46 protein-coding genes, 1 tRNA gene and 1 pseudogene are annotated in these 57,671 nt (G+C 33.1%); 23 read left to right on the top strand and 25 right to left on the bottom strand.

Annotated features, from left to right (window positions below; all coding sequences use genetic code 11):
* Nucleotides 1-12: 12 nt before the first annotated feature.
* Nucleotides 13-2,859, bottom strand: a complete 2,847-nt coding sequence (gene polA, locus OF897_RS19985) for a DNA polymerase I (protein WP_267267430.1) — start codon at nucleotides 2,857-2,859, stop codon at nucleotides 13-15.
* A 388-nt stretch (nucleotides 2,860-3,247) separates the two neighbouring features.
* Between polA and OF897_RS19980 the strand changes: the two genes are divergently transcribed.
* From OF897_RS19980 to OF897_RS19965, 4 genes are all read left to right on the top strand, one after another.
* Nucleotides 3,248-4,093, top strand: coding sequence for a prephenate dehydrogenase (locus OF897_RS19980; protein ID WP_267267429.1), 846 nt, complete (start codon nucleotides 3,248-3,250; stop codon nucleotides 4,091-4,093).
* Between the two features lie 141 nt (nucleotides 4,094-4,234).
* Nucleotides 4,235-4,501 carry a DUF2089 family protein gene (locus OF897_RS19975; RefSeq protein WP_267267428.1) on the top strand — a complete coding sequence of 89 codons (267 nt, stop codon included), beginning with the start codon at nucleotides 4,235-4,237 and terminating at the stop codon, nucleotides 4,499-4,501.
* A gap of 5 nt (nucleotides 4,502-4,506) precedes the next feature.
* Nucleotides 4,507-5,076, top strand: coding sequence for a YIP1 family protein (locus OF897_RS19970; protein ID WP_267267427.1), 570 nt, complete (start codon nucleotides 4,507-4,509; stop codon nucleotides 5,074-5,076).
* Between the two features lie 9 nt (nucleotides 5,077-5,085).
* A complete protein-coding gene (locus tag OF897_RS19965; RefSeq protein ID WP_267267426.1) occupies nucleotides 5,086-6,474 on the top strand; it encodes a serine hydrolase domain-containing protein in 1,389 nt (462 codons plus the stop codon).
* A gap of 131 nt (nucleotides 6,475-6,605) precedes the next feature.
* Here OF897_RS19965 and OF897_RS19960 read toward each other — a convergent pair whose 3' ends face one another.
* From OF897_RS19960 to OF897_RS19930, 7 genes are all read right to left on the bottom strand, one after another.
* Nucleotides 6,606-8,024 carry an L-serine ammonia-lyase gene (locus tag OF897_RS19960; protein ID WP_267267425.1) on the bottom strand — a complete coding sequence of 473 codons (1,419 nt, stop codon included), beginning with the start codon at nucleotides 8,022-8,024 and terminating at the stop codon, nucleotides 6,606-6,608.
* Nucleotides 8,025-8,274: 250 nt separating this feature from the next.
* Nucleotides 8,275-9,621, bottom strand: a complete 1,347-nt coding sequence (locus OF897_RS19955; protein ID WP_267267424.1) for an ammonium transporter — start codon at nucleotides 9,619-9,621, stop codon at nucleotides 8,275-8,277.
* 140 nt (nucleotides 9,622-9,761) lie between these two features.
* Nucleotides 9,762-10,403 (bottom strand): alpha/beta hydrolase family protein, encoded by a 642-nt coding sequence (locus OF897_RS19950; RefSeq protein WP_267267423.1) that lies wholly within the window; start codon nucleotides 10,401-10,403, stop codon nucleotides 9,762-9,764.
* A gap of 108 nt (nucleotides 10,404-10,511) precedes the next feature.
* Nucleotides 10,512-11,123, bottom strand: coding sequence for a YceI family protein (locus OF897_RS19945; RefSeq protein ID WP_267267422.1), 612 nt, complete (start codon nucleotides 11,121-11,123; stop codon nucleotides 10,512-10,514).
* Between the two features lie 78 nt (nucleotides 11,124-11,201).
* Entirely contained in the window at nucleotides 11,202-11,768 is a 567-nt protein-coding gene (locus tag OF897_RS19940) for a YceI family protein (RefSeq protein WP_267267421.1), read from the bottom strand.
* 141 nt (nucleotides 11,769-11,909) lie between these two features.
* Nucleotides 11,910-12,959 carry a glucokinase gene (locus OF897_RS19935; RefSeq protein WP_267267420.1) on the bottom strand — a complete coding sequence of 350 codons (1,050 nt, stop codon included), beginning with the start codon at nucleotides 12,957-12,959 and terminating at the stop codon, nucleotides 11,910-11,912.
* Nucleotides 12,960-13,072: 113 nt separating this feature from the next.
* Nucleotides 13,073-13,645 carry a hypothetical protein gene (locus OF897_RS19930; RefSeq protein WP_267267419.1) on the bottom strand — a complete coding sequence of 191 codons (573 nt, stop codon included), beginning with the start codon at nucleotides 13,643-13,645 and terminating at the stop codon, nucleotides 13,073-13,075.
* A 237-nt stretch (nucleotides 13,646-13,882) separates the two neighbouring features.
* Here OF897_RS19930 and OF897_RS19925 point away from each other — a divergent pair, with 237 nt between their 5' ends.
* From OF897_RS19925 to OF897_RS19905, 5 genes are all read left to right on the top strand, one after another.
* Nucleotides 13,883-15,259 carry a DUF1800 domain-containing protein gene (locus OF897_RS19925; RefSeq protein WP_267267418.1) on the top strand — a complete coding sequence of 459 codons (1,377 nt, stop codon included), beginning with the start codon at nucleotides 13,883-13,885 and terminating at the stop codon, nucleotides 15,257-15,259.
* An 85-nt stretch (nucleotides 15,260-15,344) separates the two neighbouring features.
* A complete protein-coding gene (locus tag OF897_RS19920) occupies nucleotides 15,345-16,535 on the top strand; it encodes a DUF1501 domain-containing protein (protein ID WP_267267417.1) in 1,191 nt (396 codons plus the stop codon).
* Nucleotides 16,536-16,658: 123 nt separating this feature from the next.
* A complete protein-coding gene (locus OF897_RS19915) occupies nucleotides 16,659-17,339 on the top strand; it encodes a hypothetical protein (protein WP_267267416.1) in 681 nt (226 codons plus the stop codon).
* A gap of 78 nt (nucleotides 17,340-17,417) precedes the next feature.
* Nucleotides 17,418-18,443, top strand: coding sequence for a sensor histidine kinase (locus tag OF897_RS19910; protein WP_267267415.1), 1,026 nt, complete (start codon nucleotides 17,418-17,420; stop codon nucleotides 18,441-18,443).
* Nucleotides 18,440-19,204 carry a LytR/AlgR family response regulator transcription factor gene (locus OF897_RS19905; RefSeq protein WP_267267414.1) on the top strand — a complete coding sequence of 255 codons (765 nt, stop codon included), beginning with the start codon at nucleotides 18,440-18,442 and terminating at the stop codon, nucleotides 19,202-19,204. The genes OF897_RS19910 and OF897_RS19905 overlap by 4 nt, the downstream gene beginning before the upstream one ends.
* Nucleotides 19,205-19,234: 30 nt before the next feature.
* On the opposite strand, the gene OF897_RS19900 is transcribed toward OF897_RS19905, so the two are convergent.
* The 3 genes from OF897_RS19900 to OF897_RS19890 form a co-directional block, all read right to left on the bottom strand.
* Nucleotides 19,235-19,363 carry a hypothetical protein gene (locus OF897_RS19900; RefSeq protein ID WP_267267413.1) on the bottom strand — a complete coding sequence of 43 codons (129 nt, stop codon included), beginning with the start codon at nucleotides 19,361-19,363 and terminating at the stop codon, nucleotides 19,235-19,237.
* Between the two features lie 60 nt (nucleotides 19,364-19,423).
* Nucleotides 19,424-20,446 carry a helix-turn-helix transcriptional regulator gene (locus OF897_RS19895; protein ID WP_267267412.1) on the bottom strand — a complete coding sequence of 341 codons (1,023 nt, stop codon included), beginning with the start codon at nucleotides 20,444-20,446 and terminating at the stop codon, nucleotides 19,424-19,426.
* 243 nt (nucleotides 20,447-20,689) lie between these two features.
* Entirely contained in the window at nucleotides 20,690-21,022 is a 333-nt protein-coding gene (locus OF897_RS19890) for a HopJ type III effector protein (protein WP_267267411.1), read from the bottom strand.
* A gap of 98 nt (nucleotides 21,023-21,120) precedes the next feature.
* On the opposite strand from OF897_RS19890, the gene OF897_RS19885 reads away from it, so the two are divergent.
* Nucleotides 21,121-22,503, top strand: a complete 1,383-nt coding sequence (locus tag OF897_RS19885; protein ID WP_267267410.1) for an RtcB family protein — start codon at nucleotides 21,121-21,123, stop codon at nucleotides 22,501-22,503.
* 155 nt (nucleotides 22,504-22,658) lie between these two features.
* Here OF897_RS19885 and OF897_RS19880 read toward each other — a convergent pair whose 3' ends face one another.
* Nucleotides 22,659-24,275 (bottom strand): reverse transcriptase/maturase family protein, encoded by a 1,617-nt coding sequence (locus OF897_RS19880; protein ID WP_267267409.1) that lies wholly within the window; start codon nucleotides 24,273-24,275, stop codon nucleotides 22,659-22,661.
* 349 nt (nucleotides 24,276-24,624) lie between these two features.
* Here OF897_RS19880 and OF897_RS19875 point away from each other — a divergent pair, with 349 nt between their 5' ends.
* Together OF897_RS19875 and OF897_RS19870 are read left to right on the top strand one after the other, a co-directional pair.
* Complete coding sequence (locus OF897_RS19875; protein ID WP_267267408.1) at nucleotides 24,625-25,812, top strand: hypothetical protein; 1,188 nt, start codon at nucleotides 24,625-24,627, stop codon at nucleotides 25,810-25,812.
* Nucleotides 25,813-26,002: 190 nt separating this feature from the next.
* Nucleotides 26,003-26,725: a hypothetical protein gene (locus OF897_RS19870; protein ID WP_267267407.1), complete on the top strand. Its 723-nt coding sequence runs from the start codon at nucleotides 26,003-26,005 to the stop codon at nucleotides 26,723-26,725.
* A 404-nt stretch (nucleotides 26,726-27,129) separates the two neighbouring features.
* On the opposite strand, the gene OF897_RS19865 is transcribed toward OF897_RS19870, so the two are convergent.
* Nucleotides 27,130-27,564, bottom strand: coding sequence for a cold-shock protein (locus OF897_RS19865; protein ID WP_267267406.1), 435 nt, complete (start codon nucleotides 27,562-27,564; stop codon nucleotides 27,130-27,132).
* A gap of 447 nt (nucleotides 27,565-28,011) precedes the next feature.
* Here OF897_RS19865 and OF897_RS19860 point away from each other — a divergent pair, with 447 nt between their 5' ends.
* From OF897_RS19860 to OF897_RS19835, 6 genes are all read left to right on the top strand, one after another.
* Nucleotides 28,012-28,452 (top strand): MarR family winged helix-turn-helix transcriptional regulator, encoded by a 441-nt coding sequence (locus OF897_RS19860; RefSeq protein ID WP_267267405.1) that lies wholly within the window; start codon nucleotides 28,012-28,014, stop codon nucleotides 28,450-28,452.
* Nucleotides 28,453-28,458: 6 nt separating this feature from the next.
* Nucleotides 28,459-30,882, top strand: coding sequence for a TonB-dependent receptor domain-containing protein (locus tag OF897_RS19855; RefSeq protein ID WP_267267404.1), 2,424 nt, complete (start codon nucleotides 28,459-28,461; stop codon nucleotides 30,880-30,882).
* A gap of 313 nt (nucleotides 30,883-31,195) precedes the next feature.
* A complete protein-coding gene (locus OF897_RS19850) occupies nucleotides 31,196-32,233 on the top strand; it encodes an RNA ligase family protein (RefSeq protein WP_267267403.1) in 1,038 nt (345 codons plus the stop codon).
* 41 nt (nucleotides 32,234-32,274) lie between these two features.
* Nucleotides 32,275-32,772, top strand: a complete 498-nt coding sequence (locus OF897_RS19845; RefSeq protein ID WP_267267402.1) for a hypothetical protein — start codon at nucleotides 32,275-32,277, stop codon at nucleotides 32,770-32,772.
* 66 nt (nucleotides 32,773-32,838) lie between these two features.
* The gene (locus tag OF897_RS19840; RefSeq protein WP_267267401.1) at nucleotides 32,839-33,288 is read left to right on the top strand and encodes a hypothetical protein; all 450 of its coding nucleotides are present in this window, start codon (nucleotides 32,839-32,841) and stop codon (nucleotides 33,286-33,288) included.
* A gap of 189 nt (nucleotides 33,289-33,477) precedes the next feature.
* Nucleotides 33,478-34,209: a hypothetical protein gene (locus OF897_RS19835; RefSeq protein WP_267267400.1), complete on the top strand. Its 732-nt coding sequence runs from the start codon at nucleotides 33,478-33,480 to the stop codon at nucleotides 34,207-34,209.
* A 630-nt stretch (nucleotides 34,210-34,839) separates the two neighbouring features.
* On the opposite strand, the gene OF897_RS19830 is transcribed toward OF897_RS19835, so the two are convergent.
* The 3 genes from OF897_RS19830 to rpsO form a co-directional block, all read right to left on the bottom strand.
* Nucleotides 34,840-37,137 (bottom strand): polyribonucleotide nucleotidyltransferase, encoded by a 2,298-nt coding sequence (locus OF897_RS19830; RefSeq protein WP_267267399.1) that lies wholly within the window; start codon nucleotides 37,135-37,137, stop codon nucleotides 34,840-34,842.
* A 142-nt stretch (nucleotides 37,138-37,279) separates the two neighbouring features.
* A complete protein-coding gene (locus OF897_RS19825) occupies nucleotides 37,280-38,470 on the bottom strand; it encodes an acyloxyacyl hydrolase (RefSeq protein ID WP_267267398.1) in 1,191 nt (396 codons plus the stop codon).
* A 150-nt stretch (nucleotides 38,471-38,620) separates the two neighbouring features.
* The gene (gene rpsO, locus OF897_RS19820) at nucleotides 38,621-38,890 is read right to left on the bottom strand and encodes a 30S ribosomal protein S15 (RefSeq protein ID WP_027386233.1); all 270 of its coding nucleotides are present in this window, start codon (nucleotides 38,888-38,890) and stop codon (nucleotides 38,621-38,623) included.
* Nucleotides 38,891-39,166: 276 nt separating this feature from the next.
* Between rpsO and OF897_RS19815 the strand changes: the two genes are divergently transcribed.
* The 3 genes from OF897_RS19815 to OF897_RS19805 all read left to right on the top strand — a co-directional run bounded on the left by OF897_RS19815 (nucleotide 39,167) and on the right by OF897_RS19805 (nucleotide 41,883).
* A complete protein-coding gene (locus OF897_RS19815) occupies nucleotides 39,167-39,724 on the top strand; it encodes a pyruvate decarboxylase (protein ID WP_267267397.1) in 558 nt (185 codons plus the stop codon).
* A gap of 84 nt (nucleotides 39,725-39,808) precedes the next feature.
* Nucleotides 39,809-41,131: a magnesium transporter gene (gene mgtE / locus OF897_RS19810; protein WP_267267396.1), complete on the top strand. Its 1,323-nt coding sequence runs from the start codon at nucleotides 39,809-39,811 to the stop codon at nucleotides 41,129-41,131.
* A 23-nt stretch (nucleotides 41,132-41,154) separates the two neighbouring features.
* The gene (locus tag OF897_RS19805; RefSeq protein ID WP_267267395.1) at nucleotides 41,155-41,883 is read left to right on the top strand and encodes an ABC transporter substrate-binding protein; all 729 of its coding nucleotides are present in this window, start codon (nucleotides 41,155-41,157) and stop codon (nucleotides 41,881-41,883) included.
* A gap of 165 nt (nucleotides 41,884-42,048) precedes the next feature.
* Here OF897_RS19805 and OF897_RS19800 read toward each other — a convergent pair whose 3' ends face one another.
* A complete protein-coding gene (locus tag OF897_RS19800) occupies nucleotides 42,049-42,498 on the bottom strand; it encodes a GAF domain-containing protein (protein WP_267267394.1) in 450 nt (149 codons plus the stop codon).
* Nucleotides 42,499-42,510: 12 nt separating this feature from the next.
* Nucleotides 42,511-43,938 carry a TonB-dependent receptor gene (locus tag OF897_RS19795; RefSeq protein ID WP_267267393.1) on the bottom strand — a complete coding sequence of 476 codons (1,428 nt, stop codon included), beginning with the start codon at nucleotides 43,936-43,938 and terminating at the stop codon, nucleotides 42,511-42,513.
* Between the two features lie 53 nt (nucleotides 43,939-43,991).
* Here OF897_RS19795 and OF897_RS19790 point away from each other — a divergent pair, with 53 nt between their 5' ends.
* Both OF897_RS19790 and OF897_RS19785 read left to right on the top strand, forming a co-directional pair.
* Nucleotides 43,992-44,759 carry an MBL fold metallo-hydrolase gene (locus OF897_RS19790; RefSeq protein ID WP_267267392.1) on the top strand — a complete coding sequence of 256 codons (768 nt, stop codon included), beginning with the start codon at nucleotides 43,992-43,994 and terminating at the stop codon, nucleotides 44,757-44,759.
* Between the two features lie 78 nt (nucleotides 44,760-44,837).
* A tRNA-Leu gene (locus OF897_RS19785) sits at nucleotides 44,838-44,917 on the top strand.
* Nucleotides 44,918-45,240: 323 nt separating this feature from the next.
* Here the strand turns inward: OF897_RS19785 and OF897_RS19780 are convergent.
* The 7 genes and pseudogenes from OF897_RS19780 to OF897_RS19750 form a co-directional block, all read right to left on the bottom strand.
* Nucleotides 45,241-50,883, bottom strand: a complete 5,643-nt coding sequence (locus OF897_RS19780; protein ID WP_267267391.1) for a pyocin knob domain-containing protein — start codon at nucleotides 50,881-50,883, stop codon at nucleotides 45,241-45,243.
* A 53-nt stretch (nucleotides 50,884-50,936) separates the two neighbouring features.
* The gene (locus tag OF897_RS19775) at nucleotides 50,937-51,959 is read right to left on the bottom strand and encodes a hypothetical protein (protein WP_267267390.1); all 1,023 of its coding nucleotides are present in this window, start codon (nucleotides 51,957-51,959) and stop codon (nucleotides 50,937-50,939) included.
* Between the two features lie 14 nt (nucleotides 51,960-51,973).
* Nucleotides 51,974-52,801, bottom strand: coding sequence for a hypothetical protein (locus OF897_RS19770; protein ID WP_267267389.1), 828 nt, complete (start codon nucleotides 52,799-52,801; stop codon nucleotides 51,974-51,976).
* A gap of 597 nt (nucleotides 52,802-53,398) precedes the next feature.
* Entirely contained in the window at nucleotides 53,399-53,839 is a 441-nt protein-coding gene (locus tag OF897_RS19765) for a lysozyme (protein ID WP_267267388.1), read from the bottom strand.
* The gene (locus OF897_RS19760; protein WP_267267387.1) at nucleotides 53,836-54,399 is read right to left on the bottom strand and encodes a hypothetical protein; all 564 of its coding nucleotides are present in this window, start codon (nucleotides 54,397-54,399) and stop codon (nucleotides 53,836-53,838) included. Before OF897_RS19760 ends, OF897_RS19765 begins: the two co-directional genes overlap by 4 nt.
* A 91-nt stretch (nucleotides 54,400-54,490) precedes the next feature.
* Nucleotides 54,491-55,804 (bottom strand): ATP-binding protein, encoded by a 1,314-nt coding sequence (locus OF897_RS19755; RefSeq protein ID WP_267267386.1) that lies wholly within the window; start codon nucleotides 55,802-55,804, stop codon nucleotides 54,491-54,493.
* A 273-nt stretch (nucleotides 55,805-56,077) separates the two neighbouring features.
* Nucleotides 56,078-57,671 (bottom strand): annotated as a pseudogene (locus OF897_RS19750) (hypothetical protein); the annotation flags it as partial.

Raw genomic sequence — 57,671 nt, 5'->3', positions numbered from 1 at the left:
CAACTATTAAAATTAATGCGCTTCCAGCCAGTTCTTCCCTACACCAACCTCAACCAATAATGGAACCTGAGTTTCTATCGCATTTTCCATTTCTGTTTTAATGATATGTGTAGCCACGTCTACCTCATCAATAGGAGATTCGAAAATCAATTCGTCATGTACCTGAAGAAGCATTTTGGTCTGCAATTTTTCTTTTTCTAATTCTTTCTGAATTTTAATCATCGCCATTTTCACGACATCAGCTGCACTTCCCTGAATAGGAGCATTTACAGCATTTCTTTCGGCATGTGCTCTCACCACAAAATTTCCGGAATTAATGTCTTTTAAGTGACGTTTTCTCCCTAAAATAGTTTCTACATAACCGATATCACGAGCTCTTTTTACTTGCTCCGCCATGTATTCTTTTAGTTTAGGGTAGGTTTCGTAGTACGCTTCTATCATTTGCTTGGCTTCTGATCTCGACAAACCAGTTTGTTCTGCCAAAGCAAAAGCTCCCTGACCGTATAAAATTCCAAAATTAACGGTTTTCGCCTGTCCACGCTGCGTTTTTGAAACTTCTTCCAAAGGAATACTAAATAATTTCGCCGCCGTAGAAGCGTGAATATCTTCACCGTCCTGAAACGCTTTAATCATATTGTCTTCACCAGAAATTTCAGCAATCAATCGCAATTCGATCTGAGAATAATCGGCAGAAATAATTTTTTTACCTTCCGCAGAAACAAACGCTCCACGAATTTGCTGACCTCTCAGTGTTCGGATCGGAATATTTTGTAAATTAGGATTTACACTCGCCAAACGACCTGTTGCAGCCGTCGTTTGCGAGAAATTGGTATGTACACGATTATCATCTTTATCAATCTGTGAAGGCAAAGCATCAACATAAGTCGATTTCAGTTTCTGATACGTTCTGTATTCTAAAATATGCTGAATAATTTCGTGTTTCGAAGCTAATTTCTGAAGGACATCTTCGGAAGTTGCGTACTGTCCGGTTTTTGTTTTTTTGGCTTTCGGGTCAAGCTGCATTTTTTCAAACAAAACATCACCCAACTGTCTCGGCGAATTCATATTAAATTCTTCACCGGAAATTTCAAATATTTTAGATTCTAATTGTCTTAAATCATTCTCAAGATCAATACTTTCCTGAGCCAACCATTTTTCGTCTAAAGAAATCCCTTCGAGTTCCATTTTAGCTAAAACTTCCATCAATGGCATTTCGATGTTGAAGAATAAATCTTCAAGATTTTCTTTTTTTAACTGCGGTGCAAACAATTCGTATAGCTGAAAAGTTACATCAGCATCTTCTGCAGCATAATCTGTCTGCGTTCTTAAATCTGCATCTCTGAAATTGCCCTGATTTTTTCCTTTTTTACCGATAATAGTTTCGATGGAAACAGGTTTATAATTTAAATAAACCTCTGAAAGATAGTCCATCCCGTGTCTTCCGTCCGGATTTAAAAGATAATGGGCAATCATCGTGTCAAACATGGCACCTTTTACTGTCATATCGTACTGCTTCAGAACTTTATAGTCGTATTTTAAGTTGTGAGCGATTTTCAGTAAATCTTCTTTCTCAAAAAATGGTCTGAAAATTTCAAGTGTCTGCAAAACTTCACCTTGATCTGCAGAAAGAGGAATGTAATACGCCAAACCTTTTTTGTAAGAAAAACTCATTCCTACTAATTCAGCTTCCAGTTCATTAAGAGAGGTTGTTTCTGTATCAAAACAAACGGCTTTCTGTTTTAAAAGATTCTGAACTAGAATTTTCTGTGCTTTAGGATTATCTACAAATTGATACAAATGATCATTCTGTTCGATAGTTTCTTTGGTAGAAGTTGCCTGATCGAGTTCTTCAAAATTGGCAAAAAGATCAAGCTGACCTACGTTTTTCGCAACTTTTTGTTGTGGGGTTTCTTTTTGGGTTTCTTCACTTTCTTTCTGAACATCATTAGTTACCAAACCCGTTTGAGCAGGAGCAAAAGCACGGTAAAGATTTTCATATAATCTTCTGAATTCTATTTCGTCAAAAATTTCTTTTACCTTTTCAAAATCTGGAGTTTCAAGATCGTATTGCTCCTGATGAAATTCAACAGGTGCATCACAGATAATGGTTGCTAATTTTTTAGACAAAATTCCACGCTCGGCTGATGCTTCTATTTTTTCTTTAATCTTGCCTTTTAATTTATCGGTATTGGCTAAAAGGTTTTCGATGCTGCCAAATTCCTGTAAGAATTTCATGGCTGTTTTTTCACCTACTCCATCTAATCCTGGGATATTATCAACCGCATCACCCATCATTGCAAGGAAATCAATTACCTGCTTTGGATCTTCGATTCCGTATTTTGCTTTTACTTCTTCAACGCCGAGAATTTCTATTTCGCCACCTTTTAAGCCTGGCTTATACATTTTGATTTTATCAGTCACTAACTGTGCAAAATCTTTATCGGGAGTCACCATAAATGTGGTGTATCCTTCTTTTTCAGCTTTGCATGCAAGCGTTCCAATTAAATCATCCGCTTCATAACCTTCAACACCCATGTGAGGAATATGCATAGCATCTAAAATCCTGTGAAGATATGGGATTGCAACTCTAATGGCTTCCGGAGTTTCACTACGATTGGCTTTGTATTCTGCAAAATCATTAGTTCTGATACTTGCCTGACCGACATCAAAGACAACAGCTAAATGAGTTGGTCTTTCTCTTCTGATTAATTCGATCAAAGAATTGGTAAAACCAAAAATAGCGGATGTGTCAATTCCTGTACTGGTAATTCTCGGACTTCTGATCAATGCGTAATATCCTCTGAAAATCATCGCATAAGCATCGATGAGAAAAAGCCTTTTATCTTGTGTTGCCTCCATATTTTGAATAATGAACAAATATATGAAATCGGGATGAGCGGTCAAACTGAGAAATCATATTGATTATTTTTAGAATCGTCAGTTCAAGTGAAATTCTGAAAGAATTTTGTATCGAGAACTTTTTAGTAAATCAGTTCTCGATACATTTTTTCTGCGTTTCACTGCGAAAAAACACTCGAACTGACGAATTAAAAACAATTTCTTAGTCATAAGAAATGCATTCAAAAGCAACGATATTTTCAAAAAAATTCTTACATTCGCTCTGTGATTACAAACAAGATATATTATTACGGAATTTTTAACTCAGATCTGGGATAAGGATTTCTTGTATATATAAATCAAACCTCGTCCTTTGGCGGGGTTTTTTATTTTTTTAAATTTAAATGAAATGAAAATAAGTATTATTGGTATAGGATTAATCGGCGGATCGATTGCATTAAAATTAAAACAGAAAAACGTAACAGATTTCGTTTACGGAATCGACAACAATATTGAAAATCTCAACGAAGCTATATTATTAAATATCATCAACGAAAAAGCAGATTTAGAAACCGGAATTAAAAATTCAGATTTAATTATTATTGCGATTCCTGTAGATTCTGCGAGAAAAATTTTGCCTAAAGTTTTAGATTTAATTTCAGACAAGCAAACCGTAATGGATGTTGGTTCGACCAAATACGGAATTGTTAATTCGGTAAAAGATCATCCAAAAAGAGATAGATTCGTGGCTTTTCACCCAATGTGGGGAACTGAAAATCACGGTCCGAAATCTGCCATTGCCGAAAGTTTTTCAGGAAAAGCAGGAGTAATCTGCAACCGTGAAGAATCTGCTGAAGATGCTTTACAAATTGTAGAAAATATCGTCAAAAACCTTGAAATGCATCCGATTTACATGAATGCAGAAGATCACGATGTTCACACTGCTTATATTTCGCATATTTCACACATCACTTCTTACGCTTTAGCAAACACAGTTTTAGAGAAAGAAAAAGAAGAAGACACAATTTTTCAATTGGCGAGTTCGGGGTTTTCGAGTACGGTTCGTTTAGCAAAATCTCATCCTGAAATGTGGGTTCCGATTTTTAAACAAAATAAAGAAAATGTACTTGATGTTTTGAATGAGCATATTACTCAGTTAAGAAAATTCAAGTCGGCTTTAGAAAAAGATAATTTTGAATACATTGAGGAATTAATACATAACGCCAACAAAATCAGAGGAATACTGGATAAATAATTCTTTTAAATCGATTAAAAATTAATAAGACTTCCCTATTTGGAAGTCTTTCTTTTATACTTAAATCAAAACAATTTTTAACTTTATTAAAAAATACTTTAACTTTATTAAAATAATATTACATTTGTAAAAACAAAATCAATGAAACTGCCGATAATTTGCCCAAGTTGTGATCATACACTCAATGTAAGCCAGATGAAATGTCCCGATTGCGGAACCAATGTAAACGGAGATTATGAACTTCCCATTTTCTTAAAACTTAACAGAGAAGAACAAGATTTTTTGATGAATTTCTTTCTTTCCAGCGGAAGCATCAAAGAAATGGCGAAACAGGCCGAACTTTCTTATCCTACCATGAGAAATAAAATGGATGATCTTATCTCAAAAATTACTCAACTGACAAAATAAAACACATGAACTGGAAAACTATTTTTAATCCCTTTTTAAAGTTTGATGAGAAAACTTTGCTTATTGCAGGGTTTGTATCAATTACGTCAGTATTTCTCTTCGGTTATTATTTTGGTCTTCAAACAGACAGTTTGTTTCATTTCAGACTTATAAATTCCGAAGATTCATTATCAAAAATTATTTTGTCAACATTAATTGTTTATGCGATAAGTATTCTTATTTTCTTTGTTTTTGGAAAAATTATTAATAAAAAAACACGCTTTATTGATGTGGTAAATCCTATTTTGATTTCCCAATTCATCGTAATTTTATTATTACTCATATCAGAAATACCTTTGGTTAAAAATGCACAGAAACAAATTATAGCTTCTGTTGAAAATCAATCTTTCGAACTTGATATGATTTCCCTTTTAATTACAACCATTAATTCTTTCGTATCGCTTGCAATCACAGCTTATGGAATGGCAATTCTTTTCAATGGTTTTAGAACTGCTACCAATATGAAAGACTGGCGTCACATCGTAATTTTTGTACTATTACTATTAACAATTATGCTTACCATGCAACTTTTATAAATTTAAAATATGAAAAATAAATTTTTACTTCTCTTCGGGTTCCTGATTTTTAATTCAATTTTTGCTCAGCAGATTGTAGGTTCCTGGATGGGCGAACTGGAAATTCAAGGCAACAAACTTCCGTTAATTATCAATATCCAAAAAGAAAAAGATGGATATAAATCTACTCTCGACAGTCCGTTACAAGGTGCTGAAGGAATTCCGATTGATAAAACTTCTTTTATAAACAATGAACTGAGTTTTGAAAATGCAGCGATGAATGCTTCTTTTAAAGGAACACTAAAAAATTCCGAAATCACCGGAACTTTTACTCAAAGCGGAATGGCTTTACCATTAATTTTAAAACCATTTGACAAGAGTAAAAACAATGATAAAAATCTTACATTCTTAAAAATATCAGACCTCAAAGAAAGCCTAAGAAAGGTTGATGATTTTATTTCTTCTTTAGAAAAAAACAATGCTTTGGCAGGAGAAGTTTCTATTTTCAAAGAAGGTAAAGAAATTTACAAGAAGAATTTTGGAGAGAAAAATCTTCCTGACTTTAAAAGTAGTAATCAGGTTTTCCAAATTGGTTCAATAACAAAAACCATGACTGCTATTCTGATCTATAAAATGATTGAGCAGAAAAAACTGAATCTGACAGACAAACTTGCTCAATATTACCCTGAAATTCCAAATGCTAAAACCATTGAAATTTCTCAACTTCTAAATCACACTTCAGGACTTAGTGATTATGTTATGGGAAAAGATAACCCAAGATGGCTTACAGAAAAAACTTCAGAGAAGCAGATTATCAATAGAATTATCGAACAGGGCTCTTTATTCGAACCCGGTTCAAAGCAACAGTATTCTAATTCAGGATATTTTCTTTTAACTAAAATTTTAGAAAAAGTTTCGAAAAAGAATTATGCAGAAAATTTAAATGAATTTATTATTAAACCTTTACAGCTAAAGAATTTCTACACAGCATCTCAAAAACCGGGCAATGTTTATCTACCTTTTGCATTCAAAAACAAATGGGAACCTGTAAAAGATTTCGATTTTAACAATATTGCTGGGGTAGGCGACATTGCAACAACTCCATATAATTTAAATCTAATCATTAACTCTATTTTCGACCGTAAATTAGTTTCAGAAGAATCATTAAAATCGATGATTCCTGACGAAAACAGATTTGGAAAAGGATTGGCAATTGTCCCCTTTCACAGTAAAATTTTTGTAGGTCACAGCGGCGGAACTTACGGAACCAATTCACTAATGATCTACAATGGTGAAGATGATGTTTCTATTTCATATTCCTTAAACGCTGACAGAATAGGAATTGCCGGAAATGAATTTGTGGTGGCCATTTTGAGTATGCTTTACGGAGTAAATTACGAACTTCCAAAAAGCCAGTAAATAAAGAATTTATTCTATTAAAAAAAGATACAGACGTTTCATTGAAAAGGTACGTATCTTTTACTGAAAACGTGCGCACCTTTTAATCAAAAGATGCGCACGTTTTTATAATAAGCTGCTTATGTTTTATTTTAACACTCCGGAACGTTCACTGCAATTGCCAATCCGCCTTCAGAAGTTTCCTTAAAACGGTCATTCATCGATAACGCAGTTTCCCACATGGTTTGAATCACCTGATCTAAACTTACTTTCGCTTTGGTAGGATCACTTTCTAATGCAATATTTGCAGCCGTAATCGCTTTAATAGCACCCATCGTATTTCTTTCAATACAAGGAATTTGCACTAAACCTTTGATCGGATCACACGTTAAACCTAAATGATGTTCCATCGCAATCTCCGCCGCCATCAAAACCTGACCGACGCTTCCACCAAGAATTTCCGTTAGACCTGCGGCTGCCATCGCTGAAGAAACGCCTACTTCCGCCTGACAACCACCCATTGCTGCAGAAATCGTTGCATTTTTTTTAAATAAAGTTCCAATTTCTCCAGCTACCAAAATAAATCTTGCAATATCATCTTCAGATGTTGCCTCTGTGAAAGCCTGAGAATACATTAAAACTGCAGGAATTACTCCACTCGCTCCATTGGTAGGCGCCGTAATAATTCTTCCGAAACTTGCGTTTTCTTCATTTACAGCCAATGCAAAGCATGAAATCCATTTATTAATATTTGTAAAGTTTTCTTCTGCATCAACAACCTGCTGAAACCATTCGTCTTTATTTCTATAAATTTTTTCGCCTAAAAGTTTTCTGTTCATTCCGGCTGCACGACGTGTAACATTCAGTCCGCCCGGTAAAATCCCTTCTTTGTTTACGCCTTTATAAATACATTCTTTAATCTGTTCCCAAATGTAAAGTGCTTCTTTTCTTGTTTCATCCTGCGTTCTCCAGCTTTCTTCATTGATTAAAATTAAATCTGACATTTTATCGAAACCTAATTTCTCGCAATATTTAACGATATCAGAACCGTGATGACAAGGATATATGGTACGAACACACTGTTTCTCAATCGAATTTTTCTCCTGACTCATGATAAAACCACCGCCGACAGAATAAAAATCCTGCACAAGCTCGGTTCCATCTTCAAAAATTGCTTTGAAAATCATCCCGTTCGGATGATAATCGAGAGTTTGAGACATATTCAAAACCAAATGATGTCCGTAAACAAAAGGAATTTCTTTTTCTCCGCCTAGATTAATGATCTGAGATTCTTTTATTCTATCAACAATTTCATCAATTTTTGTAGTATCGATGGTTTTAAAATCTTCGCCATTTAAGCCCAACATTCCTGCAATGTCGGTTCCGTGACCGATTCCTGTTTTTGCCAGTGAACCGAAGAATTCAAGGAAAACTTCTTTTACCTCAGCAATTGATTTTTCTCTTTTTATAATTCTGATAAATGCAGATGCTGCATTCCATGGTCCCATTGTGTGGGAACTTGAAGGACCTATTCCTACTTTAATTATCTCAAATACAGATATTGACTCCATATATATTTTCCATTTTCATGAAAAGCAAATATACACGGAAAATTATAAAGAAATGAAATGTCAGAAATGGTTTATCACTAAATCTAAAACCAACAAATTCCCCATTTTATAAACGTCTCTTTAACTCTGCACAAACTACGCAGCCCGACTTGAACGGAGCTCTTTTTGCCGGAGCGAAGCGGAGGCAAAAAAGCGGGAGTGGAAGGCGGATAAAGCTGCCCAAATAAAAATAGTTATGCTTAGGACTAAATTACCATTTCAAACTCTCATGATGCTGAGACATATCTAAACCTTCATTTTCTGATTCTTCCGAAACTCTTAACGTGATAATACTGTCAGTAATTTTATACAAAAGCATTGAACCAAAAAATGCAAAAAGAGAAACTAAAATTAACGCAGTCATGTGATGCGCAAAAACCCCAAAACCACCATGAAGAAGACTTGCATTTTCACCATGTGCAAAAATTGCGGTGAGAATCATTCCCATAATTCCTCCTACTCCATGACAGGCAAAAACATCCAGCGTATCATCAATCTTTTTTAAAGCATTCCAATTCACCATTAAGTTTGAAACAATCGCCGAAATAAACCCGATAAAAATACTTTCCTGAATCGACACAAAACCACAACCCGGAGTAATCGCAACCAAACCGACAACCGCACCAATACAAGCTCCCAATGCAGAAACCTTTCGTCCGTTTATTCTATCAAAGAAAATCCATGTCATCATTGCGGAAGCCGAGGCGATTGTCGTCGTTCCAAAGGCAATTGCTGCCGTTGCATTTGCACTTAAAGCCGAACCTGCATTAAAACCAAACCATCCAAACCAAAGCATTCCTGTTCCGAGGATTACATAAGGGATATTTGATGGTTCATGATGCGGATTTTTTCTTCTTCCTAAAACAATCGCTCCCGCCAAAGCTGCAAAACCAGCGCTCATGTGAACCACCGTTCCACCTGCGAAATCTTTAACTCCGAAAAATTTATTTAAAAGTCCTTCCGGATGCCAAACCATATGACAAAGCGGTGTATAAATGAACAAACTGAAAAGAACCATGAACACCAAATAGGAAATAAAACGAACTCTCTCAGCGAACGAACCCGTAATTAAAGCCGGAGTAATGACTGCAAATTTCATCTGAAACAATGCAAACAAAACAAAAGGAATGGTTGATGCCATTGCTTTATGCGGATAAACACTTACATGATTGAAAAACGGATAGGTAAAAGGATTACCGATAACTCCGTAATGAACTCCATCGATTTCAAAGCCAATTGATTCACCGAAAGAAAGGGAAAAACCAACAACAATCCATAAAATAGAAATCACACCCAAAGCGATAAAACTTTGAAGCATCGTGGAAATTACATTTTTCTTTCCGACCATTCCGCCATAAAAGAATGATAAACCAGGCGTCATCAACAGAACCAAGCCTGCTGCAGCTAAAATCCAGGCTACATCTGAACCTACGATTTCTTTTTCACTGAGAAAATTTCCTGTATTAGGAATATCGACATCCGGACTGAAGAATAAACTGCCAATTGCAACGATGCAAATGATAACAAATGAAACTTTCCATTTTAAACCAACTTTCATAAGAGTTTTTTATTTTAATGCTAAATGAAATTCACACAAATTTCAATAATTTTATTTTCAACCCCTCAAAATTAAAAATAAATTTTATAAAAACATTAAATAAAATAAATAACCCCTATAAATTTAATAGTATTTTAAAATTAAATAAAAATTTTATTTAAAAGTAATGAAACTTCTTTATGTTTAGTTGCCGGAAAAAGATGAGTTCCGCCTTTTATAATATAATCCGGTTTTGAATTTTTAAGCGGAAAAACAATATCACGGTCACCCATAATCTGAATAATGTTATTTTTCTGTTCAAATTTCCATTCCGAAATACGTTGAACAGACCATTTTAAATAATACGGATCGGTTACTCGGAAGTATTGATTGACTTTAGGGTTTTTAGGATCAAAAAAGTTCCTGAAAACAGAATACTTTTCGAAATTTTTAAGATTAAAAAAATTAACAGGAATATATTTAGGAATTTTAGTCATCTCTCCCATCTTGATTAATCTTGATTTCTCTTTATCAGATTTAATACTTCCCAGAATCACTACTTTTTCCGCAGCTTTAATTAGATTGATTTCCTGAACCATAATTCCTCCAAAAGAATATCCTAACAAATAAAAAGGCTCCGAAGTATCAATTTTCTCAGCCATTCTTTCAACATAAGAATTGAAAGATTCTTCATTTTCGGGAATCAGCCAATCAATAAAAACCACTTCATGCTCTTTTGGAAATTGTAAACGTTCCAAAACTTTAAAATCTGCACCAAGACCACTTATTACATATATTTTCACCGAATTGTATTTAAATTTAAAAATTATTCAACAGGATTTGATTTAGCTAAAATAAAAAAAGGACCGCTTATTTAAAGCAGTCCTTCCTATTTTATAAAAATTTTAACCTTACAAAGGTCTTTCGTTATCAACTTTTTGAGTAGAAATCTTAAATTGAATATCCATTTCGTCTTTGATGAAGTAATCTTTCAAAGAATTCTGATAGAAAATTCTGAAATCTTTTCTGTTTAAAGAAAATTTAGAAGATTCGATTTCTACTGTAAACTGAGTAACATGCGCATTTGCAGGGAAAGAAATCGTCTTTCTGATATTTTTAATTGTGATATCGCCTACAATTGTTGAGTTGTACTCACTGTTTGCAAGAGGAATAATTTTCTTTAAGTGAAATTTAGCAGTCGGGAATTTTTTTACTTCGAAAAAGTTTGTTCCCTTCAACTCGTTGGTTAGTTTTATTTGGTCGTCTCCCGAAAGATCAGCCACAACAAGGCTTCTCATATCGATTACAAACTCACCGTCTACCAAAACAGTTTTATCAAAATTAAATTTACCGCTTTTCAGTTTTAAACTTCCGTAATGAGAAGTAGGCTTTGTTTTTACCACCTTATGTCCCCACCATTTTATCTCGGATGTTATCACTTTTGAAATTTTATCTCCCTTCTTCTGAGCAAAAACAAATGATATGCTTGCACACATCATAACAAACAATAGTAATCTTTTCATTATTTTTTATTTACAATTCAACAAAAATAAAAAAAAGTGTAGAACTTCTACACTTTTAATAATATTTTTTTGAATAAATTATTTTGCGCTCACCTTTACAGTCATATCTATCTCATCTTTCACAAAAACATCTTTCATAGAAGATTTGTAAGCAACGTCAAATTTTTGTCTGTCCCAAGAGAATTTATTAGACTCTAAACTTACTACTCCGTTTGCATAATTTACTTTTGCAGGGAAAGAAACTTGGTTTGTTTTACCTTTTACCGTAAGATTTCCAGTTACAAGTTTATTGTAAACTTTGTCACTGTTTTTCTTTACCGATGTGATTTTAAAACTTGCAGATGGAAATTTTTCAACTTCGAAGAAATCTCCGTTTTTCAAGTGACCATTCAATTTTCCTTGATATTCACCAGAAAGATCTGTTGCATTGATTGAAGTCATATCTAAAACGAAATCTCCTCCTACAAGCTCATTACCTTTCATAATCATGTTACCCGACTTTACTTTCACAGTTCCGTCATGAGAACTAGATTCAGTTTTAGCAACTTTATAACCCCACCAGTGTACATCTGAGCTTACTACTTTTTTTGACTGTCCGAATGCTAAACCACTAGCTAAAACTGCTAATAAGAATATTTTTTTCATTGTAAATTTTTAAATTGTTTATTAAGCTGCAAATGTAATTATCTTATTCAATAATTCGTCTTGATGTACATCAAGAAATCCAATAATTTTTATGACTAAAATCAGGCATAAAAAAACTCCGAATTTCTTCGGAGTTTTATTTTATTCTGTATAATAAGCGGTATAAAGTGCCGCACCATTTATACTCGTACTATCTGTATTAATCAAATGGATTGGAATGTTTTTCAACATATCTTCCATCTTATCACTTATTTTAAATTTCTCATAGAATTTATCTTTATCAATATATTCTCTAATGATTTGTGGAATATCTCCTGCAATCAGCAAACCTCCCGTAGCTTTAAGCTTCAAAGTAAGGTTATTTGCTTCTCTTGCTAAAAACTCTAAAAATGTATCTAAAGCAATTTTACAGATCATCGCATCTTCGTGCATTGCTGCTTTAAAAATTTCTTCAGTAAAGTTTCCGTTTGCTAAACGCTCTGAAAGCCATTCCGGTTCAGGATGTCTTTTTACGTCTCTTAAGAATCTGTAAATATTAAACAAACCTGTTTTAGAAAGCACATTTTCCCAGCTTACAATTCCGTAAATATTGTTTAAAAACTGATAAAATTCTACCTCAACATTGGTTCTTGGTGAAAATTCAGAATGACCGCCTTCTGTAGCGAAAGGTCTCAAATATTTTCCGTCAAAGAAATACCCTGCTTCTCCCAAACCATTTCCTGGAGCAAGAATAGCAACATTTCCTTTTTCACGGTGATCTCCGATGTAAATTGCATCCAGTTCAGAATCATCCAAAAGACCGATTCCGTAAGCAGAAGCTTCCTGATCATTCAGCATATAAACCTTTTCGAAACCAAATTTACTTTGATATTCTTCTACATCTAAATGCCAATTTAATCTTGCAGGGTGACTTTTCCCATCAAGCACAGGTCCCGGAACCGAAATTCCCAATCGCTGAACATTCTCAAGATTTGATTCCTGAATAAATGCTGAAAGTACATCTGCAAAAGAAGAATATTCTTTGGTAGAATAATTATTTTTAAATTTAAGTTCTATCCCGGAATTTCCTGAAGTGTAATATGCAATCGTTGTCACATCTTCTCTCAAATTAGCTCCTATAATAGAAACATTATCATTATTGGTGTTTTTTACTCCCGGTAAATAGAGAGGAAATTTTGGATTTAAGTTCATAATCACAAATTTTATCAAATATAATAATTGTTTTGGTATTTCGTGTATGGTAACAGAAAACCTTTTCAAAAACTCGAAAAGGTTTGGTTAATAACTGATTATATTTTATATAATTATTTCCCTAAAGGAATATTGTACGAAAATCCAGCTCCGATGCTTCCCACATTATAGTCTTGAGAAGCCGGTGCAGCAATATCTCCATTGCTTCCTGCGAAAACTTTTTGATATTGAAGGAAGAAATTCCAGTCTCTGTTGTGGTAACCAATTTCTGGTTTTAGGTAGAAACCTCCATCTGGTCTGTTAACCGTAGAATTGGTTGCTACTTTTTCATCACCTACTAAAAATCCGTAACCTAAATCGGCTCCAAAATAAAATCCTGTCTGTTTAGGATAAACTCTGAAAAGTGCAGCTACAGGAACTACTCCTACGTCATTATTGGTATATCCGTTGTTATTTTTACCGAAATAATGGGTATATCCTGTCGCAATACCTAAACCAAATCCTGGTGTAATTAAATTCTGGTACGCTACATCTACACCTACTGCAGCAGAAAGGTTATCTGAAGGAACGGCAATCCCTGCGGTTGCCCCGACTTTAATCATATTATTCATCTGAGCACTTTGCGCACTTACTAAACCGGCTGTCAAAATTCCAGCTGCTAAAATGGTTTGCTTAAACATTTTCATAACTCTGATTTTTTAAATTTTACTGGTTGCGAGATGTAAAAATCATGCCAAAACTTTTTATTTCACCTTTCAAAAACGCTGCAGATACAATTAATAAAATGATTTTCAATAATTTAAATTCAGTAAAATTTAAATATCCGTTTAAATATTTTACCTTTGATATAATAATTGTGTGTTAAATCTTGTTTATACACTTTAACCAATTTTCTTTATCTAAATCTAAAAATAAAGTCTTGTATGGTTACATCACCAATTTCACAAAACAAACATTTGCTTTCCAGAGCCGGTTTTGGGATGAGTTTTTCTCAAATTGAAGATCTTAAAAACGATAAAAACAAAGCTTTGATAAAAAATTTATTTAAAGAATATCCTTTTGAAGAAGTCAATTATGACACTCCGGATGTCGTTCAAATCGAATATACTGACCCAAAAGCGACTGCAGATCAAAAAAGAGAAACTCAAAAGATTATCCAAAAGCAAAACGTAGAACTTAATCTTAATTTTCTTGATCAGATAACGAGAAGTGAAGATCAGCTTAGAGAAAAAATGGCATTTTTCTGGCACGGACATTTTGCAACGCGCGTCAACAATCCAAAATTCAATCAGCAATTATTAAATATTATTCGTAAAAATGCTTTAGGAAACTTTAAAGAACTTTTATTTGAAATCAGCAAATCTCCGGCAATGCTAAATTTCCTGAACAATCAACAGAATAAAAAAGACCATCCCAATGAAAATTTTGCCCGCGAAGTGATGGAACTCTTCACCATGGGAAGAGGAAACTACACGGAAACCGACATCAAAGAGTTAGCAAGAGCATTTACAGGTTGGGGTTACAATAAAGAGGGTGGCTTCATCGACCGCCCAAAACAGCATGATACCGGAACAAAAACTTTTCTTGGAAAAACCGGAAATTTCAATGGAGATGATGTTTTAAATATTATTCTCGAACAAAAAGTCACTGCAAAATTTATCACCACAAAGATTTATAAATTTTTCGTGAATGAAATTCCTGATCAAACCAATATTAATAAACTGAGCGAAGAGTTTTATGCTTCCAATTATGATATTAAAAAACTGATGGAAAGTATTTTCTCAAGTTCATGGTTTTATGATAAAAAAAATATCGGGAATAAAATAAAATCACCCACAGAATTAATTGCAGGAATCATAAGAATTCTTCCAATGGAAATTAAAAATCCTGAGAACATTACGGTTTATCAGAAATTATTGGGACAGATGTTATTATTTCCGCCTAATGTTGCTGGTTGGCCAAGTGGAAAATCGTGGATTGACAGTTCGACTTTGATGTTAAGACTCCAGATTCCGCAAATTTGGTCAGGTTTACGACCGATGGAATATTCTGCAAAAGAAGATGACGATATGGATATGGGTATGAAATCAAGAGAAGCATTAATCAAATCTTTTAAAAGTCCTAATATCACAATTGACTGGCTTGCTGTAGAAAAAGTTTTTAAAAATAAAAATCCTGAAGATTATCTTATTCAAAATACCGAACTCATCGATATGAAAACCGTCAATCAGTTTTCCGACAAAAGTGTGAAAATGAATATTATTAATTTAATGTCTACTCCGGAATATCAGTTGATGTAGTTTTTAGGTTGCATATTTTAGCTTATAGTTAAAATGGAATTTTAAAACCTGCAGCCTATAATCTTTAACCTAAAACCTAAGATTTATGTTAATTAAAAGAAGAGAATTTTTAAAGATAAGTTCATTGGCAACCGCTTCGTTATTGATGCCCAGTTTTCTGAAATCGATGACTTTGGATAATGCTTTGAACGCGAATCAGAAAATATTAATTGTACTGCAGTTTACGGGTGGAAACGATGGTTTGAATACGATTATTCCAACAAAAAATGATATTTATTTTAAAGAAAGAAATAAAATTGCCATTCAGAATTCTTTAGCTTTAAATGATGAAACAGGAATCAATCCTGCACTCTCTTATTTTAAAGAACTCTTTGATGATGGCGAACTTTCCGTTTTAAATAATGTTGGTTATCCGAATCCCGACAAATCCCATTTCAGGAGCATGGACATTTGGCATTCTGCAAGCAAAAGCGATGAGTATTTAGAAACAGGTTGGCTCGGAAGATTTTTGGATGAAGAATGTTATAATTGCGACCATCCGACTCAGGCTTTAGAAGTTGACGATATGCTAAGTTTAGCTTTAAAGGGAGAAAATAACAAAGCTTTCGCTTTCAAAGATCCAAAAAAATTATATCAAACCAGTCAGGAAAAATATTTCAAATCTTTATATGATCACGATCATCATCACGACGACGAAACGGTTTCTTATTTATACCAAACTTTAGGATCGACCATCAATAACGCCGATTATATTTTTGAAAAAAGTAAAGCTAAAAAAACAACTCAGGAATACCCGAATTCAAAATTAGGAAAAGACTTTAAAACCGTCGCTTCTTTAATTAAATCTGACATTAATACGCAGGTTTATTATCTTTCTATCGGAAGTTTTGATACCCACGTTAATCAAAATGAAAGACAGGAAAAACTTTTCGGAGAAATCAATGAAGCCGTAAAATCTTTTGTTGCCGATATGAAAAGTAACGGACTTTTTAATGATATTTTGCTGATGACTTTTTCAGAATTCGGACGAAGAGTTGCCCAAAATGCAAGCAACGGAACCGATCACGGAACGGCAAACCAAATGTTTTTCGTCAGCGGCGGATTAAAAAAGAAAGGTATTCTGAATGCACTTCCCGATTTGCAGAAACTTAATGATGGAGATTTAATCTACACCGAAGATTTTAGAAAAGTCTACGCTACAGTTCTTAAAAACTGGTTGAATGCAGATTCGTCAAAAGTTTTGGGCTGGAAAAATGGTGTGTACGATTTTATTTAATTAAAACTAAAATTCATTCATCTCATCATATTCCCAGATGAAAGCTTTATTTCCTTAGTCCAAAAAATAATTCTTGATTCCAATTGTTACTGATTATACTTTTGCTTCATAAAATCATCAATTATGACAGAAAAACGTATCAACAGAGAAATTATATTTTTAAGAACTTTCGCTTTTGCCATGGCAATGGTGATTTTCTTTTTAGTCAATTCAGCTTTCAAAAGTAATGGAAATCAAAAGTTTTCAGAAATCGATGTCGAAAGAATTAATATCATTGAAAAAGATGGTACTGTTAAAATGGTAATTACCAATGTAGATCGTTTTCCCAACGGAAAAATCAAAATAAACGACGTTTACACCAACGAAAAACGTAAAAAACGTTCCGGAATGTTATTTTTCAACGAAGAAGGCCTTGAATGTGGTGGTTTTATCTATGACGGTAAGAAAAATGCAAATGGTCACTCTTCAGGACTTTCATTTACCCATGATCAATATGACGGCGACCAAATCATGCAATTGCTATCGGAAGATTATCAACAAGGTAATGAAAGGTTTGTGGGAAGTAGCCTTACATTCAACGATCGTCCTAAAAATGAATCTCAGAGAACTAAAAATTTCGGACAAGGAACGCCAAGAATTATGCTCGGAAAATCTCGCGGACAAAGAGATGGGTTGTTTCTTTTTGATGCAAAAGGATTGCCTAAAGCCATGTTTTATGTAGACAAAGAAAACAAAGCAAAGCTCAATTTTTATGATGATAAAGGAAATATTACCGCTTCATTTCCCGAAGAATCTTCAAAATAAACCGTAAACACATTTTCAATTTATAAACTTTATTAATAGTTCTGTATTTTTATAGAACTATTTTTTTGTAACAAAATCATGAAGAAAATTTTAACCGAAATACAGCAGAACAAATACTTTTTACTCTTTATTTTTCTATTTTCTTATGTGCAAACCATAGAAATCCGTTTTCAGACAGAAAGAGAGATCAACTGGTACACTTTCACACCTGAAGCTCCTGTATTATATTTTGTAAATGCAGGTATTCTCTTTCTGATTATGCGTTTCCTGATGATCTATTGGCAAAAATCAGACAATTTCAATTTTAAAGAAATTTTTAAAATCTTTGGAACTTCTCTTCTTCTGTATTTGGTTATGCTTAATATTTTTAAACTTATTATCGCTTTTGTTTTTAATACTTTTGAAAGGAACTTTAATTCACAAACATTTCTCAATAATGTCATTTCAGATTTCTTGAATGCTTTTATTTACGGAAGTTTTTTTCTTGCTTTTTATTACTACCGAAAAAATCAGAAAAACCAGAAACAGATTGAAAGTTTTAATGAAATGCTTTCTGAAACCAAGATCAATCAGCTTAAAAACCAACTCAATCCACATTTTTTATTTAACAATCTAAATATTCTCGACCAGCTTATTGAAGAAGACAAAACCCAAGCATCAGATTTCCTCAATGAATTTGCAGATATTTACCGTTATGTTTTACAGGTTTCGGATAAAAAATTGGTAGAAATTGATGAAGAATTAGCTTTCGTTAAAAAATATTTCAAACTGATTCAGCATAAATATGGAAAATCTTATCAATTGGAAATAAAAAATAATCAATCGCAAGGTTTTATAGTTCCGTTAAGTCTTCAGTTATTATTGGAAAATGCAATTCAGCATAATTTGGGAACAGAAACAAAGCCCGTTTTTATCACTATCAGAATTGATAAAAATCTTACCGTTTCAAATAATATAATTCAAAAAAGAAATACAAAATCTCCATCAGGAAAAGCATTGAAAAACCTCAACGAACAGTATTTTTTACTGACCGAAAGTCAAATAAAAATTCAAAATACCAACGATCAATTTTCCGTAACCCTACCTATAATTCCAGGAGCATGATAAAAATAGTCATTATTGAAGATGAAATTCCCGCAAGAAAAAAACTCATCAGATTTATTAATGAGTTAAAAGAAACTACTGAAATCATAGCAGAAATCGATAATATAGAAGAAGCTGTAGAATTTTTCAAAACAGAAAAATCTGTTAATCTTATTATTTCAGATATTGAACTGTTAGACGGAAATGTTTTTGAAATTTATGATCAAGTGAAAATTTCCTGCCCGATTATTTTCACGACAGCTTATGACCAATTTTGGATGAACGCTTTTGAAACAAACGGAATTGAATATCTTCTAAAACCATTTACTTTGGAGCGTTTTCAAAAAGCCTGGAATAAATTTTTAGTATTAAATAAATCTCATGATTCCGACAAAATTTTATTGAAAATCAGCCAGATTCAAAAAGAAATTCAGCCCAAAAATTTTAAAGAGCGATTCAGTGTGATTAGTAATAAAGGGATTTATTTTTTAGAAACTGAAAACATCACTTTTTTTAAAGCTGAAGAGGGAGCTATTTTTGCATTTGATGATTCCGGTAAAAAACATTTGCTCAATCAGACCGTACTTAAAGAAATAGAATCTCACCTCAATCCTAACGATTTTTTCAAAATCAACCGTAGTGAGCTGATCAATAAAAAAAGTATCATAAAACTTGAACGATATTCGAAAAACGCTTTGGCCTTAGAAATAAAAGGGTATAAAAATCCGCTTATCACAAGCCAAAGTCAAACAGCAGATTTCAGAGAATGGATTGAAAAATGAAAACCTTCCAAAATAGGAAGGTTTATGATTTTAATGTGGTGAAGGAACCTGTTTATTAGGATCATTCACCACTTTTTTTTCTGTGAATTTCTTGATAATGTATTCAATTGCGATAGGTACCACCATTGCAAGTACCGCTTTTAATATTCTTGATCTCATAATATTTATTTTAAAAACTAAATTACAAGTTTCAAGCCATTTTGAAAAAACTCAGCTAAATTATAATTCTCCATCACCAATTTCACTGTTTTGATAATTTGAATGAGCAATTCTAATACTTTTAGCAATTCTCTGTTTCAGTTTTCTCGGACCTAAAACGGTGAGAAACTCGCCCATTCCCAAAATCATTCGCTCCAATTCAAAATTAAGCTGAACACAGATTTTGAAAGTTGTACACTCTTGATCTTCTTTAATAATTTCCTGAGAATGATGAAAAGGTTTGGTCTTTACATAAGGTGCATGATCGGATTTCACAGTAAAAATCACATTTTGCGGACGTTGTGTTTCTGAAACGGTCGCACCAATTACCTCCCCAAAATATCGGTCTGCATCAAAATCTTTATCGATGTATTCAGTTTCGTTATCAGTTTCGATACTCACCATTCTATCTAAAGCGAGATTGTAGATTGCTTTTTTATGCCAGCAAATCAAAAACCATCTGTTGTTATATTCTTTCAACAATTGTGGATGAACCGTCAGAATATTTTCTTCTCTAGCCTTAAAACTCTTATAGCAAATCTTTAAAACTTTTTTATTGAGAATCGCTTCGTACAAAACATCAATATATTCAAGCCCTTTCAGTTGTTCATTTTTATCTAAATGGATAATCGACTTTTGGTTCGTCGCATGAATAGAGTCCTCCAGTTTCTGAATTACCCCATTCATGTCTTTAAACATCGAAAAATCTTTGAACTGTTTAAGAATCTGTACTGCATTATTCATCGCTTTCAAATCATTTTCATTTACAGAAATCTGATGAATACTGTATTCCGGGTCACTATAACGATAATATCTTCTTTCATAAACCTCAATCGGTGCCTCATAACCGAATTTTTCACTCCGCATATTCTGCAAATCAAGCTGAACAGTCCGTTTGCTGACAAAAGATTCTTTACCTTCAAACTCAAATAAAGCTTCAGAACATTCGTCGATCAGATCTTCCAAAGTGTATTTTTTGTACTTATTCTTCAGACATTTATCTAAAGTTTTATAACGGATAAGAGCGTTTTTATTCGATGACATAAATTGAGATTAAGGTTAAGATTGACACTGAGAATAAATAGTCTAAAATTCCCCTCCCGTGGAGGGGTGGCGAAAATTCGTAGAATTTTTGACGGGGTGGTTAAGTGAATTGAAATTCCGTAAGAGTCTAAGCCTATGCGTTAAATTCATGACCTCTTCCTTACCAAGGAAGCAAGCACTCCATCATCAATCTATTTTAAATTGTTCGAGATTGCTTCGTCATTTCATTCCTCGCAATGACAATTATTTCCTCGTTAAAGCTTTCCCTTCAAAAGAAATTCCATCCCAGCCAAACTCCATAAAGTTTCTGATATTCTGATGATCTGTTCCTTCAGGATTTTGTAAAACATCTTCTCGATAAAATTCACCAAAAAGATTCAATGTTTCCTCTTTTGACAAATCATTCAACTTTGCAAAACTGAAAACTTTGCAAGAACCATTATTTTGGTCAGCTTCATTCACAGTATTTCCGTTGGTAAATTTTGTCGCAGTAAAATCATAATGTTCATCAATAAATGCAATAACATTTTTAAACTCAATTTCTTCCGCTGATTTTTCTAATTGTTCAAATAACATTTTGTTTAATTTTTCTCAAAAATAATTAAAATAAATCTATCTACGCAAAAACATTGCACACTTTAGCAATTACTTTGCATTATCAAAACGAAATAAAAATGGAATTTAACGGAAACAACTTAATCGAATTAGGATATAGATCAGCAAAATGGTTCAAAGAAGCCATTGCGTATATCAACGAAAATAATTTGGATGAAAATCAAATCACAGCATATTTGGAACAATTCAAACAACCCGAATTGATTCCGCTTCATGAAACAGCAAAAGATTTTGTCATCAACATCAGAGCGGAGCATGAAAGTGAAAATGATAACGTGGAAAAAGTAATCAACACGATGAACGTTTTGATGAAAACTCCGACTTTGGTTGCGGGAGCAATTATGCCCGATGCTTGTCCTACAGGTCCGGTTGGTCAAATTCCGGTTGGTGGAGTTGTTGTGGCAAAAAATGCAATTCATCCGGGATTTCATAGTGCAGATATTTGTTGTTCAGTGATGTTGACGGATTTTGGAAAAGCTGATCCTAAAGAAGTTTTGGACGCAGCGCATTCAATCACACACTTCGGATACGGAGGAAGAGAGAGAGGACAACAAATGCCGATGTCTCAGGAATTAATGGATGCTTTCAGAGAAAATGATTTCTTGAATGATGAAAAATTAATAAGTATCGCCCGTTCGCATATGGGAACTCAAGGTGACGGAAACCACTTCTTATTCGTTGGAATTTCAAAAAATACAGGAAATACTATGTTGGTGACTCACCACGGATCGAGAGCTCCAGGGGCGGCTTTGTATGATAAAGGAATGAAGGTCGCCAATAAATTCAGACTGGAAATTTCACCTGAAACATTGAGAGAGAACGCATGGATTCCTTATGAAACCGAAGAAGGGAAATCGTATTGGGAAGCGTTACAATTGATAAGAACCTGGACGAAAGAAAACCATACTTCAATTCACGATGCTATTTTGAATAAAATGGAAATCGAAAAACAAGACAGATATTGGAACGAACATAATTTTGTATTCAAGGACGGAGATTTATTTTACCATGCAAAAGGAGCGACTCCGCTTGATGATAAATTTATGCCGGATATTACAGGACCAAGATTGATTCCGTTGAATATGTCGGAACCCGTTTTGATCGTTCAGGGAAAAACGAATGAGAGAAACTTAGGTTTTGCACCACACGGAGCAGGAAGAAATTTCAGCAGAACGCAACATAAAAAATCTTTGGCTCATAAGACCATTGAAGAAGTTTTTGAAGAAGAAACCAAAGGATTAGATATCCGTTTCTTCTCGAATGAAATTGATATTTCGGAACTTCCGACTGCCTATAAAAGCGCCAAAAACGTGAGAGCCCAAATTGAAGAATATGGACTTTGCGAGGTTTTGGATGAAGTGATGCCTTATGGTTGTATTATGGCGGGGGATGTGCAGAAGAATGCGCCTTGGAAGAGGAAGAAGAAGTTTAGAAAGGCTTAGGGTTCTTGACAAACATCTTATTTAAAAATCTTCACACAGTTTGTCATTCCGTAGGAATCTAAGCGCATAAATTATGTTTAATACCATATTTATTGAATTAAAACATTTTACTAAAAATAATGTAAAATGTTTTAATTCATTTTTTAAGATGAATATTATTTTAGATGCCTTTTTATTGCGGTGTGTACAATATGTTTTCTTTTACGCAGCTGCTTTTCAAAATGATTCGACTTAAATATGTCACAACATCTTTTAACATAACCCATATAATTAGAATTCTTTGTTTGTGACTTGACTTCTTTACTAATAAAAGAATATTCTCCTTTTTCGTTTAATTCTAAAATTGATTTTTTTCTAAATTTTTGTTTTAGCTCATTACTTTCTGAATCAATCTCTCGCAAAGGCTTATTATAAAGTTTTTTTATTTGATTTAAATAAATAGCTTTCTTTTGAAATGGATCTTTCTGATTTACTTTAATAGTTCTCCGCGCCCTTCTTTTTACAATACTTATTAATCTTCGATAAAACTTGGCAAGATTGGTAGATTTTATATGAACGTTAAACCCTCTAAATTCAAAGCCCAAATAGATTAATGGCGAATTGATCGACCTACTTCCGTCTCCATTTATTTTTACTGACGTTAATCTCTTTTGTTTTAACGTATTAAATTCAAGATGTTCAAATATAAAAACTTCTGTCTTCGCAGTGCTTATTTCAACTTTACTTTCTTTAATTAAACTTTCTACATATTTTTTAATCTCATCAATCTCATCTATTTTACATATTATAACAATGTCATCTGAATATCGCCTGTAATAAACATTTCGAATATTAACAAGATTTTCAATAATTGTTTTATCAAAATCAAATAAATAAATATTTGCTAATACAGCACTGATAGGCAATCCTTGAGGAATTCCCACAATTTGTTTCTGCTTATTTCTAAAAGGATTTTTGTAAATTCTCAATCTACCAGCTTTTATATGCTTTCGAAAATCTTCATTTGAATCAAAAAAACATTTATATCCCCGTGTCCTTCTAATCTCAGCTAATCTACTTTCATCAAATTGAGATTTTCTTCCTGCTTTTTTATTGAATTTTCGCAGGTCGTCCTTTAAAACATAACTGAAATTGGTGCAAGATTTAAAAACATTGTAATGGTCACTCGGAAGTTTTTCTTCATCAATAATGAAAGCCCATTTTTCCTTTAAAATTTTGTGATCTAATGAAGAAAAGAAACCTTTAATATCAAAAGTTAAAACGGCTGTCTTTTCATTTTTTTCAGTTCTTGATTTAATTTCATCAAAAACCTCTTTTGCAAAATGTATTGTACTTTTTCCCTTATCCGAATTTTCTTCGGTTTTTATTTTCCTATAAGCAGTAACGCAGTCTGACAATTTCTCAGTCGTCAAAAGCTTTTCTTCATATTTTGCATTTAATAAACTTGCATAATAGCCGTAAATTAAAGCATCATAGTGACTCGCATAGTGTAATGGTCTTAACTTAGATGATTTTTCGGTATGCCCTGTTTTTTCTACAACATGTTTATGAGAACGTCCAATTGTTATATGTTTTGTAGTATCATGCTTTTTAAATTTTCTTTCTTTGATAAATGAATGCATTAGTGGATAAAATGCATATTTCGATACAAATTCTTTATTCTCAATTTGTCTTTTACATACTCGCCAATTTTCACCAATTTTTAAACTTGGTGTAATGTGTAGATAACCTTTAGATTTTAACCAATCTGGAATGTTCTGAGAGTTATTCATATAAAAATACTTGTGCATTAAGTTCTAGCGATAATGATATTTATTTTACATACATCCCGAAGGAGCGGACTAGTACCCAATTACTGAGTCATCGTGTGTTTCGTAAATATATAGAAGCTTTAACTAAACCATTAATCCAATTTGATATGAATCTAATATGTTGTATATTTGCTTCAGTCTTGAGTGCCTTATTTGAGGCAGCCCTTGATAAATCTTAATCCTGAATATCTCTAATATTCAGTAAAGCTAAAAAGCCCTTTAGTCCTAACTAGTTGTAAAAAATCAACTTTCTGCACAAGCACAGCAAATATAACACTATAATTATTAAATTTACAAAAACTTAATAATTATGAATACAAGACTTGGTGATTTATATTCTTTAAAAAACCATCCTTATGATAACAATTCTACCAAGGTAAAAATTGCCGGCTTGGCATCCATGACTCCTCCAATCCTTGTCGTTTCTGAAATTTTAAATTCTCCAAAACAATATGACATTGACACAGGAATTATTAAATCCGGTCAAGTTAGATGTATTTTCTATTCTCACAAAAACCATAAATTCGAAAATTTATGGTTTAATATTAATGATTTAAAACTAATCGAAAAAAATGACAGCGACGTTAATCGCGAAGATAGAGTAAATGATGAAATTGTAACAAAAGATGTAGTTTTAAATAGATTTGATAATCCATCGATATTAAAGGAAATTAAGAACGAGTTTCTAAATAAACAAGTTATTCTAAATTCTTGTGATCTAGAACTAGGTAAACTAAAAACTACTTTCAGTCAAACAGAATATAAATCGATCGATAAAATTACTGCTCATTTAGATTTTTTACCACCTGTTTTAACTGTAATTGATGTAAAGTTAAATGAAGAAAAAATTGGTTTCAATCCAAAATCAGGTAATCGAAAAAAGATCTCTGCTGTATATTTATTAAAATGTAAATGGTACAATTCCCTGTCAGGATCATTTTCAGAAGATTTTATACCAATTGATACAGTTCAAATTTTACCAAACCTAGATTTAAATCCTATCAAAGATGCAATTAATAATAAAAATATTTTTAGATATGATTTAGGAAAAGACATTTTAAAGGAAAGTGCAAAATCACTTAAACATATATATGTGCTTCCCTTAGAAATAATTTTCAATCATCATAAATATGAGGTAAGATATTATGACATTTTCAGAGATAGATTCTCAAAAATGAAATTTAATGATTTTATGTTGGGTGAAGATAAGATGAAAGTAGATGATTTAATTCTAGAGAAAATTCCAGAGTTTAAAAGTGACGTGGGGGAATTCAGTAAAATAAAAGATTTTATTTTTGAAAAAAATAATTTTTACAGAATTATTTATCGTGATTTACAAGGCAATACAACAAAAAGAATAATATTTGTTAAAGAGTTTATTCAAAATAAAGTTGTAATCGCAGATTGTTTATTAAGAAATGGAGAAGAACGACATTTTAGAGTCGATGAAAATGCAATTCTAAAGCTGGAAATTTTAAATCAAAGTTTTTTCATATAACTAAAGCGGCCACAAGCGAGACGCTTGCGCCAGAAAAACACTACAAGACAACAAAAGACCAGAAGTAATTCCGGTCTTTTTCACTACCCCAACTTAACATAACATATTCGAAATCAAAATATTCTAACAAAACCTAACACACATTCAAAATAATTTCTATATTTGAATCACTAACAAAAACACAATTGATATGTCAAGCACCTCAGAAGTAGGTCACGCTAAAAATGCAGCGAACCTTCAAAAAATTACGCAACAAGTTTCTACGTACAGCCTTTACAATCCACCGATTGCCGACATTACAGTTAACAGTCTTCAGGCATTATACATCAATGCCAATGCAAAACTGATAGAAGTTGGAGACAAACGAAGCACTAATAAAAATGCAATCGTTGCCCGTCAAACCGCTTTTGAAAATTTAAGATCTACTTGTACAAGCATCATTAATTTATTGGAAATTGTGGGCTTACCAGAAGGAACTTTAGATCAGGCAAGATCTTTAACCCAGACCATTCAGGGCAGCTCAAGGAAGATCAATCCACCGATGGAAGAAGGTAAAGAAGCACCCAAAACATCATCTACCTCCCGACAGTCTTTCACTTCAAAAGCTGAAAATTTCGGTCTCCTTTTACAAATGCTTTCCACCTTACCTGCTTACACACCCAATGAAGATGCGCTAAAGTTGCAAAACCTCAGCACCTATCACGAATCATTAAAAGCTGTAACCCTTGTCGTAGACCAAACCGAGTCTGTGTTGAACACTAAAATCATAGAACGTGACAGAATTCTTTACGCAGAAGATACAGGAGTCTATGCCATCTCTCTAAAAATTAAAAAATACGTAAAAAGCCTCTACGGAGCCACTTCCCCGGAATATAAAACTGTTTCAACGATAGAGTTTACCAATAGAAAATAATTTGTGTTTAAACCTTAAAAATATTGAAACTCAGTAATTCAATATTTTTATCAAAGTAAAGTTGCATTTTTGTAATGTAACTTTATTTTTTTGCATTGTAAGTTTACTTTTTACTGATGTGATTACACTTTGGCACGATGTAATTTTTCATTCTTGTCATGTAACTTTACTTTTTTGAGCTGTATCTTTATTCTTTAACAATATGATTTCACTTTTTTGCTATGTTATTTTATCTTGATACGATGTAACTATACTTTTTTGCATGGTCAACTCCTACTCTTACATCACAGAAAATATTTTCCTATTTATGAGTGAAAATTTTTCATTACAAAAAAACAAAGGCTCCAAATTGGAGCCTTTACTGTAATATAATCTATTCGGTTTTTGATTCCGAAATTGAATAATTATTTAACCATTCTGATTTCTACGGCAACAAAACCTTTTGGAGATTTCTCTTTTTCAAAAGATACTTTGTTTCCTTTTTTAATCGGCTCCATACAGTTGTTACTGTGGAAGAATACATTTTCTTTAGAACCGTCTTCTGTAATAAAACCGTAACCTTTTTCACTGAAAAATGTTACAATTCCCGTCTTAATTAATTCTTCCGCTTCAATAGGAGCTGCACCCAATTGGATGTTGTTGATGTCAAAATCCTCAACATTGCTGTTATCCGGTGGTGTAGAAGTCAATTGACCGTTTGCATCAACATACATGATCATGTCATCAAGACCTTTACCTTTGTTGTTGACCGTTTTACGCTCTTCTCTTTTCTGAGCTTTTTCTTTTGCTTTCTGAACTTTTTTCTTGAAATTTTCTTTTTTTGAGAAAGAATCCGCCATATATATTTAAAAATTTATTTGTTACGAGCTGATATTTGAATGAAGTTTTACTTTAAAACATTTCATTTCATCAAATACTATTTCTGAAATTGATGTAGAAAGGTATCCTATTGTTTTTCAGTAATAATATAAAGATTGCCGGTACAAATATTTTTAAGGAATAAACTGGGGCATCTGAAATGTGAAAACTGAGGGAAAATAAATGTTTTTAACCCTGCCTGAAGCAAAAGTCGAAAACCTTTCTATTAATTGCTATGCAAATATACGAAAATATTATTGGTATTTAAGCTAAATATAACTTTTTCATATTCAATAATTTATAAAACTCATTTTCTTCATTAAAATTAGTACTGAAAAAACTTCGTGTCGATTGTAACAAAATAAAAAACTCAGCTACAAATTAATTGATATATCAATAATTGATCAATCATCATTAAACTTTTAATTATGGGAAAATTAGATTCAATCATATTTTACAACATAGATAAAGCGATAAGAGCATATAGAAATTACGCTCAAAGACAGCTAAAACTCAACGGTTTTACCATTACAATCGATCAATGGTTGATTATTAAAGCAATTCTCGAAAACCCTGAAATCACTCAAAATGAAATCGGAAATTTAGTTTTCAAAGACAATGCTTCTGTGACAAGAATCATCGAGCTATTGGTGAAATCTGAATATGTAATTCGAACCATTCACAGCAAAGACCGAAGGAAAACCAATCTTGAAGTAACAGCTTTAGGTATAAAAATCATTAAGGACGTTCAAAAAATTGTAGAACAAAACAGAGCAATCGCCTTAGATGGAATTTCTAAAGAAGAACTACAAATCATGAACAATACCCTATTAAAAATCTCAGAAAATACAATCAACTCTAAAAAATAAAACACGATGGCACGACTAATCCTATTCATTTTTGTTTTGCTGATGTCTATTTTCAGCAGCAAAATCTCTGCACAAACCGCTTCCCAAATCTACTCTCTTTCGGGAAGCATCGATTCTGATAAAATAAATCAGATAGAAATCAATTTATTTAATTCAGAAAACAAATTGGTAAAAACCGAGATTGCCGATCAAAACGGAAAATTTACATTTAATGATCTTGCAAATGGAAATTACATGGTAAAAATCAACAAAAACGGTTCAGAAGTCTACAAGTCTGAAACTGTTTCTGTAACGGAAAATACAAACCTTCCTATAATTCATTTAAATGAAAAAACCATTGAAGGCGTTACCATAACAAAAGCCAAACCATATATCGAGCGACAGGAAGGAAAAATGATTTTGAATGTCGAAAACAGTATTGCTGCAACCGGAAATTCAGCCTTTGAAGTTTTGGAAAAAGCTCCCGGAGTCAATATTGACGGCAGTGACAATATCAGTTTGAGAGGAAAAGGAAATCTTTTAGTTCAAATCGATGGTAAAAATACACCGATGACCGGAACTGATCTTGCCAATTATCTTCGAGGAATTCCTTCATCAAGTGTAGAAAAAGTAGAATTTATTACTAATCCTTCCTCAAAATACGATGCAGCAGGAACTTCGATTATCAATATTAAACTTAAAAAAGATCAGCGAAAAGGCACGAACGGAAGTCTTTCCACTTCATTGGGAACGGGAAAATATATTAAAAACAATAATAATTTCAGCATCAATCACCGCAACAAAAAAGTAAACATCTTTGCCAATTATGGTTTTGCTTACAGAGAATTTTACAATCATCTTGTTTTAGACAGAAACTTTTACGACAGCAATGGAAATTTCGGGAAAGCCTATATACAGGACAATTATTTAAAATTTAATTTTAGAAATCACATCGCTAAAGCCGGAATGGATTATTATATCAACGACAATAACATTATTGGGTTTTCGGCAGGTTTCGTAAGCAACAGATTTGATCCGAGAGGTGACAATTCAAGTCTGGTTTTAAGCAGTAATCAGCTTCCTGAAAGTACTTTCACCACACAAAACCGCTCAAAAGATCATTGGAAAAATGCTTCTTTCAATCTAAACTATAAATACAAAATCGATTCTTTAGGTTCAGAATTAACGACCGATTTAGATTATATCAATTATTCAAATACTTCGCTCCAGAATTTTGACACGAAAAATTACGCCATCAATGGAGCACTAAGCAGTTTTGATATTTTAAAAGGCGACATCAATGGTGGTTTAAATATTTACTCTTTAAAATCCGATTTATCGAAACACTTGAAAAACAACTGGAAAATAGAATCCGGAATTAAAACCAGCTTCGTAAAAGCCGATAATGATATGCAGTTTTTCGATGCCACTTCGGGAATTTCTATCGTTGATCAAAACAAAACCAATCATTTTATCTATGAAGAAAACATCAATGCATTGTACGGAAACGTATCTAAAAAATGGGATAAATTCAGCACCACATTTGGTTTAAGAGCCGAAAATACCAATGTGACAGGAACTCAGATTACCACCAATCAGGTGAACAAAAAGAATTATACCCAATTGTTTCCGAGTGCCGTATTTTCTTACGATCTGAATGACCAAAATAATATTGAACTTAATTTCAGCCGAAGAATTACAAGACCTAGTTACAATCAGTTGAATCCATTTAAGTTTTTCCTCGATCCTACAACGTACAGAGCCGGAAATCCAGATTTGAATCCGCAAACAACGATGAATTATGAATTCACCTACAGCTTAAAAAACAAATATTTTGCAACGTTAAGCTACAGCAAAACCTCAGATAACATCACCGATGTTTTGAAACCAACCGTAGAAAACGGAAATATTGTGGTAGTTCAGACCAATGATAATTTAAGTTCGGCATCTTATTTAGGGCTATATCTTATTGCTCCCATGAAAGTAGCAAAATGGTGGGATATGAACAACAGCGCCAATTTATACTACGGTTCTTACACCGGAAATATTTCTGATACCTATATTAAAAACCAGGGAAATTTCACTTTCAATGTCAACAGCATCAATTCTTTTAAACTTGGAAATGGTTTTACCGCCGAACTTACCGGAAATTACAGAGCCCGTGAAGTTTATGCTTACATGAATTTAAAACCAAACTGGTATCTGAATATCGGTGCTCAAAAGAAATTTAAAAACAACAGCACCTTGAAATTTGCCATCAATGATATTTTCTTCACCAGTAATCCTGAAGCTAAAAACGTCTATTCCAATTACATCGAAAATTTCGTAATGCGAAGAGAAACCCGTGTTGCAACGCTTTCTTACACCTATAATTTAGGTTCATCTAAAAATGCACAGCCAAGAAAAACAGGTGGTGCGGATGATTTGAAACAGAGAATTGGGAATGGGTAAATCATTGTGAAGAACTAATAACTGTCATTGCGAGGAACGAAGCAATCTTTTGCAAGAGCAGATAAATAAAGATTACGGAATTTCGTAATCTTTATTTTTATGAAGAAATCATATATTTGGGAAAATTATTTGTGAAAATATTTCATTTACTCAAAACCTTCCGATTTTGAGCACCGAATAAATAGTAATAATAGATCACAATCAGAAAAACAGTTAAATTGAGCATTTTTGAGCCTTGAAAAGAAATGAAGCATTATTTATTTACAATCTATTAATTAATCAACGACTCAATCAGCAATTTAAAAATAACAGTATGAGCGAATTTTCAGGGTACGAAAAGATGCCCAATAATTTAAAAAAATTAGGATTAAGTGAAAATGATTTTTCCCAAATGGAAAAATTAAAATGGGTAGTTACAGAAAAGGTGCATGGTGCCAACTTTAGTTTCATCTACGAAAAAGGCACGTTGAAATTTGCCAAAAGAAAAGATTATCTCAGCTGGACAGACGATTTCTTTGGGTTTCAATTGGTTGTAAACAAACTGGAAGACAATATACTGAGCCTTTTTGAACAGCTCAGCAACGAAATCATTGGAGAGAAATACATTGTTTACGGCGAACTTTTCGGAGGCAAATATCCTCATCCGGAAGTCAATCCTATAAACGATTTGCACGCCATTCAAACGGGAGTATATTATGCACCTACAATCGAGTTTTGCGCTTTTGATATTGCGGTAGAAACCAATGGTTCGGATTCTAAATATTATCTGGATTACGAAAGTTCGGTCAATTATTTCAATCAATTCGGGATATTTTACGCCAAACCGTTGTTGATTGGGAAATTCAATGAAGCCATGAATTTCAACATCAGAATCAATTCAACCACTCCCAAAGAATTTGGACTTCCGGAACTGAACGACAATTTGATAGAAGGCGTTGTCATCAAACCTTTTAACCAAATAGATAATACGATATTTCAAAGACCGATAGTGAAACTGAAAAATCCTGAATTCGACGAAGAAGATAAATTTCATGAGGCAGAAAAATGGTCGTTCATCCCGAATGTATCGTCCAAAACGGAAGATTTATCTTTCATCGTAGAAGAATTGAGAAATTACGTCACTCAAAACAGATTGCAAAGTGCAATCTCAAAAATAGGAACCTTGGATGCGAACAATCAAGTTCGGATTTCGGAAATTAAAAAAGAATTTTCGGAAGATGTAGTAACCGATTTCAATGAAAACAATAACAACCTTTTGAACGATTTGTCTCCCGCCGAAAAAGAATGGATTCTGACAAGAATTCATGCCGAAATAAACCGAATAATCACTGCAAATCTTACCAATTCTTAAGTTGTGATAGGGAACGATAATTATTAAAAAGATATTTAATCATGACTGATAAAGCATTAAAAATCAATACAAGTCAAACACCAGAAAAGTTCATTCATTCAGCCAATGAAATTATTACTTTTCTCGTTGAGAGTTTACAAAAAATCGACATTTTAGATAAAGAAGTATTTGAAAGGAATGAAGCACTATTAAACCCGAAAGAGCCAAGTTTAATACAACCCGGAGAAATGGAATTGGTTGCTGAGTATACAGAAAGGCGAAAAATGATTACAGATTCAATTTCTTTGAAACCTCAGGAAGATTTTGGATATTTTCCCGGTAAGCCGTCAAGATATGATTATATGAATGATACGACAGTTAAAATTGATTTCATAATGAAGTCAAATACTCGTGCCGTTATCGAGATAGAATATGAATACTTTACTAAAAGAAAAGACCAGTTTATAATCAGGAACGTAGAAAATAATTGGAAAATTGAATCAAAAAATGTGCTTTTAAGCAGAAAGGATGGATGGGAAAAAAAGAAAGCTGAACTATAAAAATTCAGGAAAAATTTTGTTGGACAAAAAGGCTAAAATTAGGAAAACTTATTATTGAAATATATTATGTTGGATAAAGTAAAATCTTTTATTTTTTCATTATTGGAGAACTCAAATATTTCGGTCAATAATGAAACAACAAAGAGAAATAGGGAATTATTAAAAGTTAGGGATTCGGAAGAAAACTTTAAAGAAGTTCTCGAAACAGTTAATATAAATGTTCCAAAAGAAGATTGGAAATATTTAGACTTGGGTAGTCTGATTTTAGATTGGTCTTCCACAACCAATGAACCCGATGAAGAATATCTTTGGGGAGGCTTTAAAATACATAGTTATTCCTCTGCATTAAGAACTCCTTCCCATTTTTGGGATAATTATAATGACGACAGCCGTTTTTGGGAAAACAATCCACAACCCGAAGCAGAAGCTGTTTGGAAGGATTTTTTACCTAAACTTAATTATTTCCATAAATCATCACCCGCTGCGCAAAGTCTCCGACTTTGCGCAATATCTTAAATTCAAAACTGATAATCCAGATCTATAATCCGTACTTACATTAAAAAAACAAAAACCCTAACCTCCCGTTAGGGTTTTTGTTTCTCCAAACTTAACATAATATCCTCACAATCAAAATATTTCAAGCAAAAACCATTTCAAATCAAAATAAATTTTATATTTGAAAAATAATTTAAAACACAAATACTTATGTCATCTACATCTGAAGTAGGACACGCCAAAAATGTGGCAAACCTACAAAAACTTACCCAGCAAGTTTCCGTTTACACTCTTTACAATCCGCCGGTTCCAAATCTTACAGTTGCCAATCTTCAGGCATTGTATGCCACAGCTAATGCAAAATTAGCCGAGGTCGAAGACAAACGAAACGCCAACAAAAACGCCATCGCTTTGCGTCAGACCGCTTTCGAAAACCTAAAAACAACCTGTACCCGTATCATCAACCGTTTAGAAATTTTGGGATTACTGGCGGGAACATTAGATCAGGCAAAATCCTTAAACCGTTCTATCCAGGGCAGTAGTAAGAAAAAAACAATTTCCTCAAAGACAGACAACGAAGAACAATCCACCAACAACCCCATTTCTACTTCCCGACAGTCATTCACCCAACAAACAGAAAATTTCGGAATTCTTCTGCAGCTGTTGGCAACCATTCCCAATTACAGTCCAGATGAAGCCGAACTACAATTAACCAATCTCAATACCTACCACACTTCTTTAATCAGCGCTACTCAAGCCGTAGACCAAACCGAAGCCGAACTCAACGTAAAGCTGATTGAGAGAAACCAGATTTTATATACAGAAGAAACAGGGCTCTACTCCATCGCCCAAAACGTAAAAAAATATGTAAAAAGTCTTTACGGAGCCACTTCACCTGAATATACAACGGTTTCACCCATTATATTTACGAAGCAAAAATAATATTTACTTTTCCTAAAGCGATACAAGAATAAAATCATGAACAATAAGGATAAGAATATCCGTAATTGTTAAGAAGTCAACATATAACAGCTTGTTTGTCTTTCCGTAGGAATCTAAACTACCCTGTTTTTATTGTATTGAGATTCCTCCGGAATGACAAAACGGCTGCTGGATTCAGCGCTATACTTAAAAACGGAGATACATTTCAATATTCTTTCAACCTAAAGTTACATTCTTACGATGTAACTTTATTTTTTTGCGATATCATTTTATATTGGCATAATCTGACTTTATATTTTAGCGATATTGATTTATATTTTTGCATCATCAAGTTCTATTCTTCCGTCTGTAAGTTATATTCTTCTGTCTGCGAGTTATATTTTTATGTCTGCAAACTATATTCTTGCTTTGTGAAATACTATTGATATGATATAAAATACCATTTTTGTCTAAAAAAAATTATCCAAAATTCCTTAATGCCCAGGAGGAGAAATATCTGTGTAGAACAATAAATCATATATAAAACTATTTTATCAAATTGAGATTGCTTCGTCACTTCGTTTCTCGCAATGACATAAAACAAAACCACCGGAAATTCGGTGGTTTTATATCTATATGATTTTAAAAATCTTAAGCTTCGTTCAAAGGCTTATGTTCTCCAGGCTGATCTTGCCCTTCAGGATTTACATTTCCTTCAGGTCTTGCCGGTCTGTCTGGTCTTCCTTGACCTTCCGGTCTTGTTGGTCTATCCGATCTGTTTTGTCCTTCTGGTCTTCCCTGTCCTTCTTCTCTTGGTTTTTGCTCAGGTCTTGGTGGTCTTGGCAATAAAACTTTTCTTGAAAGTTTCATTTTCTTACGGTCATCATAACCCATAAATTTCACCTCAACTTCGTCACCTTCTTTGTAAGGAACTTTATCAAGACGAGCCCATTCGATTTCAGAGATATGAAGAAGTCCTTCAGTACCTTTTGCAATCGCTACAAAAGCTCCGAAATCCATTACTTTCACTACTCTACCTTGGTAAACTTCACCAATAACAGGTACAAAAGTAATTTCGTTGATTCTTGCAATCGCCTCGTTGATTTTCTCTCTGCTAACACCAGAAATTTCAATTCTACCGATTTCACCAACTTCTTCAATTGCGATAACAGTATCAGTATCTTTCTGCATTTGCTGAATGATTTTTCCACCAGGTCCGATTACAGCACCGATAAAATCTTTAGAGATTTCCATCATCACCATTTTCGGAGCATGAGGTTTCACATCTTCTCTTGGAGCAGAAATAGTTTCATTCAATTTATCAAGAATATGTAATCTTCCGTTTCTAGCTTGTAGAAGCGCTTTCTCCATAATATCCATAGATAATCCTTGGATCTTAATATCCATCTGACAAGCAGTGATTCCGTCTGCAGTTCCTGTTACTTTAAAGTCCATATCACCTAAGTGATCTTCGTCTCCTAAGATATCAGAAAGTACAGTGAATTTTCCTGTTTTAACGTCAGTTACCAATCCCATTGCAATACCAGAAACTGGTTTTGTAATTTGGATACCTGCATCCATCAAAGCCAATGTACCTGCACAAACTGTCGCCATAGAAGACGAACCGTTTGATTCTAAAATATCAGAAACGATACGGATTGTATAAGGATTTTCTTCCGGGATCATGTTTGCCAAAGCTCTTTGAGCTAAGTTTCCGTGACCAACTTCTCTTCTTGAAGTTCCTCTTAAAGGACGAGCTTCACCGGTTGAGAATGGAGGGAAGTTATAATGAAGGAAGAATCTTTCGTCATAATTAGCCATCACACTGTCCACCATATTTGCATCTTTCACTGAACCTAAAGTTACAGCTGTCAAAGATTGAGTTTCACCTCTTGTAAAGATTGCTGAACCGTGAGCTCCAGGTAAATAATCAATTTCGCTCCAGATTGGACGAATTGTTTCAGGATCACGACCATCAAGACGGATTTTATCATTGATAATCATCTGACGCATCGCTTCTTTTTCCACATCGTGGTAATATACTTTTGCAAAAGGAGTTACTCTCTCCAATTCTTCAGGATGCTCTACATATTGAGCTAAAAATTCAGCCAAAACAGCTTTGAATTTCTCACCTCTTTCTTCTTTTCCTGAAGGAGTTTTCGCTACTTCATATACTTTATCGTAAGTTTCTTTCCACACTTTCTCACGAATTGCTTCGTCGTGATTTTCGTGGCTGTATTCTCTTTTTGGGAATGATTTACCTACTTTTTCAGCTAATCTTTCCTGAGCTTCAACTTGTTTTTTGATTTCAACGTGAGCAAATTGAATCGCTTCAAGCATTTCTGCTTCAGAGATTTCTTTCATTTCACCTTCTACCATTACGATAGAATCTTTCGTTGCTCCAACCATAATGTCCAGGTCAGCAATTTTAAGATCTTCTAATTTCGGGTTGATAGAAAGTTCACCGTTGATTCTTACTACTCTTACTTCAGACATCGGTCCGTTGAAAGGAATATCAGTAATTGCAATCGCTGCAGATGCTGCAAGACCTGCTAAATCATCTGGAATAGACTGTCCATCGTAAGAAATCAATGAAATCATTACCTGAACCTCCGCATGGAAATCTTCCGGGAATAAAGGTCTCAAAACTCTATCTACCAAACGCATTGTCAGGATTTCCTGATCAGATGGTCTAGCTTCTCTTCTAAAGAAGTTTCCAGGGATTTTACCACCTGCATAGAATTTTTCTCTGTAATCTACTGTCAATGGTAAGAAATCTACACCATCTCTAGCTTCTTTACTGGCTACAACAGTTGCTAAAAGCATTGTTCCGCCCATTTTTACTACTACAGATCCGTCGGCTTGTTTTGCCAGTTTCCCTGTTTCTAATGTGATTTCTCTGCCGTCTGCAAGAGTAATCATCTCTGTAATTGCTTGAGGTACACTCATAAATTGTTTTGTGTCGCACTCCGTATTGAGTGCTTTAATTAATTATATTTCGTCTAAATTATCGTGCAAATTTAGTGTTTTTGTTTTACATAGAACGGTTAAACTTATTTAAGCAAAACATCTCCGTTATATTTAAATTAAATTATAAATTTTTCTTATTAAAAATTCTGTAACCGAGCCTCCATTCTATATAATCAGCTTTATGGAAAATGAATGAACGAAGACCAATTCCGATCAACAGATTTTTCCCGATTGTGTATTGGAAACCAACTCTCTGATAAAAAATAGTTTTATCATAACGCTTGTCGATTGTCTTTTTAAATAAATAAAAACCAGGCTGAACCTGAATGGCAAATTTTGAAATTGAGAGTCGGTAAGATGGAAAAATATTCAGCAAAAGTTGATCATTTTGAAATCTTTTTGTTGTCTGAATTTTACCGTTTTCATCCTGATAAAATTTATGGTTGTAATCTTCGTCATACATTACACCCAATCCTAATCCAAGTGAAGATTTATAGGTAATTTGTCTGTGATAAACCGTTTCCAAACCCCAATTCTGATAATATCTTCCTTTAAATTTATCAATCAAATCAACATCATCATAAGTAAATCCTTCATCTTTTCCATAAAAAATAGAATGTCTTACGCCTCCAAAAACATTCACATCCAAAGTAGAATATTTGTCAAATACCGACAAAGTATCTTTCGGAGCAAATTGTCTTTCATCAAAATGATATGTGAGAGAAAGCTGTGAATTGAATATATTCATTCCCTTATTTGGAAGTTTCAAGGCACCATTTGAAAAATGAGTAAAATTTAAACCCAATCCTAAATCTAAATGTTTGGAAAGATAATATTTATAATTGGCTCCAAAATTAATATAAACACTCACTGAAGATCCGAAAGTTTGATTAAGATACCCTTTTTCCTGATCAAAAGGCGTCCAATTGAAAGCAAAACCACCGCTTGTATTGTAACTCCAGGAGTGAGTTGGTGTTTCTTTGATTACTCCACCAAAAGTTCCGTAAACAGCGAAAGGCCTTCCCATATCACTGTTTTTCAAGAAATCATAGGCTACAATTCCTCCTCCATAATAAGGTCTTCCAAATCTTTTGTGCCACTCCTGACTTCCATCGGTTTGTACGGCAAGTTCTGCAGAAGCGCCGATAAATTCTCTATGCTTAAGTGTTTTAAGATAATCATTAGTTCCTAAAAACTTTCCAAACTGCAAACCTACTGAAGCCTGAAGATTTGATCTTGGAATACTATCCAATTCCTGAGAACTGTAAAAACCTGAAATCAGCAGAAATAAAAATAAATAAAAGTGTTTCAAATCAGTGGATTAATTTAAAAGAGACAAATTTAAATGATTTCTTTAAAGATTTGTTAAATTCTTATGCTAAGTTTTAAAATTTTGACCGTATTTCAGACAAAAAAAGCAACCTCTTTCGAAGTTGCTTCTTTATTCTGGAAACCGGATAGATTATTTTCTTAATCCTAGTTCAGCGATAATCGCTCTGTATCTTGTAATATCTTTTTTCTTAAGATAATCCAATAAACTTTTTCTCTTACCTACTAATTTCACCAAAGATCTTTCAGTATTGAAATCATGACGATTAGCTTTCAAGTGCTGAGATAAGTGGTTAATTCTGAACGTGAAAAGAGCTACTTGTCCTTCAGCTGTTCCTGTGTCTTGTGCAGATTTACCGTGCTTTGCGAAAATTTCTGCTTTTTTTTCTGTTGTTAAGTACATTCCAATATTGTTTAATGATTATTATGTAACGGGTGCAAAAGTACGACTATTTTTTAATTCAGCAAAAAACATTTTAGAATTACATTAAATCTTTTAAATAATTTTATTTTCAAGTCGTTGATTTTTCAATATTTAAATTAAAATATCATTAAGATTTTCAACTTTGGAAACATTATTGATTCCATATATTAATTTTGATAGAAAAATATGTTAAAAAAATCTTAATAAAATTATGCCATCCCATTAAAAGACAGTAATTTTACAGCCGACAAAAAGATGAAAAATTTTTTATTTTACACGTTTATTTCTTCTGTATTTATCATCAGTATTTCTTCTGTAAAAGCACAGAAAAGCATTGGTCATGATAATATAAAGAAAATCCTGTACTTCAACCCTGAAGTAGAACCCGATATTGAAGAAATAAAAGAACCTACTAATCATGCTTTCTTTAGCGCAGTTTCGGATAACATTAGTGCCTTTCGAAAAAATAAAATGTTGAGATCTGAAATTCAGGTTTCTTTCGACAGCATTGATTCTAAAACCATTATTGAATACTGCAAAAACAATGATGCAGATTTCGCTATTGTTCCAAAAGTAAAATATTTCAAAGTAGGATTGGGAAAATATGTTTTCTCTAATCAGGTTGTCATAAGTATGAAACTTTTTGATTCTGAAGGAAATCTTATTACCTCATCAGATTATGATACTTACCGTAAAAATATGCGACTTTTAGGTTCTGCTGCAAACTCCATAAAAATTGGAACAAACGGCGCCATGAAAAATATTTTGAAAGAGTTAAGGAAAATTAAACCTTCTGTAGAAGCTGGTTTTTAAACTTTAAATAAACCTTAAATTTAGTACATCGGTCTCCAATTCTAAAAAATTTGGGCTATTTTTGCATATCAAAAATTTCATGTTTTGAATTCTACAGACGAACTTACCTTTAATCCCGCCGATATTGCCGAAAGACTTAGCGAACTTCACGCTGATGAAAGACTGTTGGCTTTTCTGAAAGTTCCGAAAGAATATAAAGCTGATGTTTTTTCACATTTAGATCCTGATTTTCAAGAAGAAACCATTCGAAGTATTGGAAGTGATGACGTTTCAGAAATCCTGAATGCAATGACTCCCGATGACAGAACGGCTCTGTTTGAAGATTTTCCGGATGAATTGATTAAATATTCTATCAACCATTTAAATCCGCAGGAACGAAGAATTGCCCTGAAACTTTTAGGTTATAATTCTGATTCTATCGCCCGTTTGATGACGCCTTATTACATTCAAATCCGTAAAGAATGGACCGTAAAAAGATGTCTTCAACAGATTAAAAAAGTCGGGAAAAAGGTAGAAACCATAAACCATCTTTACGTTGTTGATGAAAGAAATCATTTGATTGATGATTTGGCTTTGGGAAGTTTATTGTTAGTAGAAGAAGATACTTTGGTTTCTGAACTTACAGATAATCAATTCGTTGCTATTAAAACAACAACCTCTAAAGAAGACGCCGTTACGTATTTCGAAAAATACGACCGAACTGCACTTCCTATTATTACAGAAGCCGGGGTTTTGGTTGGAATTGTAACGATCGACGATATTTTAGATCAAATTGAATCACAAAACACCGAAGATATTCAGAAATTCGGGGGTGTTGAAGCCCTTGATGATCCGTATATTCAAACCCACTGGTTTGAAATGATTAAAAAGCGCGGACTTTGGCTGATTGTTCTTTTCTTTTTACAGCTGATTACAGCATCCGTCATGGGTTTTTATGAAAATGAAATCGAAAAGGCGGTAGTTTTAGCATTATTTATTCCTTTAATAATTTCAAGTGGAGGAAATTCTGGTTCGCAGGCTGCAACTTTGATTATTCGTGCAATGGCTTTACAGGAAATCACTGTAAAAGACTGGTGGACTGTGATGAAAAAAGAATTGGTGACAGGTTTAATTTTAGGAACTTTCTTAGGCGTCATTGGGTTTTTCAGAATTATGATTTGGCATAAGCTCGGTTGGTTCGATTATGGTGATTACTGGTTTTTCATAGGAATCAGTGCAGGAATTTCTTTGGCAATGATTGTACTTTGGGGAACAATTTCCGGTTCTATGGTTCCCTTTATTCTTAAAAAATTCAATCTCGATCCCGCAACTTCTTCGGCTCCATTTGTTGCAACTTTGGTGGATGTTACCGGATTAATTATTTATTTTACGATTGCAGCAATGTTTTTAACCGGAAAACTTTTGTAATTTTAGGCAAAGTCTAAAATTTTATGCGAGTTATTTCTTTAGTACCTTCTATTACAGAAGCTTTATTTGATTTAGGTTTAACGGAAAATGAAGTTATTGGCAGAACAAAATTCTGTATTCATCCTTCAGAGAAGGTAAAAAACGTAGAAATTATCGGCGGTACAAAAAATCTTAATATTGAGAAGATTAAAAGCTTAAAACCTGATTTAATTTTAGCTAACAAAGAAGAAAACGTAAAAGAACAGGTTGAAATTTTAATGAAAGATTTCAAAGTGAATGTTTATAATACCGAAACAGTTGAAGACAATTATTATTTATTAAAAAACTTAGGATTACTCTTTCATAAAGAAGAAAAAGCGCAACTTTTCAATCTTAAAATCTACGAAGTTCTCAATCAGACTAAAATTAATTCTAAAATAAAAGTCGCTTATCTGATTTGGAATAATCCTTATATGACGGTTGGTTCAGATACATTTATTCATCATATTTTAACTGAAATTGGTTTTGAAAATATTTTTAAAAATCGAACCCGTTATCCGGAAATTCAAACTGAAGATTTAAAGGAAGCTGATGTTATCATGCTTTCTTCTGAACCTTTTCCATTTAAAGAAAAACATATTGAAGAGTTAAAAACTGTTTATCCTGACAAAAAAATAATGATTGTTGACGGAGAAGCTTTTTCCTGGTATGGAACGCATATTGCGAAGTGTGAAAATTATTTTAAAGAACTTATTGTTGAATTTAATAATTAATTAAACATACACTTTGTCATTCCGTAGGAATCTAAATGTTTGCACTTTTTCTAAGCTGTTGAGATTCCTGCGGAATGGCAAACTTTGCGGTTAATTATATTTGCTAAAATTTCAAACAAAAAAACTCCGACGAAAATCGGAGTTTATATTTTAATTTAAATAAGATTACAAAATCTTTGAAACTTCATTACAAAGCCATTCCAGCAATTCTAAATCTTCTTTTGTAAAAGGATCGATAGTATGAGAATCAATATCGATTTGCCCAATATTTTCTCCGTTTTTGAAGATAGGAACTACAATTTCCGCCTTTGTATCGATTGAACAGCTCAAATAATTATCCTGCAAATGCACATCAGGAACAATGAACGTTTGGTTTGAAACAGCAACCTGCCCGCAAATTCCTTTACCGTAAGGAATAATGATGTGATCGGTTTCTGCTCCAACATAAGGGCCTAATTTTAACTCATCTTTATCTCCGTTTTTGAAATAAAAACCAGTCCAGTTGAAATAAGAAATTTCCTGATCCAACAAATGGCAAACTTTCTCAAGTTTCTCCTCAGTATTATGTTTTGGACTTTCTAAAATAAATGAAAGTCTTTTTTTTAATTCAGACATTATAATAATTTTTTATGAAAATTGTTTTAGAGACAGCTCGTTTTTAAAACCGAACATCGCTCTTTCTTTTATCATTTCTGCAACTCCTTCCGGAACCTGATTTTCCCAACCACTCATGTTACAGGCAATTTTTCTTAAAATTTCTCTTGAATAAATCTCCAAAAACTCAGGATTGTAATTTTTAATATCTACAATACGATTATTCAACTTGAAATATTTGTATAAATCTTTCAAATTCTCTTCTACTTTTAAGTTTGAAGAATCTAATAACTCATGAGTTTCAGGGTCTTTGTAAGGATAAAGGTAAACCCTCATTCCGTTTCTGAAAAACTTACCAAATGCTTCCAAAATTCCACCTGAAAGATCTTTATAATATTTCTCGTCAAATACCATCAACATGTTGTTTACTCCCATTGTAACGCCAATATCACCGTTTGTATAATGTGAGAAATAATCTATTAATCTGTAATATTCTGAGAAGTTTGAAATGATAACTGTATATCCTAATTTACCAAGAACGTCTACTCTATCAAGGAAATCTCTTTCATCAATATCTCCGTCTGCACGAAGGTTTGAAATGGTAATTTCGATTAAAATCTCTGTTTCTTCCTGAGTACAGATTGCATCTTTTAGAAACATATCGATTCCGCTTTTAAGCATATCAATATTAACCTTTGTAACCGGCCTGAAACTACCTCTTACCGCAAAAATATTTTTCTTATATAAAATATCTGCAGGAAGCATATTGTTCCCTTGAGAATTAAAAATTACAGCATCGGTCATATTATTTTTCACGAGTTGTAAAGACATTAATCGGTTATCAACGTAAGCAAAAGCCGGCCCGTTAAAATCAATCATATCAATCTCAAGACTGTCTATTGCAATATCATCGTAAAGAGACTCGATTAATCTTCGTGGGTTATCGTAATAATGATAAGCTCCGAAAATAAGATTTACACCAAGATTCCCAAGGGTTTCCTGCTGTAAAGTAGCATCATTTTCTTTGAATTTAACGTGGATTACAATTTCATTATAATCTTCATTTTCATTCACCTGAAAACGAATTCCTACCCAACCGTGACCTTTTACCGTTTTATCAAAATTGATTGTGGTTACCGTATTTGCGTAAGAAAAATACTTTCTCCCGGGATTGTTGTCTCTTGAAATTCTTTCTTCAATAAGTGACACTTCATAACGAAGCATTTTGCGAAGTCTGTTTTGGGTAACATACCTGTTTTTTACTTCTTTTCCGTAGATGGCATCACTAAAATCTTTGTCGTAAGCCGACATTGCCTTAGCAATTGTACCGGAAGCTCCTCCTGCTCTAAAAAAATGTCGAACAGTTTCCTGTCCTGCTCCAATCTCTGCGAAAGTACCGTAAATGGTAGGATCTAGATTAATTGTTAATGCTTTTTGTTTAGGAGTTAATTTCTGATACATTAGGACATTAAATTTTTGTAAATTTACCAAAATTAAAACAACCTCAAAACAAAATGAAGTTGAAATTTTTAGGAACAGGAACTTCACAGGGTGTACCGGTAATTGGCTGCACTTGTGAGGTGTGTACTTCACAAAATCCAAAAGACAGCCGTTTCAGGGCTTCAGCAATGGTCACCACCGATGAAAACCGAAAAATCCTTATCGATTGTGGACCAGATTTCAGGCAACAAATGCTTCTCAACAAAGAAAGTCATGTAGACATTACTCTTCTCACCCATGAACATAACGATCATGTGATTGGTTTGGATGATATGCGCCCTTTGATTTTTAAAAGTGGTGAAAACATGTCCATTTATTGCCTATCAAGAGTTGGAAACGAAGTCAAAAACCGTTTTCCTTACGCTTTCGCAGATGTAAGATATCCCGGAGCGCCGGCTTTCGATTTGCACGAAATTGATAATAAAATTTTCACTGTTTTAGATACTGAAATCACTCCGATTGAAGTTATTCATTATGAAATTTCTGTTTTGGGATATAAGTTTAAAAATCTTGCTTATATAACCGATGCTAATTTCATTTCTGATTCGGAAAAAGAAAAACTTCATGGTTTGGATGTCTTAATTTTAAACTGCATTCGCAAATTTGATCCCCATCCTTCCCATTTTGTGTTGCCGGATATTATAAAACTGTTTGAAGAACTAAAACCTAAGAAATTATTTTTGACTCATATCAGTCATCATTTTGGTTTGCATGACGTTGAAGATAAACAACTTCCACTCGGAATCCACCTTGCTTACGATGGTTTAGAAATAAATTTTTAAAGAAAAGTTGATAAAAAGTTTTTGAATAATAGAAAAAGTTTCTATATTTGCACACCGATTTACAGCACAATAACACTTGCCCAGGTGGCGGAATTGGTAGACGCGCTGGTCTCAAACACCAGTTCTTAGGAGTACCGGTTCGATCCCGGTCCTGGGTACTTTAGGAGATAACTACTTGATAGTTATCTCTTTTTTTATGCACACAAATACCATACTTGAAGCTATTTTTTTATCTATATTTTTTTTAAAACGTTCACATTATTTAGTTATATATAAAAACATTCAGCAAAGCATAGAAATGTTTCGAGATTTCTTCAGATAACGGTAAAAAGAAAAAATGGCAACAACTTAAGATAGTTGGTGCCATTTAACTTTATAAACACTTGCCTCCAAGCAGTTTATAGGCTTAGATATAAATACAGCTCCTATAAAATATTTTAGAAATATGTTTTTAAACTTTTATATTTAACGGTTTTTTAAATTAAATATCATATTGTTTAGCATATACTGGTTTTTCGTCAAATATAAAACCTTTACCTCCGACTATACCTGTTATTTTTTGAAAACCTTGAAGGATAAACATTGTACCGACGTTATCATGCATTACTTCTATATCAGCCTTACTGTAATTAAAAATCTCAATTCTTTGTCCTAATATTGGTTTACTAGGCAGTATAACGGTTCCTCTAGTTACAATATAAATATGTGCATTTCTTGAATTTCTCACGTTTCCGTCTGTGTTATACAAAGGATTCAAAATCAATTGCATATCATCCCCATAAACGTTCGTTGTATCAACAGAAATATTTCCTGCTAACTGAACTTTGTCTTCATCATTGGTTACTTCTTTACCTATGGAAAGCAATTTTGCATCAAAATGAATATTTAAACCTTCAAAATCATTTACTGATGAACCATATTTGAGATATTCATTTATTCTACCAGCATAAAATCTATCATTGCTTAAATCTACTATACCTATCTCACCCCCAATATTATCTTCGCCAAACACTAAATGACCATAACCTATGTTGTTCATTAAATTTACATTAGTAAAACTTGGTGATTGTCCTACTCCTAACCATTGGTTAATGTTATTTAAGAGGTTTAAGTTAGAATGCGTATGAGAACTTCCTCCTGCTGCCGCATTCCATGAATTAATATTTGCCTGAGTAATATTATATACCGGATGTGATTTAGGGATGAAATTCGTGTTTACCCATGCTTGTGTGGCGAAGTCATTTGGATTAAGATTATCGCTTGTCCAAAATTTAATATATTTTTCCCATTTTGATGAATCAAAATCTGCTTTAACAAAACCAATCTCATTACTATATTTTGAAGATATTATAGCTGTTGATTTTTTAACATCTGCCCCTGTATATGAAGATATCCAAAGAGCATCATTCCAAATATCAGGTGCTCCAACATTTGCACCATGCAACATCTGTAGTTTAACTTTACCTCCTCCAAAATATTCTGAATTTGGTTTTTCGAATCCACCTATATAGTCAGAACCTAAGTATTGATTATTATTGTAGTTCTTATGATTATTTACATATGCATCATACCACTGCGAAGAATTACCGTGAATTGTAGATGTGAATGATTCTCCTGTTATAACTTTAGCTCTAAAGTTTTCATATGAACTTCCAGGATTATCAATTATACATATCTGCCCACTTGCATCCATTCGAATTTGAGAAGCAACTAAGCCTGGCTGATGGAAAGAAATACCTGGTATTACAGTAGAACCATTTCCTCTTACCTCAAGTGCAGCTTCGTAATAATTATTACCAGTTCCGCCAGTAAATACTTTTTGTGCAATAATAGTTTGAGGTGTATATATTGATACATAGTTTAATAAATCAGTTTGTGTTGCATAATTTAAAGGATTAAAGTTTTTTTCATCCCAAGTTTTTATCCATCCACTATCGACTCCATTTTCCATTCTTCTATACTGTAGAGAATTCCCTCCAGTCATTTGAACTGCTATCTCTCCATTATATCCGGCTCCATTATTATGAAGCATCTTAATTCTATAATACCAATCATCTGTAGGATTTCCTTGACTAACTCCAGATGTATTAATGTAACCTGCTACTTGCCCCCAGGTGGCATCGGCTAGATTACTTTGACCTCCTGAGTTACCCATTTTCCCCATAATCGTAGGGTTACTTTGCAATCCATTAGATGAATTAACCCAAGTATCTGTTGCATTAGAACCAGCTCTTAAAGCATAATTTTGTGCTATAAATGATTGTGTAGCTAAAAATACATAACCATCTGTTTGATGATATATATATGGTGCGCCTGTTGATAATCCAGAACTAAATCCTAATGCATAAGCATTTTCAAATGAGTTTACTTTTCCATTCAACTGGTTTACGGTAGCATAACTTTGAATATCTTTAGAGTCAATGAGTCTTCGCCACTCTTGTTGACCACCGCCGTACCAAGTTTTATAGTAAATACCTTGTCCAGTAGATGTACGAGCAAATAAAGTAAACCCTAAATTCTTACTATTTGAATCATAAGCGTTAAAATTAGCAAAAGTTCCTTCAATAGTCTTATTAGATAAATCCCCGTCAAAGTCATTTCCGGAATTACCCAATGATACCCATTGATTACCATTAGGAATTAATTCAGATTGATTAGCAACTGTACCATTATAATTTTGATAAAAGTTATTTATATGTCTATGATCTCCCTGCCCTAATAAAACATAATCATTAGATGAGCCCGTTTTTAAGAATCCACCAGCTTCAACATTTTGAGCAAATTTTCCAAAACCTACCCCTGTTACATGAAATAAATTTTCAAGTGTTGAATAATTTTTAACTGCAAATCCACTAGATACTGCAAAACCATCATAATCATCAGAAAAATTTTTAACACTATGGGCTATATCATTTGAACCTTTTAATCTAATTTCTTTCCCATTATCAATTGATAATGATGAATAGAATGAAGATATATCTTTGTAAAACCTTGCTACATAAAATGGATTATCGTTATCATTTCCTGCCCAGAATCTAATTGACTGACCTCCTTGATTAGCCATGATATCTAAACCACCTCCTTGATTTGTTGAAATTCCATAACCAAATTCAACTCCTGAACCCCAATTACCTATATTATAAAAAGATGATTCAGAAGTCACTTTCCCCATAGGTGTTGTGGTAGTACCGCTCCAATTAAATGTTTGAGATTGTACTAATGAAGCATTACCTAATTTTTTTTGATTAATGTCAATATTTTGACTAGAGCCATTATATGGAACATAATTTGACAGATCTGATTGAGTTGCTGGATTGGGTAAATTAGCACTTGTCCAAAACTCATAGTAAGAACCCCAATCTGTAGCATCATAATCTTGTTTAGTAAATCCAATTCTATTATTACTTTTATCAGACCATAAAGCAGTAGAACCTTTAACATCTGAACCTACATAAGAAGATAACCAAAGTACATCAGACCAACCTAATCCTGAATTAACATTACCACCATTAAGCATTTGAAGCTTTAATTTACCTGCTCCAAAATATGACGAGTTTGGTTTTTCATTACCGCCACCTACATAATCAGAGCCAAGCCATTGATTATTTCCGATTGCTTTATGATTACCCCAAATATATGCTGATTGCCATTCTGATGAATTACCATTACCACTATAAACAGTATTCGGGAAATTTGTATTTCCTGATTCATCAAGAATTGTTGCGGTTCTTACAATGTTTGCAAAAACACCACTATATTGGCGAACGTAAATTGGTTCATTACCATCATCACCTGTTGCAATTTCTAAATAACCTTGGTTTGAACCAGCCGTATTACCATAAACCCTCCAATAATCATTATCACCAATGTTACCCATAATTCCACCAACATTATTGGCGAAATTAATCATACCCGTCATTGTATCGCCTGACTTTGAAACTTTTTCATTTAGTTGAGAAATCGTAGCATAGTTACTGAGATTAAGCGCATTGATTGCAGCAGTAATATCACTGTTTTTAGCAATTCTTTCCCATGAACCCCAATTACCAGCAACAGCAGTTCTTATATACATTGAATCATTTGTACCACTACTGTAAGGAATAGCTATTTGCGCTCTATATCCTCCAGCCGTGTACGAACCTAATTGGATAATATAATGATAATCGGCAGTAAGTCCTTGTCCTGGATTAAATCCCTCTGCGTTATAAATTCCTGGTTCTAATGTCAACGAATTTAATTCAGCAAGAGAAATATTTACATTTCTTAAACTTCCTGCTGTCGCTACATTCTTTATTGCATCCGCTGTATTATCTACATTTCCTAAGCCAACATCAGTTCTTGTTAAATTAACAATACCGGTTTGCCCATTTACTGATTGAACAGCTCCTGATGCAATTTGGATATATGTTGAACCACTCCATCGATACGTGTGATTTGTATCTGTTGATACATATATTTTACCTGTTTCCCCAACAGTAGGGAAGCTTGATAAACTACTAAACTCTAAAACATCATCTACATAACTAGGTAATTGTGATTCAGGAACTTTACCTCCATTGTCTAATGTAGCAACACCATTGGCTTGACCTTTTTCGGATGAAGGTATATAGTTACTTGGTGTAAAATTATGTGAAGTCCAAATAGTACCTGCACCAACACCATTTTTCCAATGTGTTAATTCACCTGATTCAATTTGAATATTTTGTAATGAAGTATTGCCTAAATATAAAGTATTGCCTTGTCCTGATAAAATTTGAGAACCTGTAAAATTGGAAGCCAATAATGAACCACCAGATAATATAACATGGGGTGCAGTTAAACCTCCTGTCATTGTATCGCCCGACTTATTTACTTTTTCTGCAAGTAAGTTTGGGATACTGGAAGTCAGGAAAGTATCTCGTCTAAAATCAACTGGCAAAGCTTGTCCCTCATTAATTAAAGAACTTGTATTACCATCAAATTCAGCGCCCCAATTAAACGAATCGAATGGCACATCGTCCCAACCATATGCCATAAGATCGGTGACGGCTAATCTAGGATAAGCCAAGTACATTACTATATTTACATATAGAATATTATTAGAATCTTTTAAAAACTCTATTCTTATTATGTCTTCAGAATTTCCAGCTTTCCAGGTAATATTTGTTAGATAGTTACTATCAGCATATTTGTAATTATTTACATTAAACTCATAATATGCATGAGCATAGGTATATAATTTAACAGTAAAAGTTCCCATATTTCCAGAAGTCAATCCCGTTCTAATCAGAACTGAATTGTATCCTCCGCTTCCTGAAATATTAACCAAAGAAAGACCTAAACCGTTATGCTTTATACTTCCGTTGGTAATAAATCTATTTACATTACTTATATTCTTACTATTTACGTCGAAATTTTGAGTTGCTCCAGTGTAAGGAACAAAATTTTCTATTTGATCTTTAAAAACAAATTGTCTCCAGTTTCCCCAATTTCCTGCATAAACATTTTTTGAATATACTTCTCCTATATCGTTAAAACCTATTAACTGACCATATCCTCCCGGATGTTTTCCTATAGATATTATTGCATTTGCATTTACAGTCGATGGGAACATATTTGGAGAACTCGGAACATGATTTTCAGAATATTTGAACTTTGAATCTTCATATACTGAATGTATATCAACAGCAGTATTTCCTCCATTATGATATAAGTAATCATGCGTATGTGTAGTTCCTAAGGATTGAACTGCTATTGTACTTCCATCATCTTTTAATAAGTTGTTACCAGTTGCTCCATATTTTACGAAAGCGTTTGCTTTTATATTTCTGTATAAATTACCTTCTGAATTTTGAAATTCAAAAGTACCATCAAGTGCAAATCTTAATTGACCGGATTCACCGCCATAACTATTAAATGCAATACCTGCCGCATAACCATTAACTCCGCTAACTCTTAATGAATTATAAGTCCAATTATTACTACCATCTGATATAAAAGTTTTTAAACCATGAACAGCTTGGTTAGTGTTTATTGTCATCAAAGACAAATCAGCAATAATTTCGCTTACAGTTCTGGTTGATATTTTTTTTGTTGTAGAGTTCCAAACCAACACAGAACCTGTATCGTTTGGAACTCTTTTCACAACAATTTCGCCTTCTACGGCGATGTGATTGTTAAAATATTCAGGTGCGATCATTAATCTAGTCTTGCGGTTAAAGTAATTCTATATTCGTTCGGAGTAAGAGGTATTAAAACATCTATTTGTACATCATTTGCAGATGTCGGTAAACAGCTTAGATTTATTTTTCTATTATCGGCATTACGATAACAGGTATAATCTACATTCATAGTATTCCAACCATGAGAAATTGGAAAAGTAACGGAAGAGCCATCCCCGATTTGCCATGTTTTAGATTTAATTTTTGCATCCAAAACAGCTTTCGTAGATCTTGGAGTCATTGCTTTAACAGCATCGGTTCCAGTAATAGCTTCAACATCTGTTGCGATTTGAATCAATCCTTTCACCGAATCTGTAGCATCTACAATATCAGGAATACCTTTTTCTATAATCTGATAATTCGTAGTTGTATTTGAAGCATTATCGGTATTGGCAATAAGGTGATCTCCAACAGAAACGGGTTCATTTCCAACCCAACCATTTGCGGTAATCACCCAAACCATACCTGTTTTAATGGTAGCTGACGTAATTGGTGAAGGAGCAGTCATTGAACCTTTAGTCGCAGAAGGAATATAACCTCCCGGCTGATAAATTAATGCTCCTGTAAGGCTTTGCCCTATTAAGTTTTCAATATATGTTCGAATCTTATCAGATGACCATGTAAAGGTATTAGAATGAATGGCATCATTCAGGAAAATAGACACAATATCTACATTGGTAAGATTTCTTCCTGCGACTTTAATAACGTGCCCCGAACTGTTTGTCAAGATCTGACTTAGCAATAAAAGCCCACTTGTTTGATCTGTCTGAAATGGATTATTAGTTAGCGGATAATCAGGATGTACATAATTTGAGGCCAAATTAATCCATTTAGTTCCGTTCCATTGGTGCAACTCACCTTTATAATCAATTATCCAACCTGCGGGAGCTAAGCTCGTATCAGGAAATGATTCTGTAAACTGTTGAAATCGGGTACGTTGTAGCTGTCCGAAAAAATTATCCTGATTTGCGTTATTACTTATTACTGCGTTGTTGTTCATAGTTTTTTTTATTTTTATGGTTTAACTTTTAAAATGAGAATGTTAATTGGGTTATCGATATTGCCTACCATGTTAATCTCTATAATTTGGTTGGTTGCATAATCGTCTACGTTTATTTTTTTACCTGTAACACTATCTCGGGCCTGAATGATTACATTTTCGGTTTCAAGAGTATTAGGAAAAACTGTACTTTCTGTGATTTGAACTATTGCACTTGTTGGTGTTTGTGGAATCAGTAAAACTTTATCATAGATTTGTTGATTAAATTCCTGTTGGTTTTTCGGACTGTTTAGCAAATCATAGTCAAATAAAAGCTTTACTTTATCTTCACTTGTTTCGCCCGAAATAGCTTTTAGAGTTTCAATATCCTCACGACTTTTTTTGATGAAATCGACTATTTCCTGAAGTTCATCCAAAGACAGATCATTGGATAATAGTATCTCTTTAATCTTTCCTATTTCTTGTGCTAAATCTTTATCTGCATCTTTCAATACATTAACAAAACCGTCTGCTTGTAATTTAGTGTACACATTCCCCAACTGATCAGAACTGTCGATTGTAGCAACGTTACTGATTCCAAGTTTACTTTTCCAGCTATTAATATCAGTTGAGGTTAGGTTACTTGCATTCAATAAAGCCAGATATTTAGAGTGGGCCTTTGAGTCTTTTAAATGCGCTTGAAATGCTTCTGAACTGACTATTTCCTCGAGTCCTTGAATATTTTCTATAGGAATTGGGTAATCTTTATGATAAAAAGATGAAAACGTTTCTTTAAACTGCGTTTCTGTCGGAAAATCTCCAGTTTCAAACCAACTGAAAATTGTATCTAATGGTGTATTCATTTGTTTTTGAAAATTAGTTTTGATAAAATGATGAAACCGCTCACTTCCAAATTTGGAGTGAGAAAATTGTGTTGATGATAAAAAAGTTGATTTTAGAAAAAGACTTATGATTTATAAGCTTATTACCTTAAATAGAGTCTTTATTTTGAGCGATTATGTGATTTATCACTCTCCCATTATATTAATTTCAAATTTCATCTTTCTTTAGCACTTATGAAAGTTTTTTAACCTCGCTATTCTGTAGTTGCAGTGGCTTCATCTTTCTGAAATATGGTAATTGTGTTTTATAAACTCTTTTTGTGAATATCCGTTTTGATTATAAAGCTTAAATCAACAGTTATTTTGTCATTCAGTAGGAATCTAAACAGCTTTATTCTCAGCATATTCGGATTTATACGGAATGACAAACAAGTCGTTAAAAACTAATTTATTATAATTTACGGACATTCATACTCTTTTATTTCTATAAATGTTTTAACCTCAACATCTGTAGTAAAAATCAAGAAAAAAGGTAAAAATTGATAACTTAGAAAAAGTTGAATCGAGGTAACTTTTTAACGGATATTAATCTTTTTTATCTGATAAAATGTGAATTAATTATTTCAGAAAAAACAAATCAGCTTCAGCTTTTCTGCGTCTGATTAATCCATTCAAAACTTTTCCGCCTGCAGTAATATATCTTGAAGTAAACCAATCTTTTATGATTTCAGGATTTGCTTTTTTATTGATTAAAGAAAATAAAGTATCAGATCCTCCTGTATTGTAAGTATGTGATACTAAAGCATCAAATTGATTTTGCGTAAGATTGATTTTAATTTTGTTTTTAACTATTTTTTCATAAGTTGGTAACACAGATGAAAATAATTCAACTCCTTTTTCTTTACTGATCGCTGGATCTTTTAAGGTTACCTTTTTGCGTCCTGGATAATACGTATTTCCGTAACCAATTGTCGGAATTCCTGCAGAATCCAGATAAGGCTTAGAGCTAAAACCTTCAAATGATAAAATTAAATTGATTCCTTTTTGTGATGTTTTCATTTCTTAAAATATTTATAGACGAAAAAGATGAATAGTAAAAAGATGACAATGATTGTAACTACAATCCACGTTCCGGCTTGAAGACCTTTTGCTTTGATTTCTTTTGTTTCCGTGGAAATTACAGAATCAACTTTTGTAATGTTTTCTTTTGAAACATTGTTCTGAGACAAATCCTGAATAATATGTGTAAAATCTTCTTTTCTAATCTCTGTTTTGTTATTGTCAGTCTTTGTAAAACGGTTGTTGATAATATATTCTGCATTTCCCATAATAGAAATACTTTGAATAGTATCAATTCCCACCACATTATGGAACAGAAAAGGATTTGACAGATCAGATTTTCCTTTAATCGATACATCGCTTGATATTTCATTCTTCTTCTCTAGAAATATTACATCAGCTGTTTCATTTTGAATAAATTTGGAACTTTTTTGACTCAAAGAATCAACTTTTATATTTTCTGCTTCTCTGGTTTTTTCTTTGTAATCGTTTATGATTTTTTGTTTACTTCTGCAGCCAAAAGCAACACTGATAACTGATATCAGTATTAGAATTTTCATTTTCATTAGTTTTATTTTTAAAATTGGGCAAATTCCGAAGCTTTTCCTGAAGTATCAACCCCTTAGAAAAAGCTAATGGGAATTCAAATTTTTATGTGAATATTTTATCTTCTTTTACATATTCTTTTTTAATACTTTCTAAGAATATGTCTAAACTTACTTTGTAATCCGGATGTTTTAAGGCAATTGTTTTCAAACTCACATCTTGAATTACGTTCATAATATTAGAGCCGGTTAACTCGTATTGTTGAGCAATTTGGTCTAAATCAATATCGTCAAGCTGTAATTGTTTGGGTAAATTTTGTTGCCAAATACGCAAACGCTCTTCATGCTTCGGATTATTAAACTTAATGCAGCTATGAAAACGGCGTGTAAAAGCTTTATCCATATTATTTTTAAAATTGGAAGCCAAAATAATAAGCCCTGAAAACGTTTCTATTCGCTGTAACAAATAAGAAACTTCCTGATTGGCATATTTATCATGAGCATCTTTTACAGAGGTTCGTTTTCCGAAAATAGCATCTGCTTCGTCAAAAAATAAAATCCAGTTTTTATTTTCGGCTTTGTCAAATAATTTAGCCAACTGTTTTTCCGTTTCTCCAATGTATTTTGAGACCAACATAGAAACATCAACTCTAAAAACAGGACGTTTGGTATATTTCCCTAAAAGGCTTGCCGCAAGAGTTTTTCCGGTTCCCGGATCTCCGTAAAACAATACCCGGAAACCAGGTTTAAGCTTTTTCCGCATTCCCCAATCTTCCATAAGAATTTTTCCACTGTTATACCATGCTTCAATACTTTGAAGCTCATCTAAAGTCGTTTGTGGAAGTATCAAATCAGTCCATGATCGACTTGTCTGTATTTGTTCTGCAGGAAAATCATTACTCATTTTCGGTAATAACTCTGCTCCGAAAATGATTGTATTAAAAGCTTCCTGATGAACACTAATTTGGCTGTTCATTGGTGTATGATCTTGAGCCGAGCTTGAAAAGGCAATAAGTTCCTCTTTGATCAAAACCGAATCTGAGCCGAAATAATCTAATGCTTTCAATCGTTCTGAAATATTATCTCCTCCTAAAATGTATTGAACCAACTGAATTGTTGGATAAAATAGTCTGCCATTATCATTAAGAGCACAAAAATCAAACAGCGAACTATTTGGAAACTCTAAATAAATACGTTTCAGTAATGACGGATCTAAGCGCGGCAGTAAAGCCATTAACAGAATAATAACTTCCTGATGAGTAAGGTTTTTCTCTGAAATATAATCGCCTAACTGAAAGCCTTCATGGTCATTAGTTTTAAGTTCAGGTGCTTCATCAAAATTTTCTGAAGGATTGTTGATACGCCATGTAATAACATCTTCTAAATGAGTAAATAAATTTTGTATTTGTTCTGGTTTCATTGGTTTTTAGTTTTTATATTTTTTTGATGTTATCTGGCACCAATCATTTCTAGATGTTTATTTCTTACACCTATTAATTAACGTAAATGATATTGGGAAGTCTTACCGAAACTACCTCAGCAGTAGTTTAAGAAACTCTTTTTCTTAGTGAAATTTCTACTCGTTAAAGAATTAATTTCCTGCTTTTATGGAGTTGTTGTTTACTTTTGAAAAATTACAAGATTGAGTTTTTAAAGACTGATGAACCTCAGAAACTATTCATATTAAATATTTTCATTCAGCCCTATTTGTTGCTTCTCCTAATAAATAAGAATTAATTACCAAGTCAGTATAATCATTATCTGACGGATTAATAATTCTTGTAGTCCCATCAGCAATACTTTCAACAATCAAATCAACATAATCTCCTGTATTAGTTTTTCCAATAATTTTTTTAATTCCTACTGCAACATTATTACTCGTAAAAATTAAAGTCGTAAAAGAATTAGCAGATATATTAAACTGTCCTAAAATATGCATATAAGCTGACTCTCCTTCCAAAGCATTTAATCTTCTTTTTGTATAAGATGTTAGACTTTCATTTGAAGAATTATATTTTATAAATTCAGTTTTTTCATCAACATATTTTTTTTGAACAAAAGAATTATCCGTTGAAGGAGTATAAAATAGAGCCGCAGTAATCCCTGTTGATGGATTAATAATAATATTATTATTTTCCGAAGCCGGGTTTCCAACCACAAAATAGCCATTAATTCTTGCCCATCGCTCTACAAAATCGCCGGTTATTAAAGCTCTTGATAGAGTACTTTGCTGAAAACTTCCAAAATTTCCTTCTGCTGTATTCGAATAACCCGTCAATGTATGGTTTGAATGTATAATCAATTTATTGGAAATAGCACCATCTGACTGACCAGCTCCAATACCAATTAAAATATTATTAGAACCAGTTGCACCTTGAGCAGCTGAAGCACCAATAATAATATTCCTATCACCAATAGGTTTCGTATTAGCAGCTTTATAACCAATCACTGTATTCAAATTACCTGCTCCTGAAGCATTAGCATAAGTACCTAAAGAAGTGTTTTTAAAACCTGTTGTTGTTGCCTCATTATTGCCATAACCAACAAAAGTATTCCATTGTGGTGTTGTTATCTTAGTTCCCGCATTATATCCTATAGCTGTATTATATGAACCAGATGTAATAACAGAACCTGTTCCCTGGCCATACAAAGTATTACCATAACCTGTGGTTATATCTCTACCCGAAAACGGTCCTATTGCTAAGTTATACGAACCTGATGTTATATTTTTGAGTGTACTATACCCTATAGCCATATTTACAGATCCTGTTACTCCTGATTTGTTTAAATAATCAGTCTCTGTTATTCCAATATTAAATGTATTAGAATCATTGCTAAAATAGATTGGATCAGTCTGACCACCTATACCAATTGATTTAGGAGAATAATTTCCTCTATTAATAATAGTAGCTAACGTTTCATTTGCTAAATTAGTATCAACATATTTTTTCTGAACATAATCTAAAGCTTCAATATTAGCTGTGTAATCGTCATAACCTGTTAGTCCTCGTGGGGAAACCCCATCTGTTCTAATCCTAAATAAACTTTCTCGCATATATAGTTCTGAAAAATTACCATTACCTGCTGTACCACTACTACGTAATTGAACAGCGTCACTATTAATCATCGCTACATTGCTACTGCGAGGAGTAGCATAAGTTATTTCAAAACGACTTGGGTCAAAACTCATGTTTCCCTCATATCCATCTGAGCCTGTTTTAAAGTTAACATAGTTTAATTTGAAATCTCCTGTTAATGGTTTATTTGGTTCAGTTCCTATAAGCGGT

The sequence above is a fragment of the Chryseobacterium formosum genome (assembly GCF_026460885.1).
In the GTDB taxonomy this organism is placed as follows: domain Bacteria; phylum Bacteroidota; class Bacteroidia; order Flavobacteriales; family Weeksellaceae; genus Chryseobacterium; species Chryseobacterium formosus.
The sequence above is the reverse complement of the archived record's forward strand: the minus strand, read 5'-3'. Positions and strand labels throughout refer to the sequence as shown.

What these genes read in the sequence shown, in the direction of transcription:
- polA (WP_267267430.1), bottom strand. Translation starts at nt 2,859, where the DNA reads ATGGAGGCAACACAAGATAAAAGGCTTTTTCTCATCGATGCTTATGCG.
- OF897_RS19980 (WP_267267429.1), top strand. Translation starts at nt 3,248, where the DNA reads ATGAAAATAAGTATTATTGGTATAGGATTAATCGGCGGATCGATTGCA.
- OF897_RS19975 (WP_267267428.1), top strand. Translation starts at nt 4,235, where the DNA reads ATGAAACTGCCGATAATTTGCCCAAGTTGTGATCATACACTCAATGTA.
- OF897_RS19970 (WP_267267427.1), top strand. Translation starts at nt 4,507, where the DNA reads ATGAACTGGAAAACTATTTTTAATCCCTTTTTAAAGTTTGATGAGAAA.
- OF897_RS19965 (WP_267267426.1), top strand. Translation starts at nt 5,086, where the DNA reads ATGAAAAATAAATTTTTACTTCTCTTCGGGTTCCTGATTTTTAATTCA.
- OF897_RS19960 (WP_267267425.1), bottom strand. Translation starts at nt 8,024, where the DNA reads ATGGAGTCAATATCTGTATTTGAGATAATTAAAGTAGGAATAGGTCCT.
- OF897_RS19955 (WP_267267424.1), bottom strand. Translation starts at nt 9,621, where the DNA reads ATGAAAGTTGGTTTAAAATGGAAAGTTTCATTTGTTATCATTTGCATC.
- OF897_RS19945 (WP_267267422.1), bottom strand. Translation starts at nt 11,123, where the DNA reads ATGAAAAGATTACTATTGTTTGTTATGATGTGTGCAAGCATATCATTT.
- OF897_RS19940 (WP_267267421.1), bottom strand. Translation starts at nt 11,768, where the DNA reads ATGAAAAAAATATTCTTATTAGCAGTTTTAGCTAGTGGTTTAGCATTC.
- OF897_RS19935 (WP_267267420.1), bottom strand. Translation starts at nt 12,959, where the DNA reads ATGAACTTAAATCCAAAATTTCCTCTCTATTTACCGGGAGTAAAAAAC.
- OF897_RS19930 (WP_267267419.1), bottom strand. Translation starts at nt 13,645, where the DNA reads ATGAAAATGTTTAAGCAAACCATTTTAGCAGCTGGAATTTTGACAGCC.
- OF897_RS19925 (WP_267267418.1), top strand. Translation starts at nt 13,883, where the DNA reads ATGGTTACATCACCAATTTCACAAAACAAACATTTGCTTTCCAGAGCC.
- OF897_RS19920 (WP_267267417.1), top strand. Translation starts at nt 15,345, where the DNA reads ATGTTAATTAAAAGAAGAGAATTTTTAAAGATAAGTTCATTGGCAACC.
- OF897_RS19915 (WP_267267416.1), top strand. Translation starts at nt 16,659, where the DNA reads ATGACAGAAAAACGTATCAACAGAGAAATTATATTTTTAAGAACTTTC.
- OF897_RS19910 (WP_267267415.1), top strand. Translation starts at nt 17,418, where the DNA reads ATGAAGAAAATTTTAACCGAAATACAGCAGAACAAATACTTTTTACTC.
- OF897_RS19905 (WP_267267414.1), top strand. Translation starts at nt 18,440, where the DNA reads ATGATAAAAATAGTCATTATTGAAGATGAAATTCCCGCAAGAAAAAAA.
- OF897_RS19900 (WP_267267413.1), bottom strand. Translation starts at nt 19,363, where the DNA reads ATGAGATCAAGAATATTAAAAGCGGTACTTGCAATGGTGGTACCTATC.
- OF897_RS19895 (WP_267267412.1), bottom strand. Translation starts at nt 20,446, where the DNA reads ATGTCATCGAATAAAAACGCTCTTATCCGTTATAAAACTTTAGATAAA.
- OF897_RS19890 (WP_267267411.1), bottom strand. Translation starts at nt 21,022, where the DNA reads ATGTTATTTGAACAATTAGAAAAATCAGCGGAAGAAATTGAGTTTAAA.
- OF897_RS19885 (WP_267267410.1), top strand. Translation starts at nt 21,121, where the DNA reads ATGGAATTTAACGGAAACAACTTAATCGAATTAGGATATAGATCAGCA.
- OF897_RS19880 (WP_267267409.1), bottom strand. Translation starts at nt 24,275, where the DNA reads ATGAATAACTCTCAGAACATTCCAGATTGGTTAAAATCTAAAGGTTAT.
- OF897_RS19875 (WP_267267408.1), top strand. Translation starts at nt 24,625, where the DNA reads ATGAATACAAGACTTGGTGATTTATATTCTTTAAAAAACCATCCTTAT.
- OF897_RS19870 (WP_267267407.1), top strand. Translation starts at nt 26,003, where the DNA reads ATGTCAAGCACCTCAGAAGTAGGTCACGCTAAAAATGCAGCGAACCTT.
- OF897_RS19865 (WP_267267406.1), bottom strand. Translation starts at nt 27,564, where the DNA reads ATGGCGGATTCTTTCTCAAAAAAAGAAAATTTCAAGAAAAAAGTTCAG.
- OF897_RS19860 (WP_267267405.1), top strand. Translation starts at nt 28,012, where the DNA reads ATGGGAAAATTAGATTCAATCATATTTTACAACATAGATAAAGCGATA.
- OF897_RS19855 (WP_267267404.1), top strand. Translation starts at nt 28,459, where the DNA reads ATGGCACGACTAATCCTATTCATTTTTGTTTTGCTGATGTCTATTTTC.
- OF897_RS19850 (WP_267267403.1), top strand. Translation starts at nt 31,196, where the DNA reads ATGAGCGAATTTTCAGGGTACGAAAAGATGCCCAATAATTTAAAAAAA.
- OF897_RS19845 (WP_267267402.1), top strand. Translation starts at nt 32,275, where the DNA reads ATGACTGATAAAGCATTAAAAATCAATACAAGTCAAACACCAGAAAAG.
- OF897_RS19840 (WP_267267401.1), top strand. Translation starts at nt 32,839, where the DNA reads ATGTTGGATAAAGTAAAATCTTTTATTTTTTCATTATTGGAGAACTCA.
- OF897_RS19835 (WP_267267400.1), top strand. Translation starts at nt 33,478, where the DNA reads ATGTCATCTACATCTGAAGTAGGACACGCCAAAAATGTGGCAAACCTA.
- OF897_RS19830 (WP_267267399.1), bottom strand. Translation starts at nt 37,137, where the DNA reads ATGAGTGTACCTCAAGCAATTACAGAGATGATTACTCTTGCAGACGGC.
- rpsO (WP_027386233.1), bottom strand. Translation starts at nt 38,890, where the DNA reads ATGTACTTAACAACAGAAAAAAAAGCAGAAATTTTCGCAAAGCACGGT.
- OF897_RS19815 (WP_267267397.1), top strand. Translation starts at nt 39,167, where the DNA reads ATGAAAAATTTTTTATTTTACACGTTTATTTCTTCTGTATTTATCATC.
- OF897_RS19805 (WP_267267395.1), top strand. Translation starts at nt 41,155, where the DNA reads ATGCGAGTTATTTCTTTAGTACCTTCTATTACAGAAGCTTTATTTGAT.
- OF897_RS19800 (WP_267267394.1), bottom strand. Translation starts at nt 42,498, where the DNA reads ATGTCTGAATTAAAAAAAAGACTTTCATTTATTTTAGAAAGTCCAAAA.
- OF897_RS19795 (WP_267267393.1), bottom strand. Translation starts at nt 43,938, where the DNA reads ATGTATCAGAAATTAACTCCTAAACAAAAAGCATTAACAATTAATCTA.
- OF897_RS19790 (WP_267267392.1), top strand. Translation starts at nt 43,992, where the DNA reads ATGAAGTTGAAATTTTTAGGAACAGGAACTTCACAGGGTGTACCGGTA.
- OF897_RS19775 (WP_267267390.1), bottom strand. Translation starts at nt 51,959, where the DNA reads ATGAACAACAACGCAGTAATAAGTAATAACGCAAATCAGGATAATTTT.
- OF897_RS19770 (WP_267267389.1), bottom strand. Translation starts at nt 52,801, where the DNA reads ATGAATACACCATTAGATACAATTTTCAGTTGGTTTGAAACTGGAGAT.
- OF897_RS19765 (WP_267267388.1), bottom strand. Translation starts at nt 53,839, where the DNA reads ATGAAAACATCACAAAAAGGAATCAATTTAATTTTATCATTTGAAGGT.
- OF897_RS19760 (WP_267267387.1), bottom strand. Translation starts at nt 54,399, where the DNA reads ATGAAAATTCTAATACTGATATCAGTTATCAGTGTTGCTTTTGGCTGC.
- OF897_RS19755 (WP_267267386.1), bottom strand. Translation starts at nt 55,804, where the DNA reads ATGAAACCAGAACAAATACAAAATTTATTTACTCATTTAGAAGATGTT.